Source organism: Rhodococcus sp. BL-253-APC-6A1W (genome assembly GCF_012843405.1).
GTDB lineage: Bacteria > Actinomycetota > Actinomycetes > Mycobacteriales > Mycobacteriaceae > Rhodococcus.
This window is the reverse complement of the sequence record NZ_JABAFB010000001.1, coordinates 173015-229551: the sequence shown is the minus strand read 5'-3', so window position 1 is coordinate 229551 and position 56537 is coordinate 173015. Positions and strand designations below refer to the sequence as shown.

The window sequence follows — 56537 nt, the reverse complement described above, 5'->3', positions numbered from 1 at the left end:
TGTCACGCCTCGGATACGATCCGGCGCGGGTCGCGGACATCGTGGCCTATCTCGATCTCGAGCACACCCTGGAGGGCGCGCCGCACGTGCGTGACGAACACCGGCCGGTGTTCGCGACGTCCATGGGCGACAACGTGATCGCGCCGCGCGGCCATGTCGGGATGATGGCGGCGGTACAACCGTTCCTGTCGGGGGCGATTTCGAAGACGGTCAATCTTCCGGAATCCGCGACGGTGGAAGACATCTCCGACCTGTACGTCGACGCGTGGCGGCTCGGCCTCAAGGCGCTCGCGATCTACCGCGACAACTGCAAACTCGGTCAGCCGCTGTCGGCGACCTCCCGGTCGGGGCGCCGTGACGGGGCCGCCACGCCGCTCCCGGCGCCTCGCCGGGAACGGATGCCGCGCACCCGGCGTTCGCGCACGTTCGAATTCCGCGTGGCCGATTGCAAGGGGTTCGTCACCGTGGGCGAGTACGGCGACGGCAGACCCGGCGAGATGTTCCTGCGGGTGTCGAAGCAGGGCTCCACTCTCGCCGGAATCATGGACGCGTTCTCGATGTCGGTCAGTTACGGCCTGCAGTACGGGGTTCCGCTGCGCACGTTCGTGCGGGCGTTCACGAGCACCCGCTTCGAGCCGGCCGGGATCACGGACGATCCCGACCTGCGGATCGCCACGTCGATCCTCGATTACATCTTCCGGCGGCTCGCGGTGGACTACCTCGATCTCGACGAACGCACCGAACTCGGGATCCTGACGAGCGCGGAGCGCACCGTCCCGGACACCCCGACCCTCACGTCGTACACGGGCACAACCACAGCGGCCACGACGGCCGCGATCACGACGGATACTCCCGACACTCCTCCGGCACCCGGCGGCCTCACTGCACCCTCTCCGGGGAATCCGGATGCGCCGTACTGCATGCAATGCGGAGTGCGGATGCAACGTGCCGGATCGTGCCACGCCTGCCCGTCGTGCGGGAGCACCAGCGGTTGCAGTTGACGGCTGCCCCATACTGACGCGATGACTCTGGGGGTCGACACCGAACTGACGCTGCTTGCGGCGGGACTGATCTTTCTGGCTGCGCTGAGCTTGGGGGTGTGGAAGTACCGGCAGATGGCGACGTCCGAGAACCACCTTGCGCACCCCTACGTCGACATCGCGCATCGCTCCGCGTTGCTCTACGCGTTCGCGACTCTTCTCCTCGCCGTGTTCGTGGAACTCAGCGCGTGGGCGACAGCGGTGAACCTGGTCGCCGCCGCGGTCGTCGTGACGTTTTTCGTCGGCGCGATCGGCAGTTACATCTGGCACGGCGCGCTGCGCGACACCACCAACCAGTTCGCCGATCCGGTGCGCGGCACGGGAGCGGCGATGGTCGCCCTGATCGTCGGCGAGATCGGCGGATTCACGGTGCTGCTCGCCGGATTCGTACGGGGTGCTTTCCTCGCCGGGTGAGCCCCGGGCGCCGAGCGGACCGGGCGCGCGCCGGTCAGGACTGCATGAGCGAGAGCACGTTTCCGTGCGGATCACGGAACCAGGCGACCCGTACGCCGTCCGGCGCGGTCCACGCATCGTGCTCGTCTTGATCCATCCTGTTGTAGCGCGTGAAGTCGACGCCCTTGTCTCGGAGTCGGTCGACGGTGGCATCGAGGTCGGGTACCCGCCAGCCCAGCGCGGCGTAGCCCGTCTCCTCCCGCGACTGCACGAGCGTGATCCGCACGGGCGCTCCGCCGCCCCCGTCGATCACCAGCACGAACGCATCGCGACCGAGCTTCCTGAATTCCAGGGTGTCGACGTAGAACATCTCCGAGACGTCGAGGTCCGTGCTCGGTACGAAGCTCACAAGTTGTCCTGTGATCAGCATGTCTTCCACTGTGCCCGGCACCTCCCGTCCGGGCGGCCGATTCGGCGGATTCGCCTCCCGGGTCGGGCCGGGGAACGATGCCGACCTCCGGGCCGGAACGCTAGGCTTCGATCATGAGCACCTCCGAGATCGCTACCGTTCTGGCCTGGCACGAGGCCGTCAACAGCAACGACATCGACACGCTCCTCGAGTTGTCGAGCGACGACATCGTCCTTCCCACCGACGACGACGACGCCGATCAGGGCCTCGACGAACTGCGCGAATGGGCAACGAACTCCGGCGTCACTCTCGAGCCCGGACGGATGTTCGTCCACGAGGGCATCGTGGTCGTCGAAGAACGGTCGACGTGGGGTGCGGAAGCCACGGGCGCGCCGCTCGACGAGGCGATCGCCTTCCGGGTGGTCGACGACAAAGTCGTGATGGTGGTGCGGCACAACAGTCTCGCGGACGCATTCGAGGCGACCGGACTGACCGAGGCCGACCTGTACCAAGCGTGAGCCGCAGCACCGTGACCACGCTCATATTCCCGAGCGATCGCTAAGGTACTGTCCCGGTCGGAGAGTTCCTACGCATCGGAGTGAGGTTCGACGAGTGTCCGCTGAAGCTGTTGAGAAGAAGGGCCCGCTCGCGGGTATCCGCGTCGTGGAGTTCAAGGGACTCGGCCCCGGACCGCATGCGGCAACCCTGCTCGCCGACCTCGGCGCGGACGTCGTCATCGTGCAGCGTCCCGGCGAGATCCCGCCCGCGGGCCACCGCGACCCGATCCAGCGCAACCGTCGCGTCGTCGAGGCGAACCTCAAGGACCCGGCGGACATCGAGAAGGTGCTTGCACTGCTCGAGCGCGCCGACGTGCTGATCGAGGGCTTCCGTCCGGGCGTCACCGAACGTCTCGGCCTCGGACCGGACGTGGTGCTCGAGCGCAATCCCCGGATCGTGTACGGCCGCATGACCGGCTGGGGACAGGACGGTCCTCTCGCCAACGCCGCCGGCCACGACATCAACTACATCTCGCTGACCGGTGTGCTCCACGCGATCGGCCGCGAGGGCGAGCGGCCCGTCCCGCCGCTCAACATGGTCGGCGACTTCGGCGGCGGTTCGATGTTCCTCGTTTTCGGCATTCTCGCGGCGCTGGTCGAACGTCAGACATCCGGTCGCGGCCAGGTCGTCGACACGGCGATGGTCGACGGTGCCCTCGCCCTGTCGCACATGATGTGGTCGTTCCGCGGCAACGGCCTGTGGTCCGACGAGCGCGGTGTGAACATGCTCGACACCGGTGCACACTTCTACGAGGTGTACGAGACCTCGGACGGCAAGTACATGGCCGTCGGTGCGATCGAACCGCAGTTCTACGCGCTCCTGCTGAAGGGTCTCGAACTCGATCCGGCCGATCTGCCGCATCAGCTCGACAAGTCCTCGTGGCCGGAGATGAAGAAGGTGTTCGCGGAGAAGTTCCTCAGCAGGACCCGCGACGAGTGGTCCGAGGTGTTCCTCGGTACCGATGCGTGCGTGACGCCGGTCCTCACTTTCGCGGAGGCGCCGCAGAACGCGCATCTCGCCGCACGGGGATCGCTGATCGAGGTCGACGGTGTCGTCCAGCACGCGCCCGCCCCGCGCTTCTCGCGTACGCCGTCGGGTGAGCCCGCAGCGCCGGCCGGCGAGGCGACCGATATCGACACGCTCTGGGTCTGACTCTTTCAGAGCTCGACCGCTGCCCCGACGGATCTTCCGGCGGGGCAGCGGCTTTCGTGGTCTCTCAGACGACGATCCTGGTCTCGTCTATGGGCGATCCCGCGGTGACGGCGCTGTAGGCCGCGGCGACCGAGGCGATTCCACGCCGCAGGGTGTCAGGCTGCTGGGTGTAGGGCAGCCGCACGAATCGTTCGAACGCACCCTGCACTCCGAATCTGGGACCGGCGGCGAGGAGCACCCCGTGGCTCGGTCCTGTCGCGGCGAGGGCTGTCGAGACCGGTTCGGGCATCCTCGCCCACAACGACATGCCGCCCTGCCCGAGGGTGTATCTCCACGCCGGTAACCGGTCCGCGAGCGCAGCGACGAGTGCGGCGCGGCGCTCCCGCAACACGCGGCGGCGGGCATCGAGCAGATCCTCGACGTCCGACAGCAGGTGCGCGGCGGCAAGTTGTTCCATGACCGGCGTGCCGAGGTCCACTGCCATACGCGCTCCGGTGAGACGCACGATCAGGTCCCGGTCGGCACGGATCCACCCCACTCGCAGCCCGCCCCACAACGACTTGCCGGTCGACCCGACGGTGACGACCTGCCCTCCGAACGAGGTCGCGGCGACGGGCGGCGGTGGCGAGGCGTCCAGCCACAAGTCCACCATCGTCTCGTCCACGACGAGCGTCACCCGCGCGTCACGCATGATGCGGGTCAGTTCTGCTCGCCCGTCCGCGTCGAGACACAGCCCGGTCGGATTGTGGAAGTCCGGCACCAGGAACGCGGTGCGCGCGCCGGTCTGGCGGGCGGCACCGGCAAGTCCGTCGAGATCCCAGCCGCCGGCGGGTCCGTCTTCCGGTCGCACCGGGACCGGCACCGGACGGGTGCCGTGACGACGGATCGCTTCGAGCGCATTCGGATAGGTGGGGTGGTCGACGATCACCCGGTCGCCGGGGTCGGTGAGAACGCCGAGCAGCAATCGCATCGCGTGCTGCGCACCGGAAGTCACCATGATCTGATCGGGCGTGGTGGGCAGCCCACGATCCCGGTACCGGCGTGCGATCACGTCACGGAGCGCCATGACGCCCACGGGTTCCATGCCGTGGGAGCCCAGATACGCGGACATCGATCCCAGTGCCGCGCTGTACGCCGCTTCGATGGCGGCCGCCGGGGCCGCGAGCGACGCGTTGCGGAGGTCGATCGCCTCACCGAGCACCGGCACCGACGCCGGGACCGTGGTTCGTTCGGCAGGCATCGCCACCGTGCTGCGCGCTCCCTGCCGACTGCGGAGGTACCCCGCATCGCGCAGCGCGGTGTACGCGGCGGTGACAGTGGTGCGGCTCAGCGACAGGGCCGACGCGAGTTCGCGTTCGCTGGGCAGCGCCACCCCGAGCGGTACCCGACCGTCGTGCACGAGGAGGCGGATGCCGTCGGCCAGCGCACGGTATGCCGGCCTGCGGTCCCCGGCGTCCTGCCAGTTGCCCAGATCCCGGACAAGCGAACCGGCCCCTATCGCACGCGTGATCACCGGTCCAGTATCGCCGAAAGTGGACCGATCGAGTCAGGCCAGTCGGTGAGGCAGGCCCGCAGGAGACGAACCTCAGCGACTGGGGTGGAATGAGAACACCCATCTTCCGTTCGTTGACACGGTTGACGCAGAAGATGACGCTGGGGTTGACACGGTTGACGACCAGGAGGCTTTCGCATGGTTACCCTCGCCGAGCAACAACGTGAGCTCATGGACGAGCTCACCCGCCGCGTCCAGGACACTTTCGACCGCGCACGCGAAGCCCACGTCTCCCCCGCTGCCTTTGCAGACGTCAAGTCGATCGCTCGCGCGATGACTGCAGCACTTCCCCACGTCTACGACCAGCTCATCGGCCCGTTTTACGACACCGCGGGGCTGACACAGTGGTGGGGTGTGAGCCGCCAAGCCGTCAACAAGGCTGTAGCCACGGGCAGTGTGATCGCCTGCCAACTCGACGGCGGCGGGTGGGTCTACCCCACCTGGCAGTTCACCGACACAGGAACGGTGCACCCACACCTGCTCACTCTGTGGAGGACCCTGCGCGACGCTGCCGACCCGTGGACCTGCGCAGTCTGGCTTCGCAGCCCCCAGCCCGAGCTCGATGACCGCACTGCAGCCGACTGGATCGTCGACGGTCATCCCCTGGACGCGGCACTGGAGCTGGCCCGCGCCGACGCGCAGCGGTGGGCCGCGTGAGCAGTCGTGACACTGTCGCTCTGGGGCCGCCGACCCGGCCGCTGCGCAACTTCCCCGCCTGCGAACTCACCGTGGGGCAGCCGCTGCACCGTGGGCACCGCGCCGGGAACGGCCCTTGGTGGTTCTCCTCCGACGGCGGCGGCCGCTTCGATCTGACCCCGCCACGCGGTACCTGCTACCTCGCGTACGACGAGCTCACCGCGATCCGGGAGACCGTCGGCCAGGCGCTGGCGGCAACCGGGATCATCAGCGACGAATTCGCCGCCGAACGCCAGCTCTCCACCCTGACCGTGCCACACAACCATCGGCTCGCCGACACCTGCGCGGACACGGCGGCGGACTTCGGTTCAACCACGGAACTTGTCACCATGACCCCATACGCGGTGCCTCAGGAGTGGGCGGCGAAGTTCGCCGCCACCACCTTCGCCGGGCTGCAGTATCAAACCCGGTTCACCACCGGGCCGAACCCCAACGCGGTCAGCCTGTTCTGGAACGCGGGAGAGGCCGACTGGCCGACCGATCCGAGTCCCGACCCGTTCGTGGCCGCTGCGCGACGGTACGACTTCACGGTTGCCAGCCCGCCGCGGTCGGTGCGCATCGTCGCGCCACCGACGACCTGATCCTGTTCCGCACCACATGGTGGCCGCTGCACACCGACGCTTGCGAGCCGCACGTCCGCCGAGGGACCGTCGAGGCTCAGCCGCGCAACCGGTTTCAGTGCGGCGCGGCCTGTGTCAGCGAATGACGTCGCGGCGCACGATCGTCTCGTCGCGGCCGGGACCGACACCGATGCACGAGATGAACGCTCCGGAAAGCTCTTCGAGACGCAGCACGTAATCCTGAGCGTTCTTCGGAAGCTCTTCGAAGGTACGGGCGTGGGAGATGTCCTCCCACCATCCGGGCATCTCTTCGTAGATCGGCTTGGCGTGGTGGACGTCGGTCTGCGTCATCGGCATCTCGTCGACACGGACCCCGTCGACGTCGTAGCCGACGCAGATCGGCACGGTGTCGAGCCCGGACAGCACGTCGAGCTTGGTGAGGAAGTAGTCGGTGATGCCGTTCACGCGGGTGGCGTAACGGGCGATCACGGCGTCGAACCACCCGGTGCGGCGCGCGCGACCGGTGGTCACACCCACCTCGCCGCCCTTCTTCGCCAGGTACTCACCGTGGTGGTCGAACAGTTCGGTCGGGAACGGGCCCGAACCGACACGCGTGGTGTACGCCTTGAGGATGCCGAGCACCGTCGTGATCTTCGTCGGTCCGATGCCCGATCCGACTGCCGCGCCACCCGCGGTGGGGTTGGACGACGTCACGTACGGATAGGTGCCGTGGTCCACGTCGAGCAACGTGCCCTGCGAGCCCTCGAGCAGAACCGTCTCACCGCGGTCGAGTGCCTTGTTGAGCTCGAGGCGGGTGTCGGTGATGCGGTGCTTGAATCCCTCGGCCTGGGTGAGGACTTCTTCGACGACCTGCTCGGGATCGAGCGCCTTGCGGTTGTAGATCTTGACGAGCACCTGGTTCTTGAACTCGAGCGCCGCCTCGACCTTCTGAGTGAAGATCTTCTCGTCGAGAACATCGGCGACGCGCACGCCGACGCGGGCCAGTTTGTCCTGGTAGCAGGGGCCGATTCCGCGGCCGGTGGTGCCGATCTTGCTCTTGCCGAGGAAGCGCTCGGTGACTTTATCGATCGCCACGTGGTACGGCATGATCAGGTGCGCGTCGGCCGAGAGCAGCAGGCGGGACGTATCGACGTCGCGCTCTTCGAGGCCGGCGAGTTCGGTGAGCAGCACGCCCGGATCCACGACGACACCGTTGCCGATGACGTTGGTGACGCCCGGGGTCAGGATGCCCGAGGGGATCAGGTGCAGAGCGAACTTGTCGCCGTTGGGCAGCACCACGGTGTGCCCGGCGTTGTTTCCGCCCTGGTAGCGCACGACCCACTGCAGACGTCCACCGAACAGGTCCGTAGCTTTGCCCTTGCCCTCGTCGCCCCATTGGGCTCCGATCAGGACGATTGCCGGCATGTCGCGCTCTCCTCAGACAGGTGTTACGTGCGGGCGGTCTCGCCTGCAGGGTCCTGCCCTGGAACCGGACAGCAGCCGGGACCACAGTGTAGTCCACCCTGCCACGGCCTCCGGCTCCGGCACCGGTATCGGCACGATCCGGGTGGCAGCTGCAGGAGGACTCGCGGCACCGCCGCGCGTCCCACCCCCGCCCGGCGCCTTCCGATTAGAGTGAACCGAAGCCTGCAACCGTACGAACCCGACATTCGCGAGGAGTTCTGTTGACCCCGGTAGTGTTCAGATGTGGCGAGGTACCCCTGCCGCTGACTCTCACCCCGGAGACGACGCTGTCCGCTCCCGCGCTTCCGGAGAAGGACGATTTCGAGGATGTCCTCGCCCAAGCGGACTCGGTGGACAACCCCCGGCTGATCGTCGTCGGAGACGATGCCGCATTCGCCGCGACACTGACCCGGCTGATGCGCCTCGATCGGCTCGACGACATCGAACTCGCGTACGTACCCGAGTCGCGCACTCCGGCCACCGAGGCATACGGCCTGCGCAGCGGCTCGAAAGCGGCCACCATCGCATTGCGCGGTGAGGCGAAGCCGATTCCGCTGATCCGGGACGACGCCGGCATCGCGCTCGTCGGCCGGGCGCTCGTGTGTGGCGACGAGTCCGGTCTCGTCGGGGAGGCCTACGTCGACGACACCCGCCTGTTCTCCGGCACGGTGCCCGGTATCCGGGTCGAGCCCACACCGGCGATGCCGGGACTGCGCGCCGCAATCGACCGGCCGCGCTGGTTCGGCGGTTACAAGTGGCTGACGGGACGGGCGATGCAACTGGGTTCGCCCGCCGCGACCGTCACCCGCGACGGGGTCGCGAATCCCCGCCCGCTCAAACGCTCCACCTTCTACCGGCACGACAAGAACTGGCTCCTGGTGCGCTGAGCCGTCGCGCTCACATACCGGTGCGCGCGGCGATTCGACCCGAGTCGATCGCGGCGACCAGCTCCTGGTGATCGCGGACGTTCCTCTCCGCATAGGTCTTCGCGAACCCCGCAATCGCTTCGTCGAATTCGTTGCCCGATCCCAGATAGGACGCCATCGCGATGCGGTCTCCCCCGCGCGCGTGGCCGTACGCGAGGACGCGGGCGCACAGCCGCCCGTACAGCTCCATACCTCTCGGCGTCATCGCCTCCACCACCGCGGACCCCTTGCCGTCGCGCAACTGCCGGACGTAGAAGTCACGCCGGACACCGTCGACTCCGGGACCCTGCTGCCATCCGAGAAAGATGTCACTCGCGGCCTGCATGAGCCGTTGGCCGTGCACCACCCGCTCACCTTCGTTCTCGTACTGCGGCCCGTCGACGTACCCGGCAAGTACGGACCGCTGCGCTTCCTTGGCCTGCAGCACCAGCGGATCGTCGTCCCTCCCCCGCATCAGGACGATCCATGCCCGGGTGCCCACGCTGCCGACACCGACGACTTTCCGCGCGGCCTGGACGAATTCGAACTGCGCGAGCAGGGTGCGGCGATCGGATTGGAGTGTGGAGGCGTATTCGCGCAGTCGCCGATGCAGTTCGTCGTAGAGCTGCGTGGCATCGGCATCGGCGAACACTTCTTCGATCGGCACGATCAGAGGTGGCCGGCTGGTGATCGTGCGGCGCCCGTCCACGACGGAGGTCAGTTTTCCGGCCGCGTGCACGCTGTCGCTGTGTACCGACTTCTCGAGCAACTTCCGAACACGTTTTTTCATGGACGAATCGAGTTCGTCGCGGAGTTCGACCAGTTCCCTGGTCGGCTGGATCCGCGAGTACCAGACCGCGAGGTTCCCCCGCTCGGCCTGCTCGAGCATCGTTTCCCGATACTCGGACGCGCAGGCAGTGGTGATGCGCCGCCGCTGCCTCCGGGTGAAGTCGTTGTCCTTCGCTGCGATCGCGAGACTGGCCGCGAGTCGTTTGACATCCCATTCGAACGGCCCGGGGTAGGTCTCGTCGAAGTCGTTGACGTCGAACGCCAATTTCCGTTCGGGCGTGGCGAAGATGCCGAAATTGGACAGGTGCGCGTCGCCGCAGAGTTGGGTGATCACCCCGCTCGACGGGGTCCGCGACAGATCGTCCGCCATGACGAGCGCGGCACCGCGGTAGAACGCGAACGGCGACGACGCCATGCGACCGTGCCGGATGGGGACCAACTGGGGCACCCTGGTCTCCGCTTGTGTCGAGAGCAGATCGATCGGGGAACGGCCGGGATCGGCGCCGCATTCGGCGAGCGAGTCGAGGGGCGTCGAGCGTCGTGCGTGCTTCCCCTTGGCTCTCCGTGCTCGGGGATCGAGAGACACCTGGGTGTGCGTCGGAATGTCGGGTTCGGCCACGATTTCCATTCCTTTCGGGTGGCGGTCCTACCCACCCGGGGAAGTGCCGGGAGGGTTCTGACGCTGCTGCCGACGCCACTGCACCACGCCGGTCAGCACGCGGATCCCGACGGCAAGGAACATCAGATTGGCGACGATCTGGAGGGATACGACCGCTCTCGTCGAATCGGTGGTGGCCACGATGTCGCCGAATCCGACCGTGGCGAACACGGTGAGACAGAAATAGAGTGCGTCGACCCGCGAGAGCACCTCACTGAATCCCTGCGCGTTCGCAGCGGACAGCAGGTAGTAGAACGCGGCGTAACCGACCAGGTACAACGCAACAGTGGCAGCGGCCGCTTCGACGGCCTGCACCGCCGGGTAGTGCGACGCCAGTACCTTCTTGACCTGCCAGACCGCCACCGTACCCACCGCGAGAACCCCCACGACCAGGAGGAACACCGCCCCCAGGTCTCCGATACCGTCGAGCGGTGCGAGGAAGTAGACGGTCAGCAGCACAACGGCTGTCAGCAACGGCCGCACACCGGCCGACCACAACAACCTGCGGGTGGACCGGCCTCCGGTCGGTAGCGGGCCGCTCACGCGCCGCCTCCGACCCCGGTGTCACGGGTTGCCGACGCGGACACGATGTCGCCCCGCGCTGTCTACGTCGCACCCAGTGGAACGAACGGAACGATGTCGTCGCGGCCTTCGCGGACGATCGCCGCGGAACCTTCGGGCATTTCGTTCCATGCACCCGGCAAGTCCCGTATAGGTTCGGACACAACCAATCTCGCCGTCATACCGAAACGCTGGAGTGCCTCGACCTCCGGATGCAGCGAGCGCAATCGCGAGATCTCGGTGGAGTAGAACAGCGAACGTGTTTTTCCTTCGCTCGAGTAGCGGAACGCCCACACCGTGACGCCGTCCGTGGTGGCGGCGCTCATCTGCACCGGAGCGTCGATGCCGTATTGCCGGGCGAGGTGCTCGACCAGGCCCACTGCCCGCCCCACCGCGCCGAGGGGGTCTTCCCGGAGGCCGAACGTCAAGGCCAGAAAGAAGAGCACTTCCGAGTCGGTGGACCCTTCGATGTACGGGTAGAGATCCGGTTCGATGGCGAACACCAGATCCCGTTTCATCCGCTCGAATCCTTCGATGCATCCGTTGTGCATCCACAGCCAGTTCTCGTGCCGGAAGGGGTGGCTGTTGCTCCGCTGGACGGCGCTCCCGGTCGACGCCCGGATATGGGCGAACAGCAGGTGGGTGCTCACCTGCGACGCGACTTCACGAAGATTCTCGTCGTTCCACGCCGGATCGATGCCCTTGAACACCGCGGGCGTTTCGCCCAGGCCGTACCAGCCGACACCGAAACCGTCACCGTTGGTGGTTGTGGCGCCGAGATGCGAGTGCAGGCTCTGATCGATCAGCGAATGCTCCGGCTTGAACAACAAATCCTCGGCGAGAATCGGATCGCCGGAGTAGGCCATCCATCTACACATCACACCAGTGTCGCACCGGGAGTCCGCCTGTACGAGGTGATCGCGGCAGATCGGGCGGCGGCGCCGCGGGCCAGGTCACGAGCACGCGGCGCGCGCCTTCGGATCAGCCGATGCTGACACCGTAGTCGCGGGCGATTCCCGCGAGGCCGGACGCGTAGCCCTGGCCGATCGCGCGGAACTTCCATTCGGTGCCGCGCCGGTACAGTTCACCGAAGACCATCGCGGTCTCCGACGACGCGTCCTCGCTCAGGTCGTAGCGCGCGAGTTCGCGATCGTCGGAGCGGTCGACCACCCGGATGAACGCGTTGCGCACCTGACCGAACGACTGCCCGCGCGCGTCGGCGTCGTGAATCGATACCGGGAAGACGATGGACTGCACCTCGGCGGGCACTGCGACGAGGTCGACGTTGATCGACTCGTCGTCACCCTCTCCCTCGCCGGTCAGGTTGTCGCCCGTGTGCTCGACCGATCCGTCGGGCGAACGCAGGTTGTTGTAGAAGACGAAGTGTTGGTCCGAGAGCACCTTGCCGTTCGCACCCGTGACGAGAGCGCTGGCGTCGAGGTCGAAATCGGCGCCGGTCGTAGCCCGGACGTCCCAGCCGAGACCGACCGTCACCGCAGTGAGGTTCGGAGCCTCCTTCGACAACGAGACATTTCCGCCCTTGGCCAAACTCACACCCATGCCGGTCCTTTCGATCGGTTGTCGTGAGACCCACGATAGTCGGCCCGCCGAAGCGGCCGATTCGGCGTGCTCGCGCCGTGCTACGTTGCCGACGTCGCACGACGGCACGAGCGAGCCGGGCGGATGGAGAAGACGAACGAGAGCAGGAGTGCCTTGGCCCAGGAGAATGCGACATCGGGCGCGACCGGGGTGCTCGAACGGATCGCGGCACTGAGTCCCTTCTTCGCGGTCGGGACCGGAGAAGTGCCCGGCGGCCGATGGCAACCCACCATCGCACTGCGTGAGCGCACGACCCGTGACCACCTCGTGACCGCTACGGCCGAGCAGATGAGCACCGACGAGATGCGGGTGGCCGCTTCGACGGTGTTCTTCGCTTACGCCGCACGCGTGTGGTCGATCGCGATCGGGTCCGTCACTCTCTCCGGGCGTTGTATCGGCCTCGACCCGGACCAGCTGCTGTGGCGGTCCGACGGTGGCACCCTCCTGTTGCACGTGGCCGAGCCGCGGTTCGGTGACTCCGTTGCCGTCGAGGTGCTCGACCGGCAACTCGAGCCGATCATCGAGGCGTGGCGCGATGTGGTGGCACCCGGGCTGATGTGGGGTAACGCGGCCTCGGCTCTGATCGGTGCAGGACGAATGATCGGCGAGGCGGCACTGCCGCATCTCGACGCGCTGCTGGACGACCCCCGGTTGACCGGCAGCATCGACCGAGCGACAGGAAGGCGTCGTAGCTGCTGCCTGTTCTACCGCACCGCCAACGGAGGCGTGTGCGGCGATTGCCCTTTTCCCACCCCGCCCGCTGGTCCGTGAATCCGTCGTTCTGACAAGCATTTCCGCTCGGTACGCCCGCACGGTTCGTGTGCCGGATCGGACGGAAACCTCGGTTACGAGACCGAAGTCGACCCGCGTAGGACAGAAGCGTAGGAGCGCAAGAGATCCCGGATCTCCGGATCGTTCACGCTGAGCCGTCCGGTGCGCCCGATGGCGGTCAGCGCTCCGGTGAGCCGATGGTCGTTAGTGCGCACCGGGACCGCGAGCGCTGACCGGCCGATGCGGCTCTCGTCGACCTCGGACGCGGCATCTTCGTCACGTACACGTTCCAGTTCCGCCCTCAGTTCGGCTGGTTCGGTCTTGGTGCATTCGGTGATCCGGCGGAGCGGGCCGGGCCCGATCAGTTCGGGCCGCTGAACGAGCAGCAGTTTTCCGATCGCCGACGCGTGCAGGTGCGTCGTCCAGGTCGACTCGCCGGACAGTTCGTGGTCGGGGTCTCGGTCGACGAGGCGGACCCGGCCACCCGTGTAGGACACCAGGTAGACGCCGTACCGGAGCTGTGCCCGCAACTCCTCGAGGACAGGACCCGGATCGATGTCCACATGGGGCGCCGGTGCGGCGGCAGCGAGTTCGCGGGTACGCCGCCCGAGCGCGAAACCCGACAGGTCTTCGACCCGAACAAGGTAACCGTCTGCCACGAGGAGATTGAGCAGACGGTAGGCAGTCGCGGGCGGGATCGCTGTCAGCGCCGCGACGTCACGAGCCGATGCGCCGGCACCCAGGGTTGCAACGGCTTCGAGGAGGGCGAGCGCACGCTGAACGGCCCGGGGTTCGTGCCCACCCTGCCCGGCCCGGACGCTCACCGCCGTACCGCGTTCGGATGATCGGATCCGACGAGGGCGACGCGGCCGCGGCCGGTCTCGGCGAAGGCGCCGGCCCCGGGAAGCACATCCTTCGATTCGGGGCTGTCGAACACGCCGATGTCGGCGAGGGTCGCCGGTCGCGTTCGTCGCAGGTGCCGGTACCACAGGACCGGAACCGCGAGCACGACGAGCAACGCCGTCAGAGCGCCGAACCGGCCGTCCAGCGCGTGGCCGATCACGATGTACCCGGTGACCACCCCACCGAGAGTCGCAGCGACGCGACATGTCCAGGTGATTGCCGGCGTCGACTCCTGGATACGAGCGAGGAACACCACCGCCGCGACCGCGACCAGGACGTACGCGAACAGAAGAACGACGCGCAGCGTGACACCGGCCCAGTCGGGCACCTCACCCCGGACCGCGAGGACCGTCGCACCGATCGCGAGACAGGACACCGCGGAGACGAGCGCAACCCAGGGTGTGCGGAGTCTCCGGTGTACCGAGCCCAGCCCAGCCGGCAGAACGCCTTCGACCCCCATCGAATACAGCAGCCTGGACGCGGCGTTGGAGGACGCCATCGCCGACGCGAGCCACGAGCAGGCCATCCCGAGGTGCAGCAAGGCCACCACCACCGGACTGACTCCTGTCGAGGTGCCGTACAGATAAGCCCCCACGAGGGTGTCGGCGTGGCCGCTCCACGCGGCCCAACCGGCGAATACGAACAGCGCTCCACACAGTGCCGGTGTGGCGATCACGGTGCGGGTTACGGTGATCATCGGACGGCGCGCCTCGGGCGCGACGAACGTCGCGCTCTCGAATCCTGCGAGGGCGAAGAGCGCGGACAGAACTACAGGAAGCAGAAGACCGGTCCCGGCTCCCGGAAAAGGCTGCACCGGCACCGATTCCGCACCGGGCATCACCATCAGGCCGACGATGAAAATCAAGGAACAGGATTCGATCACAAGGATCGCCAGCGCCGCGAACCGGACACCACGCAACAACGCCGCAAGGATCGCCGCGGCGATCAGGAAATACACCACGGCGGTCGCCGGCCCCCGGATGCCGATGCCGCACTGTGCGGCGATCGCGATCACCGCGTGCCCTCCGTGGTACAGCGTCAGCGCACCGCTCCCGAGATACTTCACCGCCATCGCGATGCCCGTCGTCAGAGCCGCACGTGGGCCCAGACCTTTTGCGACGAACGCGTACAGCCCGCCCGAAGCAACCATGCGGCGGGTGAACAGCGCTGTGCAACAAGCAATCAGAGTGACCAGCACAGTTGCAGCCACCACGGCGATCAGACCGGACATCAGCGCGTGGTGGGTGAGCATCGCGGCGGGCAGCAGGACCATCGATGCCGCCGGGGCGGTCGTCGCGACCGATTGAGCGAGCACCTCCCATCCCGACAGTTGCCTGCGCCCCAAAGCTCGCAGTGGCGACACTGCCGGGCGTTCCGGTTCCCGGTGCGCGAACGACCGTGCGATCGCATCGGCCAGCGCAGACGTTTCGGTCATGATGCCTCCCCACCCGCCGGCGTGCTCGTGCCGGCCGCGCAGACCGTACGCGCATCGTGTTACCCCACGGTTTCTTCGGCAAGTCGTATGAGGTCTTCCGAGTGAGAGGGATTGCTCGCGACGTTTCTCACTCGCCGCTGCCGAACCGTTTCTTCGCCGTATCCGGCGGGAAGCACACCGCCTCCACGATTGCTCCGAACGACGGCGCGGGCACAGGACGTCCGCGGCCTGGAGCAGACGTCGTGAGCGCGATGGGAGCCATGAAGTGAGTGTCACCAGAAGATCATTCATGCGGGGCCTCGGCATGACCGGAGGCGTCGGACTCGCCTACGGGGCGATGTCGACCATAGGTCTCGCCCCCGCGGCAGCCACCTCACCGAACAGGTTCCAGCCTCCCGCGATGGGCGACCTCATCGGCAAGGCCCCGGGAAAGCAGTCGGTCGTCGTGCTCGGCGGCGGTCCCGCAGGTCTGTGCGCTGCGTACGAACTCCGTAAGGGCGGCTACGACGTCACGGTACTCGAGGCTCGCACCCGGCCGGGCGGACGCGTCTACTCGGTGCGCGGCGGCACCACGGAAACCGAGATCGGCGGAGACACTCAGACCTGCACCTTCGCCGACGGCCATTACTACAACCTCGGGGCCACCCGCATCCCGCAGAGCCACATCACCCTCGATTACTGCCACGAACTCGGCGTCGAGGTCCAGCCGTTCGGCAATCAGAATGCGAACACGCTCGTCCATTACAGTAGTGACACCGCTATCTCGGGACAGTCGGTCCAGTACCGCGCCGCGAAGGCGGACACCTACGGCTACATGTCCGAACTCCTCCACAAAGCCGCGTCGAGGGGTGCGCTCGACGACGTCCTCTCCCCCGACGACAAGGAGGCGTTGTCGGAGTTCCTCAGCGACTTCGGTGACCTGTCCAGCGACGGCCGTTACCTCGGCTCCACCCGACGCGGCTACTCGGGCGAACCCGGTGCCGGCCTGAACTTCGGCACCGAGACCGAACCGTTCCCGATGAGCGACGTCATCCGGTCCGGCCTCGGCCGCAACTTCAGCTTCGAGTTCGGCTACGACCAGGCGACGACGATGATGACCCCCGTCGGCGGTATGGACCGGATCTACTACGCCTTGCGGGACAAGATCGGTACCGACCGGATCCACTTCGGTGCCGAAGTGACCTCGATGAAGAACGTTCCCGACGGCGTCGCCGTGACCTACACGCAGGACGGCGCACGGAAGTCGATCACCGCCGACTACTGCATCTGCACCGTTCCGCCGAATCTGGTCGGCCGTTTCGACAACAACTTGCCCGCGGAAGTACTCAAAGCGCTGTCCGCCGCCGTTCCCGCCTCGGCCGGCAAGCTCGGCATCGAATACACCCGGCGCTGGTGGGAAACGGAAGACCGCATCTACGGCGGCGCTTCGAACACGGACAAGGACATCACCCAGATCATGTTCCCGTACGACCACTACGGCTCGGACCGAGGAGTCGTCGTCGGGTACTACACCAGCGGACGGCGGCACCTCGCGTTCGAATCCCTCACTCACAAGCAGCGTCTGGACAAAGCCGTGGCAGAGGGCATGTCGATCCACGGCGAGAAATACGGCCGGGACATCGCCTCGTCCTTCTCGGGTAGCTGGCGTCGCATGAAGTACTCGGAAGGCGCCTGGACGAACTGGAAGGGCGCCGGTGACTCGCACGGGGGTGCCGCCACCCCCGAGTACGAACTGTTGCTCGAACCCGTTGACCGCATCTACTTCGCAGGGGACCACCTCTCCAACGCAATCGCCTGGCAGCACGGCGCCTTCACCTCTGCCCGCGATGTCGTCACGGCGCTGCACCAGCGCGTCGCCGCAGCCTGACCACCTTCGATCTCCAGGAGCACTCATGAAGCGCACCACCCTCCGCGCCGCGGCGTTGGCCGCGAGCCTGGCCACCACCACCGCCATCCTGACTTCCTGCTCGTCCGACGACGACCCCGGCGCGCCACCCAGCGAGACGACTGCCGTGGCGCAGGCGGTTCTCGAGCCCGGCGAGGCGAACCCGATGATCGCGCAGGGCGTGACGATCAGTTCCGGTGCGAGGGTATACAAATCCAGCGGTCTGGGGCCGACTGCGGCGAATACGGCAGCACCTCAGGGCACCCCGGAGTCGTACATCGACTCACAGTTCGCCGACGGTGAGCTGCCCGACGGTGTCACCGTAACCGAAGCCCAAGGGATCAACGTCCTCAAGAACATTCGCGCGAACCTCGAAGCGCAGGGACTGACTCTTGCCGATGTCACCACCATGCGGGTGTTCCTCGACAACGCGCCCGGCACCGACAGAGCGGACTACGCCGGCTGGAACCGCGCCTATCGTCAGTTCTTCGCGAACACGAATCTCGACACCGGGGACACCGAACTGGTGCCCCTGGGAACCGCAGAGCCGGCCGCACCGCTCGAACGCAATGCCGCACGGCCCACGCGGTTCGCGCTGGAGGTCGGCAGCCTTCCCGTTCCGGGCTGGCTCGTCGAGGTCGAGGTCGACGCGGTGTACCCGACGGACGGGATGGCGGGCTGATGGGCGCGATGAGCCCGGCACATTGGGCGGTCGTCGCGGTGGTCCTGCTCGTTCTGTTCGGGTCGAAGAAGCTCCCCGAAGCTGCGCGAGGGCTGGGCAGATCACTTCGGATCCTGAAGTCCGAGGTCGGCGAGATGCACGCCGACGATTCCCGGCCCGCGTCGACCGACACTCCGAGCATCACCGGATAGGCAGCAGGTACCCCGGGCACCCCGGGGTACCTGCTCGTCAGGTGAAGGGCACCCCGCCGGTGACCGCGATGGTCTCCCCGGTGATGTAACTCGAGTCCTGCGAGGCGAGGAACACGTACGCGGGAGCGAGTTCCGCCGGCTGTCCGGGACGGCCGAGCGGCACATCCTTACCGAAATTCTCGTACGCATCCTTCGGCATGGTCGCAGGAATCAACGGCGTCCAGATAGGGCCGGGTGCAACAGCATTGACGCGAACACCCTTACTCGCGACGTCTGCGGCAAGCCCTTTGGTGAAGTCGACGATGCCGGCCTTCGTGGTGGCGTAATCGAGGAGACCAGGTGAGGGGTTCACCGCCTGGATCGAGGTGGTGTTGACGATCGCCGATCCCGGTTCCATCCGGGCCACTGCGAATTTCGACAACCAGAACAGGGCATAGAGATTCGTCTTCATGACGCGATCGAACCCGTCCGTGGTCATGTCGGCGATCCCACCGGGAACCAGGTGCTGGTAGGCAGCGTTGTTGACCAGGATGTCGATACCACCGAACTCCGAGACGGTCGTGGCGACGAGGTGTCGGCAGAAGTCTTCTTCCCGGATGTCTCCGGGCACGAGCACGGCGCTCCGTCCCGCCGCTTCGACGAGTTCGGCGGTCCGTCTGCCGTCCTCGCCTTCTTCCGGGAGATGGCAGAGGACGACGTCTGCTCCTTCCCGCGCGAAGGCGAGCGCCACGGCGCGCCCGATACCGGAATCACCACCGGTGATCAGTGCACGCCGGTCGAGAAGTTTTCCGGAGCCCCGATACGTCAGTTCGCCGTGGTCCGGAGCAGTGACGAGTTCGTCGGTCGCGCCGGGGTAGGTGATCTCGGGTTGCTGCTCCAACGGGGGAACAGGGTGTTGCTCTCCGGGGTGTTGCATCCGGTTCTGGGCCTCGTCGGACACGGTTGCCTCCCTCGGTCGTCGGCCTGTGTTTCCCGGTACCCCGCAGGGAGGTCTTCCACACCGGCGGTTGAGCGCCACCGATATGGGTATTCCGACCGGAACGTCGCAACGGAGGAGCATGTCAGTGGCCGACCACAAAGACCCCGAAACCACGTCGACCGAACACGGGAGCGAGGACGCGGCGCCCGATGTCGTGTCCGACCCCGCCCGCTCCACCGAAGGCGAGTCGACCGAGTGGACCACCGAAGGCGGAGCTACGCCTGCGGGTCCGGCCACCGAGACGGAGAACTCCGAGGAGAAGAACTCGTAAGCACGGGGCCCCGCCGGCCGCCGTGGGCTCGGCGCCACGGGTCGCCGTGGGCTCAGCGATCGACGAGCGATCCCATTTTCTTCGCCACCATGTCGATCGTGCGGCGCGGCATGAGCCGCGAGAGCAGGTCGATCATCGTGGCGTCCTTGCCGATACACATACGGAACGTGCCCTTTTCGATCGCGTTGGCGATGCGCAGCGCCGCCTCGGCGGACGAGGTGATCTTCGCAGCGCCCGCATCGGTGTCGCGGCCCGGAATGGACGCCCCCGAATTCTCGGCGATGCCGGTGCGGATCGCGCCGGGGAAGACGAGCGTCACGGCGACGTTCGTGGTGCGAAGCTCCGCGAACAGCCCTTCGGTCAGAAGCTTTACTGCGGCCTTGCTGGCGCCGTACACGGACTGACCCGGCACCGGTGCGAGGCCGCCCATGCTGGAGACGTTGAGCAGGCTGGCCTCCGGACGCTTCGTGAGCTCGGGAAGGAACGCCTTGCACATGTGCACGACGCCCCAGTAGTTGACATCCATCACCTTCGACATCTCGTCGTACGACAGTTCGGCGAACGGCACGAAGTGCTGGATGATCCCGGCGACGTTCGCGATGCCGTCCACCTGCCCGTGAGCAGCGACGACCTCGCCGACGAGCGACTCGACGGCGGTGCGATCCGATACGTCCGCGGTGTGGGTTGTCAGCCTGTCGCCGGCGGCGGGCGCCAGTGCGCGCGTACCGTCGAGCGCTTCACTGCGAAGGTCGACGGCTGCAACCCGTGCGCCGCGCACGAGAAGTTCGAGGACGACGTCGCGCCCGATTCCGTTGCCGCCGCCGGTGACGACGAATACCTTGTCGCGTATCCGCATATGCTCCCTTTCGTTTTCCTCACGGTAGCCCCGATCGGGAACTCTCGTCTTCCGCGCGAGGACCATTCGGGGCGGATCGCACTCACGGGCACAACCCGGTCTCGGGTGTGGAACCGGCCCGGAGCGACCTCGGGCGTGGTCATACTGGTGATGATCCGGCCTCGAGCGAGAGGACGACGGCAATGTGCCGATTGTTCGGGATGTCCGCAGCACCCCATCGAGTGCACGCCACATTCTGGCTCCTCGACGCCGAAGACAGCCTCGCCGAGCAGAGTCGCCGAATGCCCGACGGAACCGGTCTGGGGTCCTTCTCCGCCGACGGCACCCCACTGCTCGAGAAGCAACCGATCGCGGCATACGAGGACCGTCAATTCGCGCTCGAGGCCAGGGAGCGGGAGTCCCGGACCTTCGTCGCCCACGTCCGGTACGCGACCACGGGAGGCACCGTCCTCGCGAACACCCATCCGTTCGAACAGAACGGCAGGTTGTTCGCCCACAACGGGGTGATCGAAGACCTTCCGCTGCTGGAAGCCGAACTCGGCGACTACCGCACTCTCGTGCACGGCGATACGGATTCGGAGCGATTCTTCGCGCTGATCACCCGCCACATCGACGAGCAGGGCGGTGATGTCGGTGCCGGAATCGCGGCGGCCGTCGGATGGGTCGCCGACCGGCTGAGAATACTGTCGCTGAACTTCGTGCTCGTGACCGCCGAGGAGTTGTGGGCGTTCCGTTACCCGGACACCCACGACCTCATGGTCCTGCAGCGGCGTTCCGGCGGACCGAGCGGAAGCCGTCATCTCGAGCACGCGAGTGCCGCCGGAACGGTGCGTGCTCGCTCGGGCGATCTGTCCAGCCGGCCGGCCGTTGTGGTGGCCACCGAGCGGATGGACGAGGACCCGGACTGGGAGTCGCTGGCGTCGGGAGAACTCCTTCACGTCGGACCTCGTCACGAGGTGTCACGAACGATGATCGCGGAGCACGAACCGCGTCACCGGTTGACGCTCGACGACCTCACGGGCCGCGCCAAGGCCGCCCAGGCTCCCAGCGCACCGTGACGGTGCCGTCACCGCGATTCGTCTCGCCGACCGGTGCGTCACCGATTTCGGAGGTCGGTGATCTCGCGGAGATCCGTCAGGATCTCGCGCAGTTGCGCCGTTCGGCGTGCACCGAGGTGGACGGCCCATTCCGCCTCGACGTCGGCCACGACACGCGCGGCGGCCTCGACGGCGCGGCGTCCCCGCTCGGTGATCTGTACGAGTTTTGCGCGGGCATCTCGCGGATCGGGCGCCCTCATGACATAACCCGCCCGTTCGAGTCCGTCTACGAGAAAGCCGGCGGTCTGCTTCGTGATCTGCGCGGCGACCGCAAGATCGGTGATCCTCGAGCCTTCCGGGTGCAGTCGCTGGAACACTCGCGCCTGAGCAAGCGACAGATCGTCGAAGCCGTCCTCCCGAAGGACTTCGAGGACGCGATTCTCGAGCGCCCGGTACGGAATGAACAGCAGCAGACCTAGATTGACGCCGGGTGCTCTTACGGCTGTTTCTTCGTTCATCGAATCCCTTGACGCATCGTTCCGGCAGACGCACAATAGTACGAGAATCTTACCAATTCGAGGTGTGCCATGGACGCCGAACAATATTGGACAATCATCGCCGCCGAACGCCGCGCCACCGCGGATCTCCTCGCGACTCTCACCGAAGAACAATGGCGTACACCGTCACTCGCCGAGGGGTGGCTCGTCCGGGACGTCGCAGCACATCTGGCACTGGCATCGCAGCCACCCTCCGTGCCGGCACTCCTCCGCGACCTGTTGCTCGCGTGGGGCAGTTTCGACCGGATGAACCACGACACGGCCGTGCGCTACGCCGAGACACGCAGAAATTCCCAGCTCGCCGACGAGTTGCACGACAACGCCGAGTCGCGCCGGCTCCCCGCACCGACCAACTACAAGAACACCCTCGTCGACGTACTCGTACACGAACAGGACATCGCGAGACCACTCGGAATCGACCGCCCGATGCCGCTCGACGCGGCGCGTGCCGGTGCCGACCACGTCTGGTCGATGGGTTTTCCGTACCGTGCGCAGCGAAAACTTCGGGGCTACAGGCTCGTTGCCACCGACGTCGATTGGGCTGCCGGCGCGGGCGAAGAGGTGCGCGAGCCCATCTCGCTACTGTTGCTGCACCTCACCGGCCGGAATCTATGACTTGCTGGATGAGTCCGCCGTAGGTCTCGATGAGTTCCTCGTTCCCGACGTCATCCGCTGTGAGCACCTCGAAGGTGCGCAGCCCACCGGCGAGTCCGAGCAGGAGCGTCACGATGATCCGCGAACGCACCAAGCCTTCCGACTGCTCACCGATCGTTGCCGCGATCCGCGGCACGACACGCGTCACCATCTTCTGCCGGGCGATCTCCGGGTCGGGTGCCTCTTGAACGAGAAATGGTGCCATGGCCCAGAATTCGTAGTCTCCCGTGTCTCGTCGCTCGACGAGGGCACGCACCATCCGGCAACCGATCGACTCGTCCGGGCGCTCGATATCGGCGAGACCCGGCGCGTCGGGCGCAGCGGCCTGGAACAGTTGGGCCTTGCTGCCGGTCAGTTTCATCACGAGGGCGGGCGATACGCCCGCAGCCTCGGCGACATCTCTGATCGTGGTTCCGCTGAAACCACGTTCGGCGAACAACGTTCTGGCGGCATCGAGGATGATCTCGCGGGTGCTCGGTTCACCCACGTCGGCACCCGGCCCGAGGAACTCCGGCATGCGCGGGCGTCATGATCCGGCCGGTGCCGTCACCGCGGTCGTCGTCGCCGGGCCCACCGGGGAAGGCTGCGCGGGTCGCTGTTTCGGAAGGAACATGGCAGCCAGCGTAGCCAAGAACGTGGCGGCGCCCGCGATCGCGAACATCGCGACGATGGCCCCGTGCGCGGGGAACGCGCGTCCCCCCAGTTCGACCGTCAACCCGGTCAGGAGCGCGGCGACGACCGCGCTCATGCTCGACGCTCCGATCGTGCGGAGCAGACTGTTGAGCCCGTTGGCGGCGGCCGTCTCTGTGAGCGGAACGGCTGCCATGATCAACGCGGGCATCGTCGCGTAGGCCATCGCGTTGCCGATGCTGACGAAAACGGCACCGACGATGATGAGGACGACGGTGTCGTCGAACGCGATGCGGAACGCGTAGGACGCCGTCATGACGAGTGTCGCGGTGATGAGGGTGGCACGCCCGCCGAACCGAGAGGCCACTCGTGCCGACAGCGGCGAGAAGAGCAGCATGGCGATACCTCCCGGCACCATGCACAGCCCGGCCGCTGCCGCACTGAGCCCGAACCCGAAGCCGGTGATCTCGGGGAGCTGCAGTTGCTGGGTAGTCGAAAGAGTGTTCGCGTAAGCGGCGAATCCGACGAACAGCCCAGCGATGTTGGTCAGCAGCACCGTCCTGCGCATGGACACGCGGAGGTCGACCATCGGTGCGGGGACCCGCAATTCGTACGGCACCCAGACGGCGAGGACGAGGACGGCAACGACCAGGCTCGCGACGGTCTGCGGGCTCGACCAACCCCACGCGGGCCCTTTCGAGATTCCGAGGAGCAGCGCAGTCAGCGCGGCGGACAGCAGCAGCGCTCCGACGATGTCGAATCGCCCCCGGGTGCCGGTGGCGCTTGCCGGGACGACGAGCAGAATCCCCAGCAGGAGCAGACATCCGGCGGCTGCAGAGACCCAGAAAACCGACGACCAGCCGAAACTGCCGTAGAGCACACCTGCGGTGGGCAGGCCCAGCGCGCCCCCGATCCCCATCGTGGCGCTAGTGAGCGCCACGGCGCCGGCGACTTTCTCCCGCGGGAGCACATCACGGAGCACAGCCATCGCCACCGGGATGAGCGCGGACGAGAATCCCTGCAGGGCACGGCCGATCAGGACTGCGAGAAAGGTTCCGCCGAGCGCTGCGATCAATGATCCGACGACCATCATCGACAGCGCCAGCACCATCATTCGGCGCTTGCCGAACATGTCGGCCAGCCGAGAGACGATCGGTGTGGCCACAGCTCCGGTCAGCAAGGTGATGGTGACCAGCCAGGTGGCGTCCCCGGCGGACACGTCGAGAAGCTCCGGGAAGTCCGGCAACAACGGAATGACCAGCGTGGTCTGTAATGCGGCAACCAGTCCTGCCAGGCTCAGCAGCGCGGTGATCGTGCCGCTCGAGGCGGGCTGTCTGCGTGCCTCGTTTTCCGCACTTCGCATTCCGTTCTCCTCCCTCCGGGGTGAACGTTGTTCACCCCGCAAGAGTGAACGGTGTTCACCCCTCGCATGTCAACTCGGGAGCACTGACAACCCAGGATCCGAACGCCCGATAGCGGCGCCCGTCACAACAACGGAGTAATACTGTAATCACAGCAAATCTGCACGTCGATGCGTCCGAGGAGGACGATCATGCGACATCACCACATGAATTCACCCGGCTTCGGGCGACCAGGCGGCTGGCAGCAGGCACATGTGCCCGACGCGGGGGACGCCACCGAATGGTTCGCCGGACGACTGCCCGACGACTGGTTCACCGGTCCCGCCACCGTCGAGGTCGACCGCGAGGAGATCACCGTGATCGGGGAACTTCCCGCACCCGACGACACATCGGCCGCTGCCGTAGACGGCCGCATCTCCCGCTTCCGCGAAAGCACCCGCCCCGACCGAATGCGTATCGCCGACGAAGCCGAGGCCCGCTACGGGCGCAAGGTCGCCTGGGGAGTCACGGTCGGTGAACGCCACGTCCTGTTCACCCACCTCGCAGTCCCGGTGATGACGCGGCTGAGGCAGCCCGAACGGAAGGTACTGGACACGCTCGTCGACGCGGGCGTCGCCCGGTCTCGCGCCGACGCTCTGAAGTGGGCGGTCCGGCTCGCCGGGCAGCACTCGGAGGAGTGGCTCACCGAACTGCGTGAGGCGATGAAAAGGGTCGACGATCTCCGATCCGAGGGTCCTCAGATCTGACGATCCACTCGCTACATCACGCGACGACGCGACGACGCGACTAGCGAGACAAGCGGATTCGCTATGTCCGTTAACCATCCATCGGCCGAGCCGAAACGAGCGCGATGACTTCCGGGTGGCTGCCGGGTCACAACTGCAGACCAGATCCATCGACCTCGGAGGCATCATGACCCAGCAAACCTCGAGCGCCCTACCCCCGGTCGTCGACCGGCAGACCTGGCAGACCGCGCTGGACGACTTACGCAGACGCGAAAAGGCCGCCACCCGCGAACTCGACGCCATCGCCGCGCAGCGGCGCAGACTCCCGATGGTCGAACTGCCCGACTACACACTGATCGGACCGGACGGTCCGATCCGGCTGGCCGACGTGTTCGACGGCCGCTCACAACTGATCGTCTACAACCACATGTGGTCCGACGGCGAGGAATGGCAGTGCGGTGGCTGCACCGGCCTCACCTCGCAGTGGACCCGGCTGGGCATCCTCGACAACTACGACGCCCGCTTCGTCATCGTCACCAACGGGCCCATCGGCGAAGCTCTGGCATACAAGGCGAAGACCGGCAACATGATGGACTGGTACTCGTCTTCGGAGAGTTCGTTCGGAGCGGACGTCGACGCACCGCCCGGGGGTGGCTTCGCGGTCAACGTGTTCCTCCGCGACGGAGACACGGTCTACCGCACCTGGCACACCACCGGCCGCGGCACCGAACAGCTCAGCTACACCTTCCCCTTGGTCGACATCCTGCCGTGGGGACGCCAGGAAGAATGGCAGGATTCTCCCGAGGGCTGGCCGCAATCGCCCACCTACTCGGGATGGCTCGACTCCCCCGACATCGCCCGCCTCTACGGTCCGAACGGCGACATCCGATGACATCCGGGTAGAGACGTGGGGGTCGTCGCGCGTTCGAGGCCGTGCGACGAGAGAGCGACCTGAGCCCGAACCGGTGATCTCGGAGAGTTGCAACCGAGATTCCGAGGAGCAGTGCGGTCAGCGCCGTGAGTTCCGATAGTCGGCGGGCGCAGGCCCACATTTTCGTAGTCGCAAGGTGTGTTAAATTGCCGACGTCATTACGACGACGAACGAGGAAGCCGGTGTGAGTCCGGCGCGGTCCCGCCACTGTAATCGGGGAGCAGACCTCCATTTCGGCCGCGATCCGTCAGGGTCGTAAGGCGGAGGCGAGCGACGATCCGAGAGCCAGGAGACTCCCGTTGTCGTACCTCACTGTCCGGGGCGGATTTCCCCGAGAGAGGGCGTCTTCGCCATGCGCTCACGCGCGGTTTTCCCTGGAGTTCTCCTCACCGTTGCCGTAGTAGGCCTGACCATGAGCGGGTGTTCGTCCGCCACCGGCAGCTCGATCGGCGCCGATACCGGCGCCGACGCGGGGTGCATCACGGACTTCGATGCAACGGTCGACTACTTCCCGGCCAAGTCGGAGATCACCGACGCGGAGAACTTCTCGCTCACCTACGAGAACAGCTACCAGATCCTCACCGTCGACGAACCGTTCTCCGGCGCCGAACCCGAGTCGTACGTGCTGGTCAAGTGCGGTGCGCCTGCTCCGGAGCTCTCGGGTGAGCTGGCCGACGCGCAGCAGATCACGGTGCCCATCACGAGCCTGTACTCGGCGTCGACCACCCATCTGCCCCTCGTGACGGAACTCGGAGTCCTCGACACTCTCACCGGCGTCTCCAGCGGCTCTTTCGTCTCCGACGCCGCCGCGCGCGATCGCATCGCCTCCGGGGACGTCGTCGAGTACGCAGCGGGCGGCACCGTCGACACCGAGGCCGTGGTCCTGGCCGCACCTGATGTCCTGATGACCGGCGGTTCGGACGACCCCGCGTACACGCAGTTGCGGGAGTCCGGCATCGGCGTGGTCGCGAACGCCGAGTGGCTCGAGGCCACACCGCTGGGCCGCGCCGAATGGATCAAAGTCATGGCGGCGCTGACCGGCACCGAAGAGCGGGCCGCCGAGGTGTACGGCGACATCCGTACGCGTTACCTCGATGTGGCGGAGAAGGCCGCCGCCGCGGACCCCGCTCCGGTACTTCTCGGCGGGATGTCCCAGGGCACTTGGTACATGTCCTCGGGCGGCAGTTTCATGGGCAAGTTCTTCGGCGATGCCGGTGCACAGTGGCCGTGGGACGACGTCACCACCACGGGATCCCTGCCCCTCGACTTCGAGTCGGTGATTGCCCAGGCCTCGGACGCGCCGACGTGGCTGGTCGTCAACAGCTGGACCTCCATCGCCGATGCCCTGGCCGACGACGAGCGCTACGGAAGTCTCGCCGCGATCGGGACGGGCGAGGTATGGAACGCGAACAAGGCCACGAACGAGACCGGCGGTAACGACTTCTACGAACGCGGTGTGCTCCGCCCCGACCTGATCCTGTCCGATCTGGTGGCAATCCTGCACCCCGAAATCCTGCCGGATCACGAGTTCACGTTCTACCGGCAACTGCCGGCGTGACAACCACGCTCGACCCGGCACCCCGGACGCAGGACGGCGTCACGTCGCCTCCTCCTCGCACCGGGCGCGTCGCGGTGGCGCTCGCTGCGTTGGCCGCGGCGCTCGCCCTCGCCGTCGTGTTGTCGGTGACCCTGGGGTCGGTGACCGTGCCCATCGGCGAGACCCTTCGTATCCTCACGGGCCAGGACGCGTCCGATCCCCGATGGGGCACAGTGGTCCGCGATTTGCGCCTGCCCCGCACGATCACCGCGATCGTGGTGGGTGCCGCGTTGGGCATCGCGGGCCTGCAGATGCAGACGCTGTTCCGCAATGCGCTCGCCGACCCCTACATCCTCGGTGCCAGTTCCGGCGCGAGTCTCGGCGTCGCGCTCGTCGTGGTGGCCGGCGGTGGAGGTGCGAGCGGGTTCACCGCGAATCTCGCCGGACTCGGGCGGGCCGGCGTGGTCATCGCCGCCGCACTCGGGGCCGCAGCGGTGCTCATGCTGATCATGCTGTTGTCGCGGTGGGTGCGTTCGGCGGTCACGCTCCTCCTGATCGGGGTCATGCTCGGTTCGGCGACCACCGCGGTGGTCTCGGTCCTGCTCGTCTATGCCGATCCCCAACGCAGCCAACAGTTCCTCGTGTGGGGTCTGGGCAGTTTCACCGCGACCACGTGGTCCGATCTGGCGTTGCTGGTCCCGATCGTCCTGACCGGAATCGCCGCCGCGCTTCTCACGGTGCGTGCCCTCAACGCGTTGCTGCTCGGCGAGGGGTACGCCCGCTCCATGGGTATCGACATCCGCGCCGTGCGCCTGACGACGGTCGTCTCGGCAGCACTGCTCGCCGGTGCCACCACCGCGTTCTGCGGGCCGATCGGATTCCTCGGACTCATCGTCCCGCATCTGGCCCGCATGGCATTCGGAACTTCCGACCACCGCGTCCTGCTGCCCGGCGTCGCCCTACTGGGCGCGGTGGTCGCACTCGTCTGCGGGCTGGTGAGCCAGATGCCCGGCACGGACACGGTGTTCCCACTCAATGCCGTTACCGCCCTGGTCGGTGCGCCGGTCGTCATCACCGTCCTCGTGCGCAGCCGTCGCGGGGCGTTGGGATCCGCGCTGTGACCCGAACCGACGTATCCACGGCCGATCCCAACGGCATCGAATTACGTGATGTGACAATTGGTTACAACCGCCGGTGCGCTCTTCGCCGACGGAGTGTCACCACCGTCGCGACCGGTCTCGACGCTGTCGCGCGACGCGGCGAACTCACCGCTCTGGTGGGCCCCAACGGGGCCGGTAAATCCACGCTCCTTCGTACGCTGTGCGGACTGCAACCGGTGCTGCACGGACAGGTCCTGATCGACGGCGACGACCTGTCGTCGGTCCGGCCCGCCGACCTCGCCACCCGCATCTCGGTGGTGCTCACCGAGCGCATCGACCCCGGCCTACTCACCGTGCGGGAACTCGTCGCACTCGGTCGCACCCCACATCTGCCCGCGAGCGCCCGGCTCTCCCCCGAGGACCGGGCCGTGGTGGATTGGGCACTCGACGCCGTCGGGGCGACACACCTGGCCGCACGACAGTTCACCGAACTGTCCGACGGCCAGCGGCAACGGTCCCTCACCGCCCGCGCACTCGCGCAACAACCGTCGCTGCTCGTCCTCGACGAGCCGACGTCGTTCCTCGATGTACCGTCCCGGGTCGAACTCGTCGACGTTCTGGGCCGCCTCGCCCGGGAGCAGAACCTTGCCGTGATCATGTCCACCCACGAACTCGAACTCGCGTTGCGAGTGTCGGACCGGATGTGGTTGCTCGACGCCGATCGGACGCTGACGTGCGACACCCCGGCGGCCCTCGCGGAATCCGGACGGATCGGGGCGGCATTCGACCGCGGACGCATGCGATTCGATCCGCAGACACTGGTCTTCGATCTCACGGGGGATGACAGCCGTGCCTGACCCAACAGAAGTGCTCGAGGAAATCGCCACGCAGAGTCCGTATTTCGCGGTCGGCACCGGACCGGCGCCCGGCCCCTGGCAGCCCACGACCGCCCTGCGCGAGTGCGCAATACGGGACGCGCTCGTGTCCACGACGGCCGACCGGATGGTTACGAGCGAGCCGCGGGTCGCCGCCTCGACCGTGTTCTTCGGGTACGCCGCGAGGATGTGGTCCGTCGCGCTCGGATCGGTGACGACGTCGGGTCGATGCATCCGGCTCGATCCGGGGATGTTGCTGTGGCGGACGGACGGCGGCATGCAGTTGCACCTCGCCGATCCACGCTTCGGTGGTTCCGTCGCGGCCGAGGTCCTCGATGCCCAACTCGAACCGCTCATCGAGGCGTGGGCGGATGTCGTGGCCCCGGGCCTCATGTGGGGCAATACCGCGTCGGCGTTGATCGGCGCGGGTCGCGTGCTCGGGCCCGCGGCAACGCCGTACGTCGAAGCCCTGCTGGGCGACCCGCGGCTCCGCACCGCACTCGATCGGTCCACGGGTCGTCGTCGCAGCTGCTGCTTGTTCTATCGCACCCCGAACGGCGGCGTGTGCGGCGACTGTCCTTTTCCCACCCCTCCTGCCATGTCCTCGAAGGAGAGATCGTGACGTCCACTTTCAGCCCTGAGATCCTCGAAACCGAAGACGGCGGACGCGAGCAGCGTTGGGCGCTGCCCGTCGACGAGGACAGCCTTCTCCGCCTGATCCGGATGCTGTTCGACGAGTATTGGAACGACATGTGGTTCGGTCTCCTCATCGAAGGTTCGGCGCTCGAGGTTGCGGCTCCCAATGCGCCGAAAAAGATTTCGATGTACGACGGGTACGCGACGGTCGACTTCGGGCGGTGGCATTTTCATCTGTGCATCGGTGAGCACACCGCGAGCGGACCGGAACTCGGCCGTATCCGTCGTTGCAGCCGCGCCGAGCTTTATCGCCGGATCGGCGCGGACGACACCGTCTCGTCGTGGGGCCTGCGCCTGTTCAACGGTCGCGACGAGCAGATGATGACCGTCATGCTTCCCACGCCGTTCCTCACCAACACTCAGCGCCTCACGGACGAACCCGTGTGGGAGCACCTCGAGGCGTGGGATCGGATTCGGGCCGAGCTCCTCGGACTCGAACCCGATCCCCGCGACCGCAGCGGCCAAGGTTTCCGTCACTCCTGATCGACGGTCACCCCGGCCCGGCGAACTCCCGGTCACGGACACGGTGATACCGGATCACCGGCGTGCCTCCGTCGTCGACGACGGAGGCACGCACCCCGTATACGTGCTCGATCATGTCGGACGTCAGTGCCTCGATAGGTGGGCCCTGGGCGACGATCCGTCCCTTCGAGAGAACGACGACCCGGTCACAGAACATCGCCGCGAGGTTGAGATCGTGCAGTGCGACGTAACTGGTCACCGGCAATGCCACCACCCGTTCCAGGATGTCGAGCTGATGCTGGACGTCGAGGTGATTGGTCGGTTCGTCGAGCAGGAGTTCCTGCGGATCCTGGGCGAGCGCCCGCGCGATCTGGGCGCGCTGGCGTTCTCCGCCCGACATGGCCCGCCACAGGCGGTCGGCGTGCTCGGACATACCGGTGGCCACGAGCGCCCGTTCTATCGCGGCGTCGCCTCCGTCGTCGCGGCCGAAGACGTCCGCGTGTGGAACTCGGCCCAGCCGAACCACATCCCGGACCCTGATGTCGACCTCGGTGTGCGAGTGCTGTCCCACCATCGCGACCCGCCTGGCCAGGACGCGGCGGCCGAGCGACCGGATGTCGGCACCATCGAGCGTCACAGTGCCCGCGTCCGGACGGTCGACGCCGGCAAGCAGACGCAGGAGTGACGACTTGCCGGAACCGTTGGGGCCGAGCAGCCCGATTGTCTCGCCGGGCCGCGGGTCGATCGTCACGTCGTCGACTACGAGGTTGCCGCCCCGGCTCCACCTCAGCGATGTTGCCGCCAGTGTCTCTGTTTTCCTCGTCACTGCGTGCTCCTCATACGGAAGAGAATCAGGGCGAAGGCGGGCACACCGATCAGCGCTGTCACCACACCGACCGGTACTTCCTGCGGCGCGAACACCGTGCGCGCCACCGCGTCGACCCACACCATGAACACCGCACCCACCACTGCTGCGACCGGCACGAGACGACTGTGCCTGGGGCCGACCAGGAATCGGGCGGCATGCGGAAGTACCAGACCCACGAATCCGATGGCACCTGCCGCACTGACCAGCACCGCGGTGATGAGTGCCGTCACCACCAGGAACATCAGGCGGGTGCGTCCCACCGCGATTCCGAGCGTCGCGGCGGTGGACGATCCGAAGGTGAAGGCATCGAGCGCGGACGCCTTCAGCAGACACACCGCAACCCCCAGTGCGCACACCCCGCCACACAGGATCACGTCGCTCCAGGTTGCGCCCGCGAGCGAGCCGAGCAGCCAGAACAGCACACCACGGGTGCGTTCCGCGTCGGCCGACGAGATGACGATGAAAGAGGTGAGCGCCGAGAACAATTGCGTACCCGCGACACCGGCGAGGACCACACGGGAGGTTCCGCCGCCCGCGCCCGTCGCAAGCAGCAGCACCAGCCCGAACGACACCAGCGCGCCGAGAAAGGCACCACCGGACAACGAGATCGCACCGCCTCCGATGCCGAGGACCGCGATCATCACGGCGCCGGTGGAGGCACCGGACGAGATACCCAGCACGAACGGGTCGGCGAGCGGATTTCGCAGCAGCGACTGCATGATCACGCCGCACACGGCCAGGCCGGCCCCGCACACCGCCGCGAGCAACGTTCGAGGTAGCCGCAGTTCCCAGACGATGCCCTCCCGGATTGCACTCACCGTCGACCCACTCATACCCAGCTTGTCGAAGATCACCGAATAGACGTCCCCGACAGAGAGATTCGCGGGCCCTATGGTGACGGTGACGGCGATCGACAGAGCAAGCGCCACCACTCCCACGGTGATCACAGCGACAACCGGGACCCGGTGGCCCCTGACGGGCAACCGGGTCTTCATCTCGGCCGTCACCGGTTGCCGAGGTTCCATTCCCGCACTGCGGCGGCGACCTTCTCGATTCCGTCGACCGTGCGGATGGACGGGTTCATGTCGGCGCCGTTGACCACGATGTAACGCTTGTTCTGTACAGCGGACAGTCGCTGTGTGACCGGATTCGACTCGAGGAACGCGATCTTGCTGTCGAGGGCGTCACCGTCGATGCTGCGGCGACTCAGATCCCCGAGCACCAGTGCGGTCGGGTCCCGGTCCAGAACCGACTCCCAGCTGACCTGCGGCCACTCGTTGGTGGTGTCGTCGAAGACGTTCTTCGCCCCGACGGAATTCGTGATGATGCCCGACGAGCCACAGCAGCCCGCCACATACGGCGTGTTGATATCGGCGAACCAGAACGCCAGCGACACCTCCGACGCATCGACCTCACCAGCAGCGTTCTCGTATCGCTGCTCGAGTTCCGCGACGAACTCCTCACCGCGCTCCCGCACGTCGAAAATAGCTGCGAGATCGCGGATCTCCCTGTAGACCGAGTCCATCGTGAGCGGTTCGGTCCGGTTGCCGTCGGCGTTGACACTCTCGTCGTTCTTACCTTCGCAGTCGGTGGGCGACAGGTACGACGGCACCCCGAGCCGGTCGAACTGATCCCGGTCGGCGACACCGCCCTCGCCCAGCGTGCCGCCGAACGACGCCGACACGAAGTCGGGTTCGGTATCGAGGACCACTTCGAACGACGGTTTGTTGTCGGCGAGACGCGGAACGGTCTCGTTCGCGGCTGCGAGGTTGTCGCGCACCGGGTCCGTCCACGTCGCGGTGCCGACGATCCGATCGGCGAGTCCGAGCGACAACAGGATCTCCGTGGAGCCCTGGTTGAGCGAGACGGCCCGCTGCGGGGGCGCATCGATCGTGACGGAATAACCGCAATTGTCGATCGTCAGTGGATAGTTCGTCGCGGACGACGAGACGTCGACGTCCTGTTCGGCGGCTCGCTCGGTGTCGTTCGTCGAACAGCCTGCGACCGCGAGGGTCGCGGCGACGACTGCGATGCCTGTGCGCAGCATCGGGTGCCGCCCCTGCCGGGCGGTGAATATCGAGTTGTTCATGTCCATCCTCGTGGTGTCACTTCGGTCGGCGCAGGTGTCCTGGCTCCCGGATCGACGCTCTCCCCCGGCCTTCCAACCGTGATGGGTCGTGGCCGTACGAGTGGGGGATCGCTCCTCGGTGACAGTTGCGGGACAGCCCCGGATTCGCACCGGTGTTCCCTACGTCGTATCGAAGCGTACAAGACCGTCGCGAACATGGACATAGCAGCGGGTGGGCGGACAGGCTCACGTCAGGCGGGACGGTGGTGGAGTCACGCCCTGGACCGACGTGGTGAACGGTCACCGGGGGCGCGGCGAAGCAGATACGTATCCATTACCCAGCCTCGCGCGACCTTCGCCCGTGCCCGCGCCTTCTCGATCTCGGGAAGTACGTCGGAGAGGCGTCCGGCCACGAGTTCTTCGTCGGTCGTTCCCAGCTGTGCGCCCCACCAGATATCCCACACGCCGGGTAATTCCGAGCACGCGAGCTGCCCGTCGAGCATGACCACGATGTTCTCCGCTCCTCCGGCCACCTCCTCGGCGAGCCGCCGGCCCGTCGTGATGGTGATCGGGCCTCCGATCACGTTGAGCACCAGCCTGTGCCGTGCCGCGAGCATTTGCACACTGCTGACTCCCGGGATCACGTCGTAGTCGATGTCGAGCAGTCCACGAGTGCGAATGCGTTCGACGACACGGATAGTGCTGTCGTACAGGCTCGGATCTCCCCACACGAGGAGCCCGACGGTCTCGCCGTCGAGAACCTGTTCGAGGAGAGCGATCTCGTAGGCTTCGGCGCGTGCGGCGTGCCAGTCGCGCACCTCGGCGCCGTATGCTTCGGGGGTCCGGTCGCGTGGCGGATCGGGCACCGCGATGACGCGGTAGTCCCCCGTGCTGTGACGCCGGCAGATCTCTTGCCGCACAGCGACGAGATCACCGGTACCGGCACGTCCGGCTTCGGCTTCCTTGTCGGCGACGAGGAACACGTCGACGCTGTTCAACGCGTGCACGGCGGCCACGGTCAGGTCGTCGGGGCCACCCGGGCCGATACCGATGAGCCGCAGCCGCCGAACCGTCACCCGCGGTCCTCGAGATCGCCTTCTGCGTCGAGGTAGGCCTGCTGCAGCGCCTGCACGGTGTCGGGATCCGGCTCGGCCCACAGACCACGGTCGGCGGCCTCGGTGAGTCGCTCGACGATCCCGCGCAACGCCCACGGGTTCGCCTCGCGGAGGAATTGCTGATTCTCGGGATCGAGAGCGTATGTCTGCGCGAGGGTTTCGTACATCCAGTCGGCGACGACACCGGCCGTGGCGTCGTACCCGTAGAGGTAGTCGACGGTGGCCGCGAGTTCGAACGCGCCCTTGTAACCGTGCCGGCGCATCGCGGCGAGCCAGCGCGGGTTCACGACCCGCGCCCGGAACACGCGCGCGGTCTCCTCCGTCAACGACCGGGTGCGGACCGCGTCGGGGGTCGTGGAGTCCCCGATGTACGCCTTCGGATCGCCACCGGTGAGCGCGCGCACGGTCGCGATCATGCCGCCGTGGTACTGGAAGTAGTCGTCGGAGTCGGCGATGTCGTGCTCGCGGGTGTCGGTGTTCTTCGCCGCCACAGCGATACGTCGATAGTTGGCGTGCATCTCGTCGGCTGCGGGCTCGCCGTGCAGGCCACGCCCGTACGCGAACCCTCCCCATGCCGTGTACACCTCGGCGAGATCCGCGTCGGTCCGCCAGTTGCCGGTGTCGATGAGTTGCAGGATGCCCGCCCCGTAGGAGCCGGGCTTGGAACCGAAGATCCGCCGCACCGCGCGGTCCGCGTCCCCGTGTTCCGCCTCGTCCCGCTGCGCGTGAGCGCGAACGTAGTTCCGGTCGGCGGGTTCGTCGAGTGCCGCAACCATGCGGACCGCGTCGTCGAGCATTCCGATGACATGCGGAAACGCGTCGCGGAAGAAGCCGGAGATGCGGACGGTGACGTCGATGCGTGGCCGGCCGAGCTCCTCGAGCGGCACTACGGTCAGCTCTCGGACCCGGCGCGATTCGGGGTCCCATTCGGGACGCACGCCGATCAGCGCGAGGACCTCGGCCACGTCGTCCCCCGCGGTGCGCATCGCGGACGTTCCCCACACCGAGAGCCCCACCGACCGCGGATACTCGCCGACATCGGCCAGGTATCGCTCGATCAGGGCATTCGCGAGGGCCACGCCGGTGTCGTAGGCGAGTCGGCTCGGGACCGCCTTGGGATCGACGGTGTAGAAGTTGCGGCCGGTGGGCAGCACGTTGACCAGGCCCCGCAACGGCGATCCGGAGGGCCCGGCGGGGATGTAGCCGCCGTCGAGAGCATGCAGCACCGCATCGAGTTCGTCGGTGGTCCGCGCCAGGCGGGGCACCACTTGCTCAGCAGCGAACTCCAGCACTCGTGCGACCTCATGGTCGGCACGCCCGAGTACGGATTCGACTGTGGCTGCGCCAGATCCGCAAGTCCAGCCGCAGTCTTCCATTGCACGGACAAGCGCACGGGCCTGGGACTCGACCGCGTCGACCTCGGTGAGCGGCGCGTCGGGCTTCAAACCCAATGCGGTGCGAAGCCCGGGCACCGCGTGCGATTTCCCTCCCCACACCTGGGCTGCACGCAGGATGGACAGCACCAGGTTCACGCGCGCGTCCCCCTCGGGGGCACCACCGAGCACGTGCAGGCCGTCGCGGATCTGCGCATCCTTCACCTCGCACAGCCAGCCGTCGACGTGCAGCAGGAAGTCGTCGAACTCCGCGTCGTGCGGGCGATCGTCCAGGCCGAGGTCGTGGTCGAGTTTCGCGGCCTGGATCAACGTCCAGATCTGCGCGCGGATCGCCGGGAGCTTGGCCGGGTCCATCGCCGCGATGTTCGAGTACTCGTCGAGCAACTGCTCCAAACGCGCGATGTCGCCGTAGGATTCGGCGCGCGCCATCGGCGGAATCAAGTGATCGATGATCGTCGCGTGCGCGCGCCGCTTGGCCTGCGCGCCCTCGCCCGGATCGTTGACGAGGAACGGGTAGATGAGCGGCATGTTGCCGATCGCGGCGTCCGTCGCACACGACGCGGACAGGCCCGCGTTCTTGCCGGGCAGCCACTCCATCGAGCCGTGCTTACCGAGATGCACGACTGCGTCGGCGCGGAAACCGTTCTCCACCCACCGGTACGCGGCGAGATAGTGGTGTGACGGCGCCATATCGGGATCGTGATAGATCGCGACGGGGTTCTCACCGAAACCGCGGGGCGGCTGGATCATCAGCACCACATTGCCGGCCTGCAACGTCGCGAGGATTACGGACTTGTCGTCGCCGTCACCGTCGACGAACAAGGAGCCGGGGGCCTCGCCCCAGGTTTCCGTCATCGCATCGGTCAGTTCCGCGGGCAGATTCTTCGTCCACTCGCGGTACTGAGCGGTGGTGACGCGCACAGGGTTACCGGACAAGTGCTCCGCGGTGAGCCATTCCTCGTCTTGTCCCCCCGCATCGATGAGCGCGTGGATCAGGGCGTTTCCGGCTTCTGCGTCGTCGTCGAGATCCATGCCCGGAAAGCCGTCGCCCAGGTCGTAACCCTGTTCACGCATGGTCCGCAGGAGCCGGATCGCCGATACCGGGGTGTCCAGGCCCACGGCGTTGCCGACCCGGGAGTGTTTCGTCGGATATGCCGACAGCATGAGGGCGATCCGGCGCTGCTGTGGCGGGACACGCCGTAACCGGGTATGTGCCACCGCGATACCCGCGACCCTACGGCAACGTTCGGGGTCGGTGACATAACGCGGCAGTCCGTCGGCATCGAGTTCCTTGAACGAGAACGGCACCGTGATGATGCGCCCGTCGAATTCGGGAACTGCGATCTGAGTGGCCGAATCCAGCGGGGACACACCGTCGTCGGAGTCGGCCCAGCTGTCGCGGCTCCAAGTCAGGCACAGCGCCTGGAGGATCGGGATGTCGAGTGCGGCCAGCGCCGCTACGTCCCACGCCTCGTCCTCGCCACCGGCGCTCACTGTCGCGGGTTTGGTGCCACCCGCGGCGAGGACCGTGACGACCAGGGCATCGAGGGTGCCGAGTTCGCGCAGAAGATCATCCGGGGCACCGCGCAACGACGCACAGTGGATTGCGACGCCGCGCGCCTTGCCGGTCGCGTCGATCGCATCGGCGAGATCGTGTGCGAATTGGACGTTTCCGCTGGTGTGGTGCGCGCGGTAGAACAACACGCCGACTCGCGGGAGCGCCGCGTCAGGGGTTGCGGGACGGTCGAGAATGCCCCATTCGGGCAGCTCGAGCGGGGGTTCGAAACCTTCACCGCCGAGAAGCACCGTGTCGGACAGGAACGCGTGCAGTTGAGCGAGGTTCGCCGGACCGCCGTAGGCGAGATAGCGGTGGGCCTCTGCGGCGGTACCGATCGGCACCGTCGACCAACCCATCAGCTCCGCGTCGGGGGTCTGCTCGCCACCGAGGACGATGACGGGAACCCCGTGGGCGAGAACCAGGTCCAGTCCCGCCTGCCAGGAGCGGGCAGATCCGAGGATTCGGACGATCACCAGGTCTGTTCCGGCCAGCAGCGCAGGCAGCGCTCGGGGATCCCCGCCGGTCAGGTCGAGCCGGGACGGGTTGCCTACCACCCAATCGACGCCGCTCGAACGCGCCGACAGCAGGTCGGTGTCCGACGTCGACAACAGCGCGAGCCGCGTCACAACGCAACCCGAAGCAGCACAACAGAAGCCATGTTCAGTCTCCAAAACCCTCGTGGACCTCGCGTGCCGTGGCCGGTCTCCTGGCTGACGGATCGACGCTGCTCGGCCGACCTTCCCGGAGCTGGCTCCAGTGGTCTCCGCACCGGCGGACCGGTACGGACGAGGGCGAACAACTACCCGCTCACAGTGGCGAGGGCCGCGTCGGTTTTTCACCGACTTCCCGAGCACCACGGCAAACCGAGAGTAGCGCACGGTTTTCTCCGCGTGTGCAACCATGTGCGCTCATGGCCGACCTTCCTCCCGAAACCTTCGCACCGGATCGGTGCCCCGGGGTGCTGCGTCCGCATCTCGCAGCCGACGGTGCGCTGGTGCGACTGCGTTCGCCGGGCGGCCGGGTGCCGGACGGTGGTGTGCACCGGTTGTCGGCCGCGGCCGGGCAGTTCGCGGACGGCGACCTTCACCTCACCTCGCGCGGAAACGTGCAGATCAGAGGCATTTCTATCGACGAAAACGGGGCCGTTCCGGAAGGACTCGTGCAGGCGGTCTCCGGTGCCGGGTTCCTGCCGTCGGCGTCCCACGAACGCGTGCGGAACATCGTCGCGTCGCCGCTGTCCGGACGGTTCGGCGGGCTCGCCGACATCCGGCCGCTCATCGGTGCGCTCGACGAGGCACTGTGCCGGGAACCTGCGCTCACCGACCTGCCCGGCAGGTTCCTGTTCGGCCTCGACGACGGCCGCGGCGATGTTGCGGCGCTACGGTGCGACCTCGCCGCGGTCGCGGTCGATGCCCGCAGCGCACGGCTCACCGTCGGAGATCTGTCCGGTCCGACCCTGCCGCTGCCGGACGTCGTCGACGCCATGATCGAGACGGCACTGCGGTTCGTCGAGGTACGGGCGACGCGGTGGCACGTGCGGCAACTTCCCGGGGCCGGACGCGAAATCGGCGGCGGTTCAACCGCTCCCCCGGCACCGCCTGCCGCGATGCCGTACGGCGTCCTCGGTACCGCGGTGTCGGTGCTTGTTCCGCTGGGGATACTCACCCCGCCGATGGTCGCCGCGCTGCCGGCCCGAGGCGTGATCGTCACACCGTGGCGTGGACTCGTCCTCCCCGGTGACAGCGATCCGGCCGACCTGGCCGCCGTCGGGTTCGTGCTCGACGACGATTCGCCGTGGAGACGGGTCACCGCGTGCACGGGGGCACCCGGGTGTAACCTCGCCGGTGGAAACACCCGAGCACTCGCACACCGCGTCGCTGCGTCACCCCTCCCGGATCGCGCTGTGCATGTCGTCGGCTGCGAACGCTCCTGCGGCGCACCGCACTCCCCTCACTCCCTCGTCTTCGCCTGCAGTCCGACGTAACAGGAGCCAGCCGTGATCGAATCCCCACCACCCCGTCGGTACGAGTACGAAACCGACGGTGCCGCAATCTACGTACGTTCGTTCGCGACGATCCGGGCCGAGTCCGATCTCGCCGCGATTCCCGCGGACGCGGAGAAGGTCGCGGTACGGATGATCCACGCGAGTGGGCAGACCGATCTCGCCCGAGATCTGGTGATCCATCCCGATCTGGTCTCGGCAGCCCGTCGGGCACTCGACGCCGGGGCGCCTGTTCTCACCGACGCGAACATGGTTGCCTCCGGTGTCACCCGCACCCGCCTGCCCGCCGACAACGAGGTGCTGTGCCTGTTGCGTGATCCGCGGGTTCCGGGTCTCGCCGAACGCTGGGGTACCACTCGGTCTGCGGCGGCGGTGTCACTGTGGGCCGACCGGCTCGACGGCGCCGTCGTCGCGATCGGCAACGCTCCCACCGCCCTCTTCCACCTGCTGGAGATGCTCGATGCCGGCGCGCCCCGACCCGCCGCAATCGTCGGGGTGCCGGTCGGTTTCATCGGTGCCGCCGAATCCAAGGACGCGCTGATCGAACACGGTCTGCAGATCCCGCACCTGGTGGTTCGGGGACGACGCGGCGGCTCGGCGATGGCATCGTCCGCACTCAACGCACTGGCTCAGGAAGCGGAATGACCTCTACAGCGGACACTCCCGGAAGAATCTTCGGCGTAGGCCTGGGCCCCGGCGATCCCGAACTCATCACCCGCAAGGCTGCGCGACTGATCGGCGACGCCGACGTGGTCGCCTACTACTCGGGAACACACGGCCGGTCGATTGCGCGTGCGATTGCGGCCGACCTCATCCCGGACGGTGCGCTCGAGGAACGTCTGGTGTACCCGGTGACGACCGGCACCGTCGACCACCCGGGCGGATACGACGGCGCGATCGCCGACTTCTACGACGAGTCGGCGGCCCGATTGGCCGTGCACCTCGATGCGGGCCGGACCGTGGTGGTGCTGTGCGAGGGCGACCCGTTGTTCTACGGCTCCTACATGTACCTCCACGATCGACTCGCGACCCGCTACGACGCCGAGGTGGTGCCGGGAGTGACATCGTTCTCCGCAGCGGCGGCCGCGGCGGCGGAACCGCTGGTGCGACGTACCGATGTCCTGACGATTCTGCCGGGAACGCTGCCGGAACCGGAACTGGCACGTCGGCTCGCCGACACCGACGGCGCCGTGATCATGAAGCTGGGCCGCACCTTTCCCGCAGTCCGCAACGCGCTCGCGCAGTCGGGTCGGCTCGCCGACGCCGTATACGTCGAGCGCGCGTCGATGGACGGTCAGCGGATCGCACCTGTTACCGATGTCGATCCGGCCGACGTGCCGTACTTCTCGGTGATCCTGGCACCCGGCGACCGGGCGCCCCGAAACGTCGGCATCGCGGACCGGTCCCGTCCGGCAATCGACACGAGACCGGAACCTGTGTGCGCCCACGAGGTTCTGGTGATCGGTTTGGGTCCCGCCGGCGAGAAGTGGCTGACACCGGAAGCGTCCGATGCGCTCGCGTCCGTGGACCACGTCGTCGGATACGGGCCGTACGTGGACCGGGTACCGGTTCGTGCAGGCCTGCAACGGCATTCGACCGGAAATACTGTGGAGATCGATCGCGCCCGGTTCGCTCTCGATCTCGCGCTGGCCGGAGAGAAGGTTGCCGTGGTCTCCGGTGGCGACGCCGGGATCTTCGGCATGGCGTCGGCAGTGTTCGAGGCCGCTCGCGACGACAAATACGACTCCGTACCGATCCGGGTACTTCCCGGTGTATCCGCGGTGCAGGCGGTCGCGGCCCGCGCCGGTGCACCGATCGGAGCGGATTTCGCGGTGATGAGCCTGTCCGACCGGCTCAAGCCGTGGGAGGTGATCGAACGCCGTCTGGTCGCTGTCGCCGAAGCCGACCTCGTGCTGGGTATATACAACCCGGCGTCTCGCTCACGCACGACGCAGGTCGCCGACGCCAAGGCCGTACTGCTGCGGCACCGCCCGGGCGACACTGTCGTCGTGGTGGGACGCGACGTGGGCCGCTCGGGAGAATCGCTCGATGTCACCACGCTCGAGAAGCTCGATCCGGCGAGCATCGACATGAAGTGCCTGCTCATCATCGGTGCTGCGGGAACCACGGTGACGGCAGCCGGGGCGGTGTGGACCGCACGATCGGTTCGGTGACGACCGCTACACGTGGCGAGGGCGCGCCGGGTCGTAGAGATGCGAGCACGCCACGTCGGACTGCTCCCGGACACCGAGCGCCCTACCCACGAGAATCACCGCGGTGTGCTTCAACCCGGCCTGCTCGACCCGGTCCGCGATGTCCGCGAGCGTGCCGCGGAGCACCAACTCGTCGGGGCGTGACGCGAAGGCCACGACAGCAGCCGGGCAGTCGGTTCCGTACTCCGCACCCAGCTCCTCCGCGAGAACCCGCACCCTGGTGATCGCCAGGTGCAGAACCAGACTGGCGCGCAGACCCGCGACACGGGCGAGGGTCTCGGTGTCGGGCATCGCGGTCGACCGCGCCTGCGTACGGGTGAGCACGACGGTCTGCGCCAGTTCCGGCACCGTGAGTTCAACACCGAGGGTGGCCGCTGCCGCCGCATACGCGGGCACGCCCGGAGTGACGTCCCACGGCACTCCGGCCGCGTCGAGCCGCCGGGTCTGCTCGGTGAGCGCCGAGTACAGCGACGGGTCGCCCGAACACAACCGCACCGCGTCGAGGCCGCGGCGGTGTGCATCGACGAGATGCTCGGTGATTCGATCGAGGTCCAGGTGCTGGGTGTCCACGAGTTCGGCATCGTCGGCGCAGTGCGCGAGGATCTCGTCGTCGAGGTAGGTACCCGCGTACAACACCACCGGCGCGTGCCGCAGCAGCTCGGCCGCACGCAGCGTCAGCAGGTCGGCCGCACCGGGCCCGGATCCTACGAAATGGACGGTCATTTTCCACCTTTCACAATGGACCACTGCACCACCGGGCGCAGTGCTTGCCACCCGGTGAATGTTCCTATAGGCGCGGCCTGTTCGACCGACAACCGGGTCAGCTCACCGCCGTACGTCTTCCACCACTCCACGAGCACGGCCTCCGTCTCGAGGGTCACGGAGTGAGCCACGAGACGACCACCCTCGCGCAGCGCATTCCAGCACGCGTCGAGCACTCCGGCTCGACTACCACCGCCACCGACGAAGATCGCGTCCGGCGTCTCGAGTCCCGACAACGCCTCCGGTGCCCCACCGAGCAGTACACGCACCGAGGTCGGTACCCCGAGCCGGGAGGCGTTGCGCTCGACCGTCTTCGCGCGGGAGGGGTTCCGCTCGAGCGCGATCGTCCGGCAACTCGGATCGGTGCGCGCCCATTCGATTCCCACCGATCCGGCACCGGCTCCGACGTCCCACAACAACTGTCCGGGTTTCGGCGCGAGCGCGCAGACCGCTGCGACCCGGATGGGTCGTTTGCTGAGCTGACCGTCGTGTTCGAAACACTCGTCGGGAAGCCCAGGGATCGTCGAGTTGCCCTCGGCTCCCGCACATTCGATGCACAGAAGACTCAGATCACCGCCCGGCACACCGACGAACTCCCGCGCCGTGCCCGCCCGGCGCGACTCGTCGGCCTCGCTACCGAGATTCGACAGGATCGTCACCCGTGCGGCACCGAATCCTTCGTCGACGAGCAGTCGCGCAACCACATCGAGGCTCGATGCATCCGAGGTCAGCACGATCAGCCGTCGATCACGAGACAGGTACCGGCGCAACGTGTCGACGTTCCGGCCGACGAGAGTGACGGTCTCGCAATCCTCCGCAACCCATCCCATCCGGGCACGGGCCAGTGCGACCGACGACACCGCCGGAATCACGTGCACCGCGTCGCGGCCGAGCCTCCGGATCAACGTCGATCCGATTCCGGACACCAGCGGATCACCCGACGCGAGCGCAACGATCGACCGCCCGGCATAGCGGGCGAGCACGTCGTCGAGACCCGCGAGCAGCGGGGACGGCCACGGCTCGCGGATCGCGCCGGAGACCGGCACCGACGCAAGATGCCGACGTCCGCCGAGCAGGACGTCGGCGCCCAGAACGTGTGCCCGCGCGGCCGGCACGACGCCGGCCCAGCCGTCGGCGCCGATGCCGACCACGGTGATCGAAGAACCCATGGCGGTGAACCATAGTGCAGGGCGGTGTGGATACACTCGGCCACGGCAAGACAATCGAAGGTGCCCCTCACGGGGATAATCGGGAAGCCGGTGAGAATCCGGCACAGGCCCGCTGCGGTGACCCGGGAGTCGTCGATCATGCGCGTACGCGCAGCCACTGGACCATCGGTCCGGGAAGGCGATCGCACGATGTCCGACCGGGAAGTCCGAATACCGGCCTTCGATTCAGCTGCCGAAGAGTACGTCCCAGCGGGAGCCTGTGGAGGGTCGAGTAGTGCACGTGTATCCGTTCAGCGCCGTCGTCGGTTCAGACGATCTGGCGCTCGCCCTGACGCTGTGCGCAGTGTCGCCGGAGATCGGCGGCGTGCTCGTGCGCGGCGAGAAGGGCACCGCGAAATCGACGATGGTCCGGGCGCAGGCCGCACTGTTGCCGCCGGTAGGCGAGGTCGAGGGCTGCCGCTTCGCGTGTGATCCCCGGTCGGTCGACCCAGCCTGCCCCGACGGACCGCACCCGACGGACGCGCCCGTACGGCGTCGTCCGGCGCGCCTCGTCGAACTGCCGGTGGGCGCCACCGAGGACCGGGTGACCGGTTCGCTGCACCTGCAGAAAGCGTTGTCGGCGGGCACTGCGGAATACGAACCCGGCCTCCTCGCGCTCGCGCATCGCGGCGTGCTGTACGTCGACGAAGTGAACCTCCTGCACGACCATCTCGTCGATCTGCTGCTCGATGCCGCTGCGATGGGGCGTTCCACAGTCGAACGCGACGGGGTGTCCGTCACCCATGCCGCACGATTCGTGCTGGTCGGCACCATGAATCCCGAGGAAGGCGAACTGCGACCGCAGCTACTGGACCGGTTCGGCCTGACGGTCGACGTGGCGGCGCCACGTGATCCGCAGTTGCGTGCCGAGATCATCCGCCGTCGCCTGTCATTCGACGCCGACCCCGCCGCATTCACCGCGCAGTGGGCCGATGCCGAAGCCGCGCTTTCCGAGCGCATCGTCGATGCGCGCCACAGGATGCCGCAGGTTCAGCTCGGTGATGCTGCGCTGGTCGCGATCGCGGAGGTGTGCGCTGCGTTCGACGTCGACGGCATGCGTGCCGATCTGGTGACCGCGAAAACTGCCGTGGCGCACGCAGCCTGGGAAGGCCGCAGTGAGGTGACCCGCGAGGACATCGCGGTCGCGGCGAAACTCGCGCTGCCGCACCGCCGCCGCCGCACTCCCTTCGACTCGCCGGGGATGGACGAGGATCTGCTCGACGAACTACTCGGCAACACCGCGCCCGACGAAGATCCCGACGGCGGTCCCGACGATGGCGGACCCGACGGTCGCGGACCCGACGGTCGCGGACCCGACGGTGGCGGCGCACCCGATCCGTCCGGTCCGGCGGGCGGCGACGCGGATACTGCATCCTCCGAAGCAGATTCCGCGGCCCCCGAGACGAAGTCGGAGCGGAAGTCCGCCCCCGCACCCACCGCGGTGTCCGCCCCCGGCGATCCGTACCGCACCCGGCTGTTCACCGCGAACGGCACCGGGCGCGGCGCGCCGGGCCGGCGTTCACGGGCACGCACCACCACCGGGCGCACGGTCGGTGAGCATCGCGGCGATTCCGGCCCGATCCATCTCCCCGCGACTATCCGCGCGAATGCCCGCTCCCGTTCGGGCGGGCAGGAAGCCGGGCCGGGCGGGCTTCGGGAACTGCGACGCAAGGTGATCGAGGGTCGCGAGGCAAACCTGGTGCTCCTGTGCGTCGACGCCTCCGGGTCGATGGCCGCGAAACAGCGTATGACCCAGGTGAAGACCGCGATCCTGTCGTTGCTGCTCGACGCGTACCGCCGCCGCGACACCGTCGGCCTGGTCACCTTCCGGGGGTCCGCCGCGAGTCTCGCTCTCCCTCCCACGAGTTCGGTGGACGTGGCCGCCGCACGCCTTCGCGACCTTCCCGCCGGCGGACGCACACCGCTCGCGGAGGGGTTGATCGAATCCGCCGAGACCGTTCGGCGGCACCGGTTGCGCGACCCGGATCGGCGCGCGTTGCTCGTCGTCGTCACCGACGGTCGCGCCACGTCCGGCGAGAATGCCGTGAACAGGTCCCTCGCGGCGGCAGATGTGATTGCAGCACAGAGAATCTCCGCGGTAGTCGTCGACTCCGAAACGGGCCGGTTCCGCATGGGACTGGCGGGGCGGCTCGCCGAGCGACTCGGAGCCGAATACGTGCATGTCGGCGATGTGCACGCCGACGCACTCACCGGAATCGTTCGAGGAAGGGCCGCCTGATGCCGAAGGGACAACCCGACATCGTGCCCGACGACGGGCTCACCACCCGCCAACGGCGCAACCGTCCACTGCTCATGGTCAACACCGGTGACGGCAAAGGGAAGTCGACGGCTGCATTCGGGCTTGCCCTGCGCGGCTGGAACCAGGGCTGGTCGGTCGCGGTGTTCCAGTTCGTCAAGTCCGCCAAGTGGCGACTCGGTGAGCAGACCGCGTTCGAAACCCTCGGCGAATTGCACACCGAGCGTGGCACGGGCGGTCCGATCGAATGGCACAAGATGGGCTCGGGCTGGTCGTGGTCGCGCAAGGAGGGCAGCGACGAGGACCATGCCGCCGATGCACTCGCAGGGTGGCGCGAGATCCAGCGACGTCTGGCCGCGGAGCAGCACGGATTGTATGTGCTCGACGAGTTCACCTATCCGATCAACTGGGGCTGGATCGACCTCGACGAGGTCGTCGATACCCTCTCCCACCGCACCGGGCACCAGCACGTCATGATCACGGGACGTCGCGCCGACCCGAAACTGCTCGACATCGCCGACCTCGTCACGGAGATGACGAAGATCAAGCACCCCATGGACGCGGGCCAGAAGGGCCAGCGGGGAATCGAGTGGTGAGAGCAAACCAGTGGTAGCCCTTCCCCGCCTCGTCGTCGCCGCGCCGGCCTCCGGGCACGGTAAGACCACCGTGTCCGCAGGGCTGATGGCCGCCCTGCGGCGCACCGGAATGGTGGTCTCGGGACACAAGATCGGCCCCGACTACATCGACCCCGGCTACCACGCACTGGCGACGGGACGTCCCGGCCGCAACCTCGATCCGCATCTCGTCGGCGAAGATCTCGTGGCACCGCTGCTCCTGCACGGTGCTGCAGGCGCCGACATCGCGGTGGTCGAGGGCGTCATGGGGTTGTACGACGGAATGCTCGGCACCGACGGTTTCGCGTCGACCTCACACGTCGCGTCGTTGCTGACCGCGCCGGTGATCCTCGTCGTCGACGTGTCGCACGCATCGCGGTCGATCGCGGCGATCGTGCACGGCATGGCGTCGTACGACCGCGGGACCCGCATCGCGGGGGTGATCTTGAACAAGGCCGGCTCCCAGCGTCATTCGGACGAGGTGATCGCGGCGCTGGAGCCCACCGGCATCCCGGTGCTCGGGGTACTGCACCGCGACGACGGAATCTCGGCTCCCTCCCGGCACCTGGGCCTGATCCCCGCCGACGAGCGCGCGGAGGCGGCCGGGCAACTCGATCGGCTCGCCGACCGGATCGCGGAATACATCGACCTTGCCGAACTCGTGCGGATCGCGCGGACGGCACCGGATGTGCACGGCCGGTCGTGGGAGCCCGGCGAGTCGGTGTCCAGCGGCACGTCGGTGTCCCACGGCGAGGCCGGTCCGGTCGTCGCGATTGCGGGGGGCCGCGCCTTCACCTTCCGCTACACCGAAACCGAAGAACTGCTGCGGGCCGCCGGATGCCGCACCGTCACCTTCGATCCCTTGCGCGACGAGAAGCTTCCGGACGGCACCACCGGAATCTATCTGGGTGGCGGATTCCCGGAGGTCCACGCCGCGGATCTCTCCGCGAATGCGCCTCTGCGTGACCATCTCCTGTCTGCGATCACCGCCGGTGTACCGACCGTCGCCGAATGCGCCGGTCTGCTGTACTTGTGCCGCGACGTCGACGGCGCCGAGATGGTCGGTGCGCTCGATGCGTCCGCGCGGATGACCTCCCGACTGACCCTGGGCTACCGCACCGCGATCGCCACGACCGACAGCCTGCTGGCCACCGCCGGCACCCGCGTCACCGGACACGAGTTCCATCGCACCGTCGTCGAGCCCGGCACTGCCCCCGGCTGGTTGCTCAACGGGCGGCCCGACGGTGTCGCGACTGCCACGCTGCACGCCTCCTACCTGCACACCCACTGGGCGGGTCACCCGCAACTCGCGCAGCGGTTCGCCGAGGCTGCTCGCGTCGCGACACCTGTGCCGGCACCGCCGCCGCGACCTCGCCTGCGCGCCCCCGACCTGCACCACCACGGCGATCGCGAAGCAACCCCGGGACTTGTCGACCTCGCCGTCAACGTCTCGACACGGCCTCGTCCCGCGTGGCTGGACGATGCACTGCGCGCGTCCCTCGAGGATCTGGACCGCTACCCGGACCCGGGGGCCGCCCGGTCCGCGCTCGCCGACCGGCACGGCCGAACCGTCGACGAGGTACTGCCCACCGCGGGCGGTGCCGAAGCCTTCACTCTCATCGCACGTGCACGGACATGGCGTGCCCCGGTGGTCGTGCATCCGCAGTTCACCGAGCCGGAGGCGGCCCTCGCCGCGGCCGGGCACGACGTGCGGCGGGTGATCCTGCGCGCCGGCGACGGCTTCGTCCTCGATCCCCGTGCCGTGCCCGACGATGCGGATCTCGTCGTGGTCGGCAACCCCACGAACCCGACGTCGGTACTGCACCCCGCCGGGACGTTGCGGGCACTGCTCCGGCCGGGACGTGTCGTGGTGGTCGACGAAGCTTTCATGGACGCTGTTGCCGGAGAGCCAGAGTCGCTTGTGGGCGAGCGGGATTCCGGTTTGCTGGTGATCCGTTCGCTGACGAAAACCTGGGCGATTCCCGGCATCCGGGCGGGGTATGTCGTCGGAGCCTCCGACGTGATCGCGGATCTCGCGGCGCAGCAACCTCCGTGGTCGGTGTCGACCCCTGCCGCGGCGGCGATGATCGCGTGCGCGTCGGCACGCGCCACGTCGGAGGCCGAGACGATCGCGCGGGAGGTCGCCGCCGACCGAGCCGCACTCGTCGAGGCGCTGGGCGACGCGGGCCTGACGGTGTCCGGCGCTCCCGCCGGGCCGTTCGTGCTGGTACCCGTGCCCACCGATACTCGGGAGCAGTTGCGCGCGAGGGGCTTCGCCGTGCGTCGCGGCGACACATTCCCCGGGCTCGGCGAGCAGTGGGTGCGGATCGCCGTACGCGACCGCGCCACCACCGCCGCACTGCTCGATGCGTGGAGATCGATCCGATGAGGGCAGCAGGGCTGGTGCTGGGGTACCTCGCCGACCAGGTTTTCGGTGATCCGCGGCGGTGGCATCCCGTGAGCGGGTTCGGAAAAGTCGCGCGGTCGGTCGAACGCACAATGTATGCCGACAACCGCAGCGCCGGAGTCGCATTCACGATGGTGCTCGTCGGCTCCACCGGGCTACTGGGCTGGACGGCCGACCGGGTGACCCGCTCGCGCCCTCTGCTCAACACCGCGGTCGTCGCCGTCGCCACATGGGTGGTGCTCGGGGGCCGATCCCTCGGTGCCGAGGCGGGCGCCCTGGACGACCAGTTGAGCCGCGGCGACCTCGCCGCGGCACGGGTGCAGGTCACGCATCTCGTCGGCCGCGACCCCTCCCAGCTCGACGCTGACGACATCGCCCGCGCGACAATCGAATCCGTCGCCGAGAACACCTCGGACGCCGTCGTGGCACCGCTCGTGTGGGGAGCGGTTCTCGGTCCGGCCGGGCTGCTCGGCTATCGCGCCGCGAATACGCTGGACGCCCGGGTCGGGCACCGCACTCCCCGCCTGGAACGATTCGGGTGGGCATCGGCGCGGTTCGACGATGTACTCAACCTCGTCCCGGCTCGGCTGACCGCACTGCTGGCCGCGGCGCTGGGCGGGCGTCCCGTCGCGGCACTCCGAGCATGGCGGCGCGACGCGCACAAGCATCCGAGTCCGAACGCGGGTCCCGTCGAGGCGGCTTTTGCCGGGGCGCTCGGAATCACGCTCGGGGGAGCGAACGTCTATCACGGGGTCGTCGAGGATCGCGGGACCCTGGGCGACGGCCCGGCACCCGCCCCGGCGGATATCGCGAGAACCGCGCGTCTCGCAGCACGGGTAGGTGCGGGAGCACTCGTCTCGACCGTTGCACCGGCCGTCGCCGTGCGGGTCGCGGTGTGCAGACGTCGTTGACGGTCGCGGCCGGAACTCGTCCCACGGGACGTTCCGGGCAGCGGCATTGCGCAGCGGTGCACGCCACGGCAACAGGCCCACGCACCCGACGCGAGCCACGCCGCGGAAGGGAAGAAAAGTCCGGGAACTCAGATCCGAGAGACCGGCGGTTCGAGGACCCAAGCGACCGCGTCGCCCACGGTCGCCACGGTGCGCACGCCGGGCGGCCCCACGGGCCGGTTCACCATGATCACCCGCACGCCGAGGTCAGCAGCTGCGTCGAGCTTCGCTCGCGTGAGATCGCCCCCGGAATCCTTGGTGACCAGCGTATCCACGTCGTATTCCCGCATCAGCGTGCGTTCACTGTCGAAGGTGTACGGGCCGCGAGCGTGCACCACTGTCCAGTCGGGAGGGAACTCGCCGTCGAGCGGGTCGACGATCCGCACCACCACCCGGTGCTTCCCGAGCGGTTCGACGAAACGATCGAGCGTCTGACGGCCCGTAGTCAGAAAGACACCGGATCCACCGGCCGCGACTCGAGCGGCCTCGTCGTGGCAGGCCACCCGGATCCATCCACCGGTGTCGTCGGTCCATCCAGGACGCTGCAAGCGCACCAACGGGATTCTCGCGGCGCGGCAGGCTTCGGCCGCGTTGGCGCTGATACCCTCCGCGAAAGGATGGGTCGCGTCGACGACCGCGTCGACACCGTGGGTGCGCAGGTACGCTTCGAGCCCGGAGGCCCCGCCGAACCCGCCGATACGCACTGCTCCGGCAGGCAGGCGTGGGTTGCGCACTCGCCCGGCGAGCGAGGACACGACATCGACTCCGTTGTCGCACAACAGCTGTGCGAGTGCACGGGCCTCGCCGGTGCCACCGAGGACAAGCACCGTCATGCCAATGCTCCCGTCAAGGTCGGCAGCGTGGGGCGGTCCCTCATCATCGAGAGCAGCCCATCGACGTCGATGTGCTCGTCGATCATGTCGGCGAGGACGTCGAGCCGCGCCTCGCGTTGTGCGGCGAAATTCACTGCGCCCGTGTGCACCTCGCGGCCTGCCGCGGCGGCAACCTCGTGTAACCACGCCGCGCGCAGTGCGTCGCCCTCCAGGGTGCCGTGCCACATGGTGCCGAACACGTTGCCTCGCCGGGCACCACCGAGGAACTCGTCGTCGCCACCGGCACAGATGCGTCCGTGATGGATCTCGTAGCCCGTCGCCTCTGCTCCGAGCGCCGAGCCGGCCGGTAGCCGCAGCACTTTACGGCGGCCGAATTCCGTTCTCACAGCGAGTAGTCCGAGCCCTCGGGCCCGCGCACCCGGCGTTCCTTCGATGCCGTGGGGGTCGACGATGTCATGGCCGAGCATCTGGAATCCCCCACAGATGCCCAGAACCGAGCCGCCCCGCTGTGCATGGTCGACGATGGCCCTGTCGAGGCCACGCGCACGCAGCCAGGCAAGGTCTGCGAGTGTCGCGCGAGTACCGGGCACGATCACGACATCCGCGCCCGCGAGCGTGCGCGGATCGTCGACGAACCGCACTCGTACATCCGGTTCGAGGCACAAGGCGTCGACATCGGTGAAATTACTGATGCGCGGCAACATCACGACAGCGATGGTGAGCGCACCGTCGCCGGGGTGGCTCGGACGCGATGTCAATGCGAGGGAATCCTCGGAGTCCAGCCACAGATCGCGCTGCCACGGCAGCACCCCGAGCACCGGCCGTCCGGTCAGCGCCGACAACGAGTCCAGGCCCGGTTTCAGCAGAGCGGCATCGCCGCGGAACTTGTTGATCACGAAGCCGCGTACCAGCTGCTGATCGGCGGCATCGAGGAGCGCGAGCGTGCCGTACATCGACGCGAAGACCCCACCGCGGTCGATGTCACCGACGAGAATCGTCGGAAGTGAGCCGTGTTGCGCCAGACCCATATTGACGTAATCGTGCGCACGGAGATTTATCTCGGCGGCACTGCCCGCACCCTCGCACACGACCACGTCGAACCTGGCGCGGAGGTCGTCCAGTGCCGAGAATGCCGCGTCGGCGAGGTATTGACGGCCACCAGCGAATTCACCGGCTTCGAGAGTCCCCGCCGGTTGTCCCAGCACCACTACGTGGCTGCGACGGTCGCTGCCGGGTTTGAGGAGTACCGGATTCATGGCCGGTTCCGGAGTCGCGCGGGCGGCGATCGCCTGAACCCATTGCGCGCGGCCGATTTCGGCACCCGCACCGGTGTCGGGATCGATCGTCACCATGGAGTTGTTGGACATGTTCTGCGCTTTGTACGGCGCGACCGTCAGACCGCGCCGCGACAGTGCCCGGCAGATCCCGGCGGTGACCACCGACTTTCCGGCGTCCGAGGTGGTCCCGGCGACCAGCAGGCCGTACGCCGTGCTCACCACGCCGTGACCACGAGGCGGCGCGGCGCGCGCTCGGTCAGGAACGTGAAAACCCGTCCGAGTGCCGTCCGGAACGTGACCACGATGATCGCGGCGACCGCACGAGAACGCGAGTTCAACATGTCACCCGGGCATGGGTAAGAACAACCACGGCAACCTCCTGGGATTTCGCGTCCCATCCGAAAGCCATGCGCCGAGGGAGTTTTCTGGCTTCCGAAAGAGGTAATGCTCTCGGTTACAGTGGCGCGACCGCTCCGGTATCCCACCGGATTGCCTACACCTCGGCACATGCGTACCGGGGTACCTTGGCATCACCGACACATCCTGTCAAGAGTGCGCGAGAATGGCTCTCGTGCCCCGCCTGTTTCTGATCTCCCATGCGTCCACCGAGGCTCAACGCGTCGTTGCCTTTCCCAGCGACGAGCCCGTCTCCGACCGAGGACGACGGGAACTGACGAGGGCAACTGCGCCGGTCACCGACCGCGCACTCACTGCGCCGGAACTACGGACAATCGAAACGGCGGCAGCACTGGGCCTGTCCGCAGCCGTGGAACCACTACTACGCGACCTGGATTTCGGGCGGTGGACCGGCAGGACGATGGAAGAGGTCCCGGAATCGGGTCTCGCTGTATGGCTCGGCGATCCGGAATCCGCCCCGCACGGAGGAGAGTCCATCCACGACCTGATCGTGCGTGCGGGCACCTGGCTCACGTCACTGATGGATTCGCCGGAACGCATCGTCGCGGTGACGCACGCCGCTGTGGTGCGGGCAGCGACGCTGTGCGCGCTCGGTGCGCCCGCGTCGGCGTTCTGGCGCGTCGATGTCCGTCCCCTCGCTGTAACCCGCCTCGACGGGAGGGACGGTCGCTGGAACCTGCGGTTGGGATGAATCGCTACCAGGTCACGTCCTGCTCACAGCGCCGGCCGTCGACCGTTCCCTCGACCTGCACGGTCGCGTGCTCGAGGCCGTGCGACGACAAGGTGGTGCGCGCCGAATCGAGGATCCACTGGGGATCGTGGTCGCTCACGAGGTGCACAGTCGCGACGTCCATGCCGGTGGTCAGCGTCCAGACATGCAGGTCGTGCACTCCGCACACCCCCGGCAGCGCCGCGAGATCCAGGCGCAGCGCCTCGACATCGAGGTGGGCGGGCGAGGCCTGGGTGAGGATCCGCAGCGATGCCGCCGCGAGACGCAACGCGCGAGGGATCACCCACAGGGAAATCAGGACGCCGACGACGACGTCGGCGAGGGTCCACCCGAACACGAGTACCAGACCTCCCGCGACGAGAACGCCGACGCTGCCGACCGTATCGGCGAGCACCTCCGTGTAGGCGCCGCGCACGGCGAGGCTGTCCTCGACATCGGTGCGCAGCATCGCCATCACGACGAGGTTCGCGATAAGACCTGCCAGCGCGGTGAGGATCATCGGCAGTCCCGGCACTTCGGGCGAGTCGCCGATACGGCCGATCGCCTCGTAGAAGACCCAGCCCGCAACGCCGAGCAGCAGGACGGCGTTGACCATCGCGGTGAGTACCTCGGCACGGTGCCACCCGAAGGTGCGGGCCGCAGCGGCGCTCCCCCGGCGCGCGAGCACCAGCGCGACCAGCCCCATCGCGACACCGACGACGTCGGTGAGCATGTGCCCCGCATCGGCGAGCAGTGCGAGCGACCCGATCCACAGTCCGACACCGGCCTCGAGCACGAGGAAGGCCAGCAGGATGCCGAGTGCGATCGCCATCCGCTTGATGATCGTCGGAGACGGCCCTGCGCTGCCGCCGTGTCCGTGGCCTACGCCGTGTGAATGTCCGTGCCCGGAGCCCATGGCCCTCCTTCCAGGGTCCCGGCCATCGTATGCATGAATGCGCATGTATTCAACGGCTAGGTCCACCGGGGTGAGTCAGGACTCCGGTTCGTAGGCGGGCCGCTCGACCGTCGGCGGCAATGTCGCGATCGCCGAGATGCGTTTGAGCCCGGCGACCTGCAGCAAGTCGACGAGCAACGAACGCATCTGCGCGAAGACGACCGTCGCCGACACACCCGCTCCCTCGACGAGGTCGGGGCTCATCCGCTTCGCCGCACGGCGCAGCACTCGCGCGGCCGCAGCTTGGTCGGGCTGGTCCCCCGGCTCTGCGAGAACCATCTCGCGGAGCACGTCGACCGCGTCGGCCAGTTGATCGAACTGCGATACCAGCCGGGGATCGAGGATCTCGTCGTCGCGCACGAGGGTGAGCGACCGCCGGGTGAGCACCCGGACGTTGCGCATCGCGTGGTCGATCGGGTCTGCCGCGGCCGTCAGCACCGCGAGGCGCTTCCGGCTGTTCCAGTACAACGGTGAAATCCGGCTGATCTCCCGGCCGCCCTTGAGATGCGTCCGCATCGTGTCGATGGCCTGCTGGGTGGCGCGGGCCTGTCGAAGCGCTTCTTCGATCGGTTTCGGATTGTTTTCGACCAGTCCGGCTTCTACTTTGCGCAGAACATCCGCGGCGGTCCCGAGAATCTCGGCGGCGTTGCGACGCGCGCGGCGCACCGGGTGGGTGGGGACCAGTGCAACTACCGCGACCCCCACCAGACCACCCACGAGCGCGTCGACCATTCGATCGAACCCGCCTGCTTCACCGGGCGGGAGGAGCGTCGCGACCAGCACGGCCGAGTTGCCCGCCTGGATCGCAAAGATCGGGCCGCTGTTGAGCGCGACCGCGGTGGCCATCGCCATGGCGACGACCAGCGCGATCTGCCAGGGCCCGGATCCGATGAGCGAGACGATCAGGTCACCGACACCGATCCCCACGGTGACACCGCACACCAATTCGACGCTGCGGCGCAGCCGTGCGCCGAGCGACAAGCCGAGTGACACCACCGCCGCGATCGGCGCGAAGAAGGGTGTCCCGTGATGGATGACGTCCTTGGCCACCCACCACGCCAGACCCGCGGCGAGAGCGCACTGCACGATCGGCAGCGCGGAAGACCGCAGGCGTTGCCCGGACGACTTCAGGCGCTCACGCGCACCGGCGCGAGAGGGGAAGCGCCTACTCGACGCCAAGTGCTTCCGCCGCGCGGGGATCGCAGTCCTCGAGAAGATCGAGGCAGCGTGCGTGCTCGTCCGTCTCCCCGATCTCCTTCGCGGCCGTGGCGAGAGCGGCGACGCACCGCAGGAAGCCGCGGTTCTGTTCGTGGCTGTAGGGAACGGGACCGTAACCCTTCCATCCGTTCCGGCGGAGTTGGTCGAGACCACGGTGGTAACCGGTGCGGGCGTACGCGTAGGCGGCAATGGTGTCGCCGCGTTCGTGTGCGGCTTCCGCCAGATATGCCCATGCGATCGAGGCAGTGGGGTGCTCGGCCGCGACCTTCGCCGGGTCCTCACCGTTGAGCAGCGCCGACTCCGCCTCGTCGTCGCCGGGAAGGAGGGTGGGCTGGGGTCCGAGAAGATCACCGAATGACGTCATGGGCCCATTCTGCCCGTCTCATCTCCGCGGTCGATAGGCTGCCCGGGAAACCCATCCGTCGAACGAGGTGCAGGCGCGTGCCCGATCCGAACAACGAAGACCCCACCGACCAGAAACCGACCGACAAGCCGACGTCCACCGACGCCGGATCCGCGACCACGCACGACAATTCCTCGACGCGTCGCGGCGACACCGCCGACGGACCAGCCGAGCCCGGTACGACCCCCGAAGCCGAGACCGCCGAGGTCCCCACGTCCGAGAAGGCAGGGGCGGACGACACAGCAGCGGCAGCGGCAGACGACACGGCAGCGGCGGACGAGCCGACGGTCCCCGAAAAGCCCACGCCGGCCGAGAAGCCGTCGGCCGTCGAGGAAACACCGCCCGTCGACAAAGCCCCCGCCGCGCAGATCCCGGCCGCCGAGGAAACCCCAGCCGTCGAGGAAACCCCGGCCGCAGAGCAGACGCCTTCGACCG

Annotated in this window: 57 protein-coding genes and 5 riboswitches (2 of these 62 running past the window's edge); of the genes, 30 read left to right on the top strand and 27 right to left on the bottom strand. The window is 67.6% G+C overall.

All coding sequences use genetic code 11. From position 1 onward, the window contains the following. On the top strand, nt 1–1001 hold the 3' end of the coding sequence (locus tag HF877_RS00930; RefSeq protein ID WP_169619140.1) for a vitamin B12-dependent ribonucleotide reductase. It extends 1768 nt beyond the left edge of the window; the window shows 1001 of its 2769 coding nt (coding positions 1769–2769); its start codon lies off the left edge, out of view; its stop codon occupies nt 999–1001. A gap of 21 nt (nt 1002–1022) precedes the next feature. Continuing rightward, the gene (locus HF877_RS00925) at nt 1023–1454 is read left to right on the top strand and encodes a hypothetical protein (RefSeq protein ID WP_169619138.1); all 432 of its coding nucleotides are present in this window, start codon (nt 1023–1025) and stop codon (nt 1452–1454) included. Between the two features lie 34 nt (nt 1455–1488). On the opposite strand, the gene HF877_RS00920 is transcribed toward HF877_RS00925, so the two are convergent. Beyond that, entirely contained in the window at nt 1489–1863 is a 375-nt protein-coding gene (locus HF877_RS00920) for a VOC family protein (RefSeq protein WP_169619136.1), read from the bottom strand. Nucleotides 1864–1976: 113 nt separating this feature from the next. Here HF877_RS00920 and HF877_RS00915 point away from each other — a divergent pair, with 113 nt between their 5' ends. Continuing rightward, complete coding sequence (locus HF877_RS00915) at nt 1977–2360, top strand: nuclear transport factor 2 family protein (RefSeq protein ID WP_169619134.1); 384 nt, start codon at nt 1977–1979, stop codon at nt 2358–2360. Between the two features lie 94 nt (nt 2361–2454). Beyond that, on the top strand, nt 2455–3552 hold the full coding sequence (locus HF877_RS00910) for a CaiB/BaiF CoA-transferase family protein (protein ID WP_169619132.1): 1098 nt from the start codon (nt 2455–2457) through the stop codon (nt 3550–3552). Nucleotides 3553–3616: 64 nt separating this feature from the next. Here the strand turns inward: HF877_RS00910 and HF877_RS00905 are convergent, their stop codons facing one another. Further along, nucleotides 3617–5065: a PLP-dependent aminotransferase family protein gene (locus tag HF877_RS00905; protein WP_169619130.1), complete on the bottom strand. Its 1449-nt coding sequence runs from the start codon at nt 5063–5065 to the stop codon at nt 3617–3619. A 177-nt stretch (nt 5066–5242) separates the two neighbouring features. Here HF877_RS00905 and HF877_RS00900 point away from each other — a divergent pair, with 177 nt between their 5' ends. Together HF877_RS00900 and HF877_RS00895 are read left to right on the top strand one after the other, a co-directional pair. Beyond that, nucleotides 5243–5761, top strand: a complete 519-nt coding sequence (locus HF877_RS00900; RefSeq protein WP_169619129.1) for a hypothetical protein — start codon at nt 5243–5245, stop codon at nt 5759–5761. Beyond that, on the top strand, nt 5758–6381 hold the full coding sequence (locus HF877_RS00895) for an RES domain-containing protein (RefSeq protein WP_169619127.1): 624 nt from the start codon (nt 5758–5760) through the stop codon (nt 6379–6381). Before HF877_RS00900 ends, HF877_RS00895 begins: the two co-directional genes overlap by 4 nt. A 114-nt stretch (nt 6382–6495) precedes the next feature. On the opposite strand, the gene HF877_RS00890 is transcribed toward HF877_RS00895, so the two are convergent. After that, the gene (locus tag HF877_RS00890) at nt 6496–7785 is read right to left on the bottom strand and encodes an adenylosuccinate synthase (protein ID WP_169619125.1); all 1290 of its coding nucleotides are present in this window, start codon (nt 7783–7785) and stop codon (nt 6496–6498) included. A gap of 272 nt (nt 7786–8057) precedes the next feature. Here HF877_RS00890 and HF877_RS00885 point away from each other — a divergent pair, with 272 nt between their 5' ends. Beyond that, on the top strand, nt 8058–8711 hold the full coding sequence (locus tag HF877_RS00885) for a hypothetical protein (RefSeq protein ID WP_169619590.1): 654 nt from the start codon (nt 8058–8060) through the stop codon (nt 8709–8711). Nucleotides 8712–8721: 10 nt separating this feature from the next. Here HF877_RS00885 and HF877_RS00880 read toward each other — a convergent pair whose 3' ends face one another. From HF877_RS00880 to HF877_RS00865, 4 genes are all read right to left on the bottom strand, one after another. After that, nucleotides 8722–10104 (bottom strand): DUF2252 domain-containing protein, encoded by a 1383-nt coding sequence (locus HF877_RS00880; RefSeq protein ID WP_346765043.1) that lies wholly within the window; start codon nt 10102–10104, stop codon nt 8722–8724. A gap of 60 nt (nt 10105–10164) precedes the next feature. Then, a complete protein-coding gene (locus HF877_RS00875) occupies nt 10165–10719 on the bottom strand; it encodes a potassium channel family protein (protein ID WP_346765028.1) in 555 nt (184 codons plus the stop codon). A 62-nt stretch (nt 10720–10781) separates the two neighbouring features. Continuing rightward, nucleotides 10782–11615: a class II glutamine amidotransferase gene (locus HF877_RS00870; RefSeq protein WP_240951851.1), complete on the bottom strand. Its 834-nt coding sequence runs from the start codon at nt 11613–11615 to the stop codon at nt 10782–10784. A 103-nt stretch (nt 11616–11718) separates the two neighbouring features. Beyond that, entirely contained in the window at nt 11719–12297 is a 579-nt protein-coding gene (locus HF877_RS00865; protein ID WP_169619121.1) for a TerD family protein, read from the bottom strand. Between the two features lie 153 nt (nt 12298–12450). Between HF877_RS00865 and HF877_RS00860 the strand changes: the two genes are divergently transcribed. Further along, nucleotides 12451–13107, top strand: coding sequence for a (2Fe-2S)-binding protein (locus HF877_RS00860; RefSeq protein ID WP_240951850.1), 657 nt, complete (start codon nt 12451–12453; stop codon nt 13105–13107). 74 nt (nt 13108–13181) lie between these two features. Here HF877_RS00860 and HF877_RS00855 read toward each other — a convergent pair whose 3' ends face one another. Beyond that, nucleotides 13182–13931 carry an IclR family transcriptional regulator C-terminal domain-containing protein gene (locus HF877_RS00855; RefSeq protein WP_169619117.1) on the bottom strand — a complete coding sequence of 250 codons (750 nt, stop codon included), beginning with the start codon at nt 13929–13931 and terminating at the stop codon, nt 13182–13184. Beyond that, on the bottom strand, nt 13928–15445 hold the full coding sequence (locus tag HF877_RS00850; protein WP_169619115.1) for an APC family permease: 1518 nt from the start codon (nt 15443–15445) through the stop codon (nt 13928–13930). The genes HF877_RS00855 and HF877_RS00850 overlap by 4 nt, the downstream gene beginning before the upstream one ends. Before the next feature lie 289 nt (nt 15446–15734). Here HF877_RS00850 and HF877_RS00845 point away from each other — a divergent pair, with 289 nt between their 5' ends. From HF877_RS00845 to tatA, 3 genes are read left to right on the top strand one after another with little or no spacing between them, the layout of a single operon-like run. Next, nucleotides 15735–17312, top strand: coding sequence for a flavin monoamine oxidase family protein (locus tag HF877_RS00845; protein ID WP_169619587.1), 1578 nt, complete (start codon nt 15735–15737; stop codon nt 17310–17312). Nucleotides 17313–17337: 25 nt separating this feature from the next. Next, nucleotides 17338–18012: a Rid family hydrolase gene (locus HF877_RS00840; protein WP_169619113.1), complete on the top strand. Its 675-nt coding sequence runs from the start codon at nt 17338–17340 to the stop codon at nt 18010–18012. Between the two features lie 8 nt (nt 18013–18020). After that, a complete protein-coding gene (gene tatA, locus HF877_RS00835) occupies nt 18021–18203 on the top strand; it encodes a Sec-independent protein translocase subunit TatA (protein ID WP_240951848.1) in 183 nt (60 codons plus the stop codon). 37 nt (nt 18204–18240) lie between these two features. Here the strand turns inward: tatA and HF877_RS00830 are convergent, their stop codons facing one another. After that, nucleotides 18241–19119 (bottom strand): SDR family oxidoreductase, encoded by an 879-nt coding sequence (locus HF877_RS00830; protein ID WP_169619586.1) that lies wholly within the window; start codon nt 19117–19119, stop codon nt 18241–18243. A gap of 142 nt (nt 19120–19261) precedes the next feature. Between HF877_RS00830 and HF877_RS00825 the strand changes: the two genes are divergently transcribed. Beyond that, nucleotides 19262–19453, top strand: a complete 192-nt coding sequence (locus HF877_RS00825; protein ID WP_169619109.1) for a hypothetical protein — start codon at nt 19262–19264, stop codon at nt 19451–19453. A gap of 52 nt (nt 19454–19505) precedes the next feature. On the opposite strand, the gene HF877_RS00820 is transcribed toward HF877_RS00825, so the two are convergent. Beyond that, the gene (locus HF877_RS00820) at nt 19506–20309 is read right to left on the bottom strand and encodes an SDR family oxidoreductase (RefSeq protein ID WP_169619107.1); all 804 of its coding nucleotides are present in this window, start codon (nt 20307–20309) and stop codon (nt 19506–19508) included. A 182-nt stretch (nt 20310–20491) separates the two neighbouring features. On the opposite strand from HF877_RS00820, the gene HF877_RS00815 reads away from it, so the two are divergent. Further along, nucleotides 20492–21367: a class II glutamine amidotransferase gene (locus tag HF877_RS00815; RefSeq protein WP_169619105.1), complete on the top strand. Its 876-nt coding sequence runs from the start codon at nt 20492–20494 to the stop codon at nt 21365–21367. 38 nt (nt 21368–21405) lie between these two features. Here the strand turns inward: HF877_RS00815 and HF877_RS00810 are convergent, their stop codons facing one another. Then, nucleotides 21406–21864: a MarR family transcriptional regulator gene (locus HF877_RS00810; RefSeq protein ID WP_169619103.1), complete on the bottom strand. Its 459-nt coding sequence runs from the start codon at nt 21862–21864 to the stop codon at nt 21406–21408. A 69-nt stretch (nt 21865–21933) separates the two neighbouring features. Between HF877_RS00810 and HF877_RS00805 the strand changes: the two genes are divergently transcribed. Continuing rightward, nucleotides 21934–22518 carry a maleylpyruvate isomerase family mycothiol-dependent enzyme gene (locus tag HF877_RS00805; RefSeq protein ID WP_169619102.1) on the top strand — a complete coding sequence of 195 codons (585 nt, stop codon included), beginning with the start codon at nt 21934–21936 and terminating at the stop codon, nt 22516–22518. On the opposite strand, the gene HF877_RS00800 is transcribed toward HF877_RS00805, so the two are convergent. Next, a complete protein-coding gene (locus HF877_RS00800; RefSeq protein ID WP_169619100.1) occupies nt 22499–23074 on the bottom strand; it encodes a TetR/AcrR family transcriptional regulator in 576 nt (191 codons plus the stop codon). The two genes, HF877_RS00805 and HF877_RS00800, sit on opposite strands and share 20 nt — an antisense overlap. A 9-nt stretch (nt 23075–23083) precedes the next feature. Next, complete coding sequence (locus tag HF877_RS00795) at nt 23084–24550, bottom strand: MFS transporter (RefSeq protein ID WP_169619098.1); 1467 nt, start codon at nt 24548–24550, stop codon at nt 23084–23086. A gap of 189 nt (nt 24551–24739) precedes the next feature. On the opposite strand from HF877_RS00795, the gene HF877_RS00790 reads away from it, so the two are divergent. From HF877_RS00790 to HF877_RS00760, 7 genes are all read left to right on the top strand, one after another. Beyond that, nucleotides 24740–25294 (top strand): hypothetical protein, encoded by a 555-nt coding sequence (locus HF877_RS00790; RefSeq protein WP_169619096.1) that lies wholly within the window; start codon nt 24740–24742, stop codon nt 25292–25294. A 166-nt stretch (nt 25295–25460) separates the two neighbouring features. Beyond that, nucleotides 25461–26165, top strand: a complete 705-nt coding sequence (locus HF877_RS00785; protein ID WP_169619094.1) for a DUF899 family protein — start codon at nt 25461–25463, stop codon at nt 26163–26165. 174 nt (nt 26166–26339) lie between these two features. Then, nucleotides 26340–26521, top strand: a riboswitch (cobalamin riboswitch). A gap of 95 nt (nt 26522–26616) precedes the next feature. Continuing rightward, a complete protein-coding gene (locus HF877_RS00780) occupies nt 26617–27762 on the top strand; it encodes an ABC transporter substrate-binding protein (protein WP_240951843.1) in 1146 nt (381 codons plus the stop codon). Nucleotides 27763–27836: 74 nt separating this feature from the next. Further along, entirely contained in the window at nt 27837–28862 is a 1026-nt protein-coding gene (locus tag HF877_RS00775) for an iron ABC transporter permease (protein ID WP_169619585.1), read from the top strand. Beyond that, nucleotides 28859–29698, top strand: coding sequence for an ABC transporter ATP-binding protein (locus HF877_RS00770; RefSeq protein WP_169619090.1), 840 nt, complete (start codon nt 28859–28861; stop codon nt 29696–29698). The genes HF877_RS00775 and HF877_RS00770 overlap by 4 nt, the downstream gene beginning before the upstream one ends. Then, nucleotides 29691–30338 carry a (2Fe-2S)-binding protein gene (locus tag HF877_RS21590; RefSeq protein ID WP_346765027.1) on the top strand — a complete coding sequence of 216 codons (648 nt, stop codon included), beginning with the start codon at nt 29691–29693 and terminating at the stop codon, nt 30336–30338. Before HF877_RS00770 ends, HF877_RS21590 begins: the two co-directional genes overlap by 8 nt. Beyond that, the gene (locus tag HF877_RS00760) at nt 30335–30895 is read left to right on the top strand and encodes a hypothetical protein (RefSeq protein ID WP_169619086.1); all 561 of its coding nucleotides are present in this window, start codon (nt 30335–30337) and stop codon (nt 30893–30895) included. The genes HF877_RS21590 and HF877_RS00760 overlap by 4 nt, the downstream gene beginning before the upstream one ends. Before the next feature lie 7 nt (nt 30896–30902). Here the strand turns inward: HF877_RS00760 and HF877_RS00755 are convergent, their stop codons facing one another. From HF877_RS00755 to cobN, 5 genes are all read right to left on the bottom strand, one after another. Next, nucleotides 30903–31700 carry an ABC transporter ATP-binding protein gene (locus HF877_RS00755; RefSeq protein ID WP_169619084.1) on the bottom strand — a complete coding sequence of 266 codons (798 nt, stop codon included), beginning with the start codon at nt 31698–31700 and terminating at the stop codon, nt 30903–30905. After that, the gene (locus tag HF877_RS00750) at nt 31697–32737 is read right to left on the bottom strand and encodes an iron chelate uptake ABC transporter family permease subunit (RefSeq protein WP_169619583.1); all 1041 of its coding nucleotides are present in this window, start codon (nt 32735–32737) and stop codon (nt 31697–31699) included. Before HF877_RS00750 ends, HF877_RS00755 begins: the two co-directional genes overlap by 4 nt. Before the next feature lie 8 nt (nt 32738–32745). Beyond that, entirely contained in the window at nt 32746–33789 is a 1044-nt protein-coding gene (locus HF877_RS00745; RefSeq protein WP_169619584.1) for an ABC transporter substrate-binding protein, read from the bottom strand. 53 nt (nt 33790–33842) lie between these two features. Beyond that, nucleotides 33843–34030: riboswitch (cobalamin riboswitch) on the bottom strand. Nucleotides 34031–34082: 52 nt separating this feature from the next. After that, nucleotides 34083–34886, bottom strand: a complete 804-nt coding sequence (cobF, locus tag HF877_RS00740) for a precorrin-6A synthase (deacetylating) (protein ID WP_169619082.1) — start codon at nt 34884–34886, stop codon at nt 34083–34085. Next, nucleotides 34883–38503, bottom strand: coding sequence for a cobaltochelatase subunit CobN (gene cobN, locus HF877_RS00735; protein WP_169619080.1), 3621 nt, complete (start codon nt 38501–38503; stop codon nt 34883–34885). Before cobN ends, cobF begins: the two co-directional genes overlap by 4 nt. 52 nt (nt 38504–38555) lie before the next feature. Beyond that, a riboswitch (cobalamin riboswitch) is annotated at nt 38556–38760 on the bottom strand. Between the two features lie 27 nt (nt 38761–38787). Here cobN and HF877_RS00730 point away from each other — a divergent pair. Genes HF877_RS00730 through HF877_RS00720 form a run of 3 tightly spaced genes read left to right on the top strand, consistent with a single transcriptional unit; the run spans nt 38788 to nt 42053 of the window. Next, nucleotides 38788–39861 (top strand): cobalamin biosynthesis protein CobG, encoded by a 1074-nt coding sequence (locus tag HF877_RS00730; protein ID WP_169619078.1) that lies wholly within the window; start codon nt 38788–38790, stop codon nt 39859–39861. A 12-nt stretch (nt 39862–39873) separates the two neighbouring features. Continuing rightward, a complete protein-coding gene (locus HF877_RS00725) occupies nt 39874–40524 on the top strand; it encodes a precorrin-8X methylmutase (protein ID WP_169619076.1) in 651 nt (216 codons plus the stop codon). Next, nucleotides 40521–42053: a precorrin-2 C(20)-methyltransferase gene (locus HF877_RS00720; RefSeq protein WP_169619074.1), complete on the top strand. Its 1533-nt coding sequence runs from the start codon at nt 40521–40523 to the stop codon at nt 42051–42053. Before HF877_RS00725 ends, HF877_RS00720 begins: the two co-directional genes overlap by 4 nt. Nucleotides 42054–42059: 6 nt before the next feature. Here the strand turns inward: HF877_RS00720 and HF877_RS00715 are convergent, their stop codons facing one another. Beyond that, nucleotides 42060–42815: an SAM-dependent methyltransferase gene (locus HF877_RS00715; protein ID WP_169619072.1), complete on the bottom strand. Its 756-nt coding sequence runs from the start codon at nt 42813–42815 to the stop codon at nt 42060–42062. Beyond that, nucleotides 42812–44023, bottom strand: coding sequence for a precorrin-6y C5,15-methyltransferase (decarboxylating) subunit CbiE (gene cbiE, locus HF877_RS00710; RefSeq protein WP_169619070.1), 1212 nt, complete (start codon nt 44021–44023; stop codon nt 42812–42814). Before cbiE ends, HF877_RS00715 begins: the two co-directional genes overlap by 4 nt. Before the next feature lie 41 nt (nt 44024–44064). Continuing rightward, nucleotides 44065–44260, top strand: a riboswitch (cobalamin riboswitch). Nucleotides 44261–44297: 37 nt separating this feature from the next. Between cbiE and HF877_RS00705 the strand changes: the two genes are divergently transcribed. Genes HF877_RS00705 through HF877_RS00690 form a run of 4 tightly spaced genes read left to right on the top strand, consistent with a single transcriptional unit; the run spans nt 44298 to nt 50251 of the window. Next, entirely contained in the window at nt 44298–46301 is a 2004-nt protein-coding gene (locus HF877_RS00705) for a magnesium chelatase subunit D family protein (RefSeq protein ID WP_169619068.1), read from the top strand. After that, complete coding sequence (cobO, locus tag HF877_RS00700; protein ID WP_169619066.1) at nt 46301–46915, top strand: cob(I)yrinic acid a,c-diamide adenosyltransferase; 615 nt, start codon at nt 46301–46303, stop codon at nt 46913–46915. The genes HF877_RS00705 and cobO overlap by 1 nt, the downstream gene beginning before the upstream one ends. Before the next feature lie 10 nt (nt 46916–46925). Next, a complete protein-coding gene (locus HF877_RS21585) occupies nt 46926–49322 on the top strand; it encodes a cobyrinate a,c-diamide synthase (RefSeq protein ID WP_169619064.1) in 2397 nt (798 codons plus the stop codon). Then, nucleotides 49319–50251, top strand: a complete 933-nt coding sequence (locus HF877_RS00690; RefSeq protein ID WP_169619062.1) for a cobalamin biosynthesis protein — start codon at nt 49319–49321, stop codon at nt 50249–50251. Before HF877_RS21585 ends, HF877_RS00690 begins: the two co-directional genes overlap by 4 nt. Before the next feature lie 128 nt (nt 50252–50379). Here HF877_RS00690 and HF877_RS00685 read toward each other — a convergent pair whose 3' ends face one another. From HF877_RS00685 to HF877_RS21470, 3 genes are read right to left on the bottom strand one after another with little or no spacing between them, the layout of a single operon-like run. Further along, nucleotides 50380–51123, bottom strand: coding sequence for a cobalt-precorrin-6A reductase (locus HF877_RS00685; protein WP_169619060.1), 744 nt, complete (start codon nt 51121–51123; stop codon nt 50380–50382). Continuing rightward, on the bottom strand, nt 51120–52619 hold the full coding sequence (locus HF877_RS00680; RefSeq protein WP_169619582.1) for a cobyric acid synthase: 1500 nt from the start codon (nt 52617–52619) through the stop codon (nt 51120–51122). The genes HF877_RS00685 and HF877_RS00680 overlap by 4 nt, the downstream gene beginning before the upstream one ends. Further along, nucleotides 52616–52741, bottom strand: coding sequence for a hypothetical protein (locus tag HF877_RS21470; RefSeq protein ID WP_277350426.1), 126 nt, complete (start codon nt 52739–52741; stop codon nt 52616–52618). The genes HF877_RS00680 and HF877_RS21470 overlap by 4 nt, the downstream gene beginning before the upstream one ends. 56 nt (nt 52742–52797) lie before the next feature. Next, nucleotides 52798–52943, bottom strand: a riboswitch (cobalamin riboswitch). Nucleotides 52944–52962: 19 nt separating this feature from the next. On the opposite strand from HF877_RS21470, the gene HF877_RS00675 reads away from it, so the two are divergent. Beyond that, complete coding sequence (locus HF877_RS00675) at nt 52963–53508, top strand: histidine phosphatase family protein (protein ID WP_169619058.1); 546 nt, start codon at nt 52963–52965, stop codon at nt 53506–53508. A gap of 4 nt (nt 53509–53512) precedes the next feature. Here the strand turns inward: HF877_RS00675 and HF877_RS00670 are convergent, their stop codons facing one another. The 3 genes from HF877_RS00670 to HF877_RS00660 all read right to left on the bottom strand — a co-directional run bounded on the left by HF877_RS00670 (nt 53513) and on the right by HF877_RS00660 (nt 56063). Then, complete coding sequence (locus HF877_RS00670) at nt 53513–54442, bottom strand: cation diffusion facilitator family transporter (protein WP_169619056.1); 930 nt, start codon at nt 54440–54442, stop codon at nt 53513–53515. 75 nt (nt 54443–54517) lie between these two features. Continuing rightward, entirely contained in the window at nt 54518–55660 is a 1143-nt protein-coding gene (locus HF877_RS00665) for an FUSC family protein (protein ID WP_169619054.1), read from the bottom strand. Further along, nucleotides 55647–56063, bottom strand: coding sequence for a DUF3151 domain-containing protein (locus tag HF877_RS00660; protein ID WP_169619051.1), 417 nt, complete (start codon nt 56061–56063; stop codon nt 55647–55649). The genes HF877_RS00665 and HF877_RS00660 overlap by 14 nt, the downstream gene beginning before the upstream one ends. 77 nt (nt 56064–56140) lie before the next feature. Here HF877_RS00660 and HF877_RS00655 point away from each other — a divergent pair, with 77 nt between their 5' ends. After that, nucleotides 56141–56537, top strand: the 5' portion of a protein-coding gene (locus HF877_RS00655) for a hypothetical protein (protein ID WP_206036416.1). 803 nt of this gene lie beyond the right edge of the window; only the first 397 of its 1200 coding nucleotides appear in the window; its start codon is at nt 56141–56143; its stop codon lies beyond the right edge, outside the window.

Bases quoted from the DNA above. Each gene is read 5' to 3' on its own strand.
- HF877_RS00925 (WP_169619138.1), top strand. From the start codon at position 1,023: ATGACTCTGGGGGTCGACACCGAACTGACGCTGCTTGCGGCGGGACTG.
- HF877_RS00920 (WP_169619136.1), bottom strand. From the start codon at position 1,863: ATGCTGATCACAGGACAACTTGTGAGCTTCGTACCGAGCACGGACCTC.
- HF877_RS00915 (WP_169619134.1), top strand. From the start codon at position 1,977: ATGAGCACCTCCGAGATCGCTACCGTTCTGGCCTGGCACGAGGCCGTC.
- HF877_RS00900 (WP_169619129.1), top strand. From the start codon at position 5,243: ATGGTTACCCTCGCCGAGCAACAACGTGAGCTCATGGACGAGCTCACC.
- HF877_RS00890 (WP_169619125.1), bottom strand. From the start codon at position 7,785: ATGCCGGCAATCGTCCTGATCGGAGCCCAATGGGGCGACGAGGGCAAG.
- HF877_RS00870 (WP_240951851.1), bottom strand. From the start codon at position 11,615: ATGTGTAGATGGATGGCCTACTCCGGCGATCCGATTCTCGCCGAGGAT.
- HF877_RS00865 (WP_169619121.1), bottom strand. From the start codon at position 12,297: ATGGGTGTGAGTTTGGCCAAGGGCGGAAATGTCTCGTTGTCGAAGGAG.
- HF877_RS00850 (WP_169619115.1), bottom strand. From the start codon at position 15,445: ATGACCGAAACGTCTGCGCTGGCCGATGCGATCGCACGGTCGTTCGCG.
- HF877_RS00845 (WP_169619587.1), top strand. From the start codon at position 15,735: ATGCGGGGCCTCGGCATGACCGGAGGCGTCGGACTCGCCTACGGGGCG.
- HF877_RS00840 (WP_169619113.1), top strand. From the start codon at position 17,338: ATGAAGCGCACCACCCTCCGCGCCGCGGCGTTGGCCGCGAGCCTGGCC.
- tatA (WP_240951848.1), top strand. From the start codon at position 18,021: ATGAGCCCGGCACATTGGGCGGTCGTCGCGGTGGTCCTGCTCGTTCTG.
- HF877_RS00830 (WP_169619586.1), bottom strand. From the start codon at position 19,119: ATGCAACACCCCGGAGAGCAACACCCTGTTCCCCCGTTGGAGCAGCAA.
- HF877_RS00825 (WP_169619109.1), top strand. From the start codon at position 19,262: ATGTCAGTGGCCGACCACAAAGACCCCGAAACCACGTCGACCGAACAC.
- HF877_RS00820 (WP_169619107.1), bottom strand. From the start codon at position 20,309: ATGCGGATACGCGACAAGGTATTCGTCGTCACCGGCGGCGGCAACGGA.
- HF877_RS00815 (WP_169619105.1), top strand. From the start codon at position 20,492: ATGTGCCGATTGTTCGGGATGTCCGCAGCACCCCATCGAGTGCACGCC.
- HF877_RS00810 (WP_169619103.1), bottom strand. From the start codon at position 21,864: ATGAACGAAGAAACAGCCGTAAGAGCACCCGGCGTCAATCTAGGTCTG.
- HF877_RS00805 (WP_169619102.1), top strand. From the start codon at position 21,934: ATGGACGCCGAACAATATTGGACAATCATCGCCGCCGAACGCCGCGCC.
- HF877_RS00800 (WP_169619100.1), bottom strand. From the start codon at position 23,074: ATGCCGGAGTTCCTCGGGCCGGGTGCCGACGTGGGTGAACCGAGCACC.
- HF877_RS00795 (WP_169619098.1), bottom strand. From the start codon at position 24,550: ATGCGAAGTGCGGAAAACGAGGCACGCAGACAGCCCGCCTCGAGCGGC.
- HF877_RS00790 (WP_169619096.1), top strand. From the start codon at position 24,740: ATGCGACATCACCACATGAATTCACCCGGCTTCGGGCGACCAGGCGGC.
- HF877_RS00785 (WP_169619094.1), top strand. From the start codon at position 25,461: ATGACCCAGCAAACCTCGAGCGCCCTACCCCCGGTCGTCGACCGGCAG.
- HF877_RS00780 (WP_240951843.1), top strand. From the start codon at position 26,617: ATGAGCGGGTGTTCGTCCGCCACCGGCAGCTCGATCGGCGCCGATACC.
- HF877_RS00750 (WP_169619583.1), bottom strand. From the start codon at position 32,737: ATGAAGACCCGGTTGCCCGTCAGGGGCCACCGGGTCCCGGTTGTCGCT.
- HF877_RS00745 (WP_169619584.1), bottom strand. From the start codon at position 33,789: ATGCTGCGCACAGGCATCGCAGTCGTCGCCGCGACCCTCGCGGTCGCA.
- HF877_RS00730 (WP_169619078.1), top strand. From the start codon at position 38,788: ATGGCCGACCTTCCTCCCGAAACCTTCGCACCGGATCGGTGCCCCGGG.
- HF877_RS00720 (WP_169619074.1), top strand. From the start codon at position 40,521: ATGACCTCTACAGCGGACACTCCCGGAAGAATCTTCGGCGTAGGCCTG.
- HF877_RS00715 (WP_169619072.1), bottom strand. From the start codon at position 42,815: ATGACCGTCCATTTCGTAGGATCCGGGCCCGGTGCGGCCGACCTGCTG.
- cbiE (WP_169619070.1), bottom strand. From the start codon at position 44,023: ATGGGTTCTTCGATCACCGTGGTCGGCATCGGCGCCGACGGCTGGGCC.
- cobO (WP_169619066.1), top strand. From the start codon at position 46,301: ATGCCGAAGGGACAACCCGACATCGTGCCCGACGACGGGCTCACCACC.
- HF877_RS00690 (WP_169619062.1), top strand. From the start codon at position 49,319: ATGAGGGCAGCAGGGCTGGTGCTGGGGTACCTCGCCGACCAGGTTTTC.
- HF877_RS00685 (WP_169619060.1), bottom strand. From the start codon at position 51,123: ATGACGGTGCTTGTCCTCGGTGGCACCGGCGAGGCCCGTGCACTCGCA.
- HF877_RS21470 (WP_277350426.1), bottom strand. From the start codon at position 52,741: ATGTTGAACTCGCGTTCTCGTGCGGTCGCCGCGATCATCGTGGTCACG.
- HF877_RS00675 (WP_169619058.1), top strand. From the start codon at position 52,963: ATGGCTCTCGTGCCCCGCCTGTTTCTGATCTCCCATGCGTCCACCGAG.
- HF877_RS00670 (WP_169619056.1), bottom strand. From the start codon at position 54,442: ATGGGCTCCGGGCACGGACATTCACACGGCGTAGGCCACGGACACGGC.
- HF877_RS00660 (WP_169619051.1), bottom strand. From the start codon at position 56,063: ATGACGTCATTCGGTGATCTTCTCGGACCCCAGCCCACCCTCCTTCCC.